This is a genomic window from Bradyrhizobium sp. Rc2d (assembly GCF_900099855.1).
Lineage (GTDB): Bacteria > Pseudomonadota > Alphaproteobacteria > Rhizobiales > Xanthobacteraceae > Bradyrhizobium.
The window spans coordinates 1-57,671 of record NZ_FNCU01000039.1 but is presented as its reverse complement, the minus strand read 5'-3'; the positions used below and the strand labels follow the sequence as shown (position 1 = coordinate 57,671).

Here is a 57,671-nt window from a genome sequence, read left to right as displayed (position 1 = left end):
AGGCCTACTGGCTCCAGCGCGACATGGCGCTGAAGGCCTTCGTCGACCAATGGCTGCATATTTCCATGGAGGACGGCAGCTACAGGAAGATCTACGCCGCATGGTTCGACTAGGCCGCGTCGTCCTGTCGCTCGCTTCGGCCAAACTGTGGACGGGTTCCGGGCGTATTGAACCCGAACGCATCGCAGCACGACTCATACGGATGAAAGTGATCTAGATCACTTTTTGCGATCGAACCGGAGCGTATGCGTCGGTCCGGGGACCATCTGTTCAGGAGACGGAAATGAGGAAGCTGTTGGCTACGGCCGCATTCCTATTGGCGAGCACGGCTGCTCAGGCACAGTACACCTTCGAATATGGCGGGCGCACCATCCGGATCGATCCGGACCGCGGCACGGTGCAGATTCCCGGCGTGTACGACAACACCGGCCAGGGCAAGGCCAGGAAGGCCAAGAAGAACGAGCAGGCGCCGCAGCAAGCCACGGTCGATCCGCAAGCGCCTGCTGCTGCTCCGGCGCCGGCTCCCGCCGCCGCGCCGCCCGCGGCCGTGCAGCCGCCTGCACCCGCAGCAGCTGCTGCTGCGCCGCCTCCCGTTCCGCTACCACCGGTCCCGCCGCCGGCCGCCACTGCCAACAACACGCCGGCCGCCACGGCCGTGGTGCCGCCGCCTGCGCCGCCTCCGGCCCCTGCTCCCGTCGAGCAGCAGGCGGCGCCCGCTGTGACGCCGCCGCCCGCCCCGACCGTGGCTGCCGCACCACCAGCGCCGCCTCCGCCACCCGCCCCGGCGCCTGCCCCCGCTCCCGTTCAGGCGGCCGCAGCCACGCCTGCTCCGGCGACCGCGCCCACGCGCGATCTGAATTCGCCGCTCGGCGTCTGGCTCACCGAGGAGAAGGAGGGCAAGGTCCGCATCGAGCAATGCGGCACCAATCTCTGCGGCTATTCGGTCGATTCAAAATCGAACCAGAACGGCGAGCAGGTCCTGATCAACATGAAGCCCGGCAAGGATCAGAAATGGTCAGGCCGCATCCTCGATCCCAATTCCGGTTCGACCTACGATTCGACGATCGCGATGAAGGGCACCGACCGGTTGCGCGTGCAGGGCTGCGCCTTCGGCGGCATGTTCTGCGGCGGCCAGACCTGGACGCGCGTGAACTGAGCGGCGCTGATTGCACCGAAGCCAACATGGCGCAGGTAGACTGACGCTTTTTCGCTCTACAATCCGCAATCGACGCCGCGACTGCCAGGATAGCAGTCGCTATCCTGGGCAATGAGAGCCGGGCCGCACGTCGTATGACCGTGCGATTCCAATGCTCCATTGTGAACCATTTCATACTCTGCTCGCCGTTGTCGCTTCTAGTCTGGATTGATCGTCAGACCATTTGCGACCCTTATACTACGCAGTTGGCACCGTTTCGCCGAGATGAGTAGACCGAAAAGAGTCATTTCCCGACCTCCTTTCGGCGCCGGTAGTTGCGTAAGCGAGCGAGGTTGTTATGGAGGAACTCCGTGCGACGCCATCGCTAGTCTCAGGTGACTGGGGCCCCGGCTCGTTGATGTCGGAGGAAGCCATACGGCGCCATGTCATCGGCGCACTCCGAAGTCGGCAGACGAGCCTGACCACCGCGCTGCAGCCCCTGGTCAACGAGCAAGCGCGGATGCTCGTTTCGGAATTTGGTTTCGACGCTCAGACCGTCGGCAAAATCCTGCAATCGCAGAACACCGTGCTGAGCGTATTGTCGGATCGGTATGACGCGCTTGATGAAGCCGCACATTACAGCGAGATTCCCTTCGTCGAACTGGCGAGCGACGGCCGCATCGTCTATTCGAACGCGGCATTCGACAAGCTCATTCCCGGCGGGCGCGGCGCTCCTTTCTCCGGGTTGTTCGGATCCCGTGCAGCCGATGTGCGGATGGCCCTCCGGGCAAATCACAACACGAGTTTGCGCGCAGACATCCAGACCAACGAAACGGTTCGTCAGGTCAGAGTCGAGATTGGCCCGCTGCGCGACGAAGATGGAAAGCCGGGCAATTACGCACTCCTTCTCGACCAGAGTGCTGAACAGAGCCGCCTCGATGCCCTGCAGGATGGCGTGCTCCGCACCGACTTGACTGGCAAGATCCGGTTCGCAAATGAGCGCGCGGTGCAAATTCTGGGATTCTCGGAATCAGAACTCAAGGAAATGTCGCTCTCCCTCGTATTCGGCCCCGACGACGAGGGAACGACGAACTTGTTCGCCGAATGGATCACCAAACAAACGGGCTTCTCGAGTTTCGTCCGGCTCCGCCCAAGAGACGGTCGTTCCATTCTGGCAAGGGTTAGCGGAACGCCCTACATGGAAGCACCGAATAGCTCGGCAGGGCTGTTGGTGCTGTTCGCTCCTCTTGCCGAAGATCGCGCGCGCCAAGAGCTCAAGACGGTTCTCGCCGAGTACGATGATCCGCAGAAGATCATCGAGGCAACGCTTCAGGCCATCGGCAAAGTCATCCCATTCGAAATGGGCACGTTCGGGGTCTACAACGATCTCAGCGACTATTGGCGAGCGCTCACTGTCTTTCCAAGGCCCAGCTGGGAGTGGAGCACGCGTTGGTTCAAGGTGCCACCCGGCGTGATCGAGTGGCTCGAGCAGGGCAAGACGTGGGACAATAATTTAGCCGCGTTCGTCGAGCGCCTCAATCCGGAGGAAATGGACAACCCGGTGAGCAAGGCCATCATCGACGACGAGTTCGAGTCGATGGTCGTATTGCCGATTCGCAAGGCGGGAGGCCGGTTTGGAAGCTCGCTTGCTCTGCTGTCCCGCAAGCACAAATACACGGCTTCTGATCTACGCACGCTGCACAATCTCGGCGTCGAGGAGATATTGCAGGCCGCAGACGCCGCGATGGAACATGCTCAGGCGCGCGCCTTGCGCAAACTCAAGGACGATTTGAACAAGGCACCGAGTGCACGCGCCATCGCCGAGCTGCTGGCCACAGGCACCACGAAATGCCTGGGCTGGGAGTATGTCGGCGTGTTCCGCGTCGATCGCCTGCGCGGCAAGTTCGTGCTGGTCGCCGAGCACGTCAAGAACGACCGAAACCTGCTTGTGAAAGCAGCTGACCGCAAGGCCGAATACACTCAGGAGCTGTCCAACGGCATGCTGGGCAGATGCCTGGCCGAGCGGGACATTCTGGTTGTTCCTGACATCAGCGATACCGAGCGGAACTACGGCTTCATCAAAACCGCACCCGATCAACGTTCGGCCATGACCGTCCCCCTGTTCGTGAATGGCAAGATCGAACTGATTCTGGATATGGAATCATCGGAGCTGAACGCGTTCCGTGGGCCTGATCGGGACGCGGCAAGTGGCCTCGCCGCCGACTGTGAGCAGATCTTTGCGGCTCGCTGGCACGAAGCGATCGAGCACGCGCTCATGAATAGAATCGAGCAGGCGGCCGTGATCGTGGACGCCGTTGGGACGATCTGCCATCTGAATGGTGCAGCGGCGAACATCTTCGGCCAGGCGCGTGACAAGAAGCTCTCGTCATTTGGCGCCCGGGACGACGATTCCATGCAACTGTCGAAGTCCGGGATCCAGCACCGTCTTCGCATACACTTGGCGATCGGCGCTGCGCCGCGTACCGAGCTGACCGCTCTCGCAAATCGCGAGCCGTTGAATGACGATTATGGTCATCAGCTCTGGCTGTTCACCAGCCTTGCCGACCAAAGTCGGGAGAGCGACTGGGGCTATCTGGAGGAGACTGTCACGGCCGTTGCGCGCGAGACGCGCGCCCCGCTGTTGATGGCCGACGGCTTGCTGCGAGGCGCCGCGTCGATCCTGAGCAAGCCAGACCTCATGAGAAATTGCGCCGATCTGCTCGAGCAGGCCGCCAATCACCTGCTAAGGGCCGATCTGACTTTCGAACGTCTGTCCGATCGTCTTACCGTGCAGCAGACGCCGCAGGAGGCTCCCGAGCAATTCGACGCATTAGAGGTGCTCTATCACGAGGTCGAGAGCGTTCCAGTCGAAGATCGTGACGCGATCCACCTCGTCGACGAGATTGCGATGCGCCGGCCCCTGTTGGTCCAGGGGTGGACGAAGAGGTTGAGCTTTGCGTTTCGTTCCGCCCTCAGCTCCCTCCTGTTGTTGCGCATCACGCCGAACGACAAGTTGACAGTGACGATCGCGGAACGGCCGCCGCATCGCCTCTCGGTGTCCATGCGCTTGCCCGCTACGATCGCCGACACCCTGGCTCCGTCGGCGGCGGATCCAATCGAACAGAGCCAGCGCCGAGCACGGCAGATGGCCAGCGTCGCGGTCGAGGCGATACGCAAGGCTGCCGAGCAGCACGACGGCACTCTGACCGATTTGGACGGCGTGGGGTTCGAGTTCAACCTGCCATTGTGCGCGCAGGAGGCACCGGTATGACAGCAAAGATTGCCATAGCCACCGCCGAACCAAACATGTTCGAAACGCTACGGGGACATCTGCTCGCGGCGGGAGTGGCCCTGGAGGACTTGTACGACAAGCCTCTGATGACCCCGGACCAGACGAGTGAGTGGCTCATCGCGAATGAGACCGAGTTGCTCGTGCTCGATGCGCGGTTGCCGACCGACCCGAGCGCCGTTTACGACACACGTACGACGCTCGGCGCGAAGCACGTGCTCAACACCGTCGTTTTGGCCCAAGACCCGCACACCTCCGTGCTGGTCATCGCACCCTCATTCGGAACCTGCGCGGACCTGGAGGAAGAGTGCAGAGCAGCAGGCAATGCGTTGATCCTGCCGATGGACGCGCTGCAGCTGCACCGACATCGGATCTTGCGCCCGTTCATTGCGATGCTCACCGGTCGTCCCGACGAGACGAATGCCATTCCGGGCGCGTTCCGCGTGATCGAGATCGAAATTCAGAGCGCCAAGGTGGAATGCCGGCTCGGAACGGGTGAAGACGGCTCTCCGATGCTTCGCTGGAACACCATCAGCGATCTCGATGACCTCAAGTCTGCCGCTCAAACCTATGCGCGCGATGAGATGCCGCTGAACAATTGGCTCGGCCAAACGCGGGACGTCGGAACACGCCTGTTCAAGAGCTTCGTTGTAAAAGCGATCGGCGAACATCTGTTCTCGCAGATCGAGAAGTCCGCGGGCGGGCTGGTGGGACTGTCGTTCCGATTCGTCATCAGCGACGCAGGCTTTTATCCGGTGCCCTTCGAGGCGAGTGTCCGTTATCTCTCGGAGGAAAATGGGCCATTCGTGCTCCTCTATGCGCCGATTGTCCGGCGCATTCCATCCTTTGTCCGTGGAAGGGCCAGTGAGCGAGCGCGGATCAGACCGGGCGCAAAACTGATGTTCGTTCGCTCTCAGATCGGCGAACATCCCGATCTGAAGCTCGACAGCGCGATCTGCGATGGCAAGAAATTCGATAAGCTTGGCAATATCGATACCGAACTGGAGCATGTGAAAAAGCTGGGCGCCGCGGGCTGTTTCGATTTGAAGATCGTCAACTTGTCGGACGCCCCTCCGGGCGAGGCCGCCCCCTACTTGCTGAAGCAGCTCGACGCATTTCGGCCGACCATTCTCCACTACGCCGGTCACGCCTGGAGCGATGGCCAGCAAACCGCGACCCTCGTCCTTCCCGGAATGCAACCGCAGCAAGCGGTCGGCCTGAAACTCGACAGGGTGGCGGCATCCGACGGCCTGTCAACGACGACTCTCGTCTACCTCTCAGCCTGCCGTGGCATCTCGAAGGGCTGCGTTCAGCAACTGGTGATGAACGGAATCCCCTATGCTCTGGGCTTCCGATGGAATGTCGAGGACGAACGCGCGCCGCAATTCGCCAAAGAGTTCTACGACGAACTCTACAGGACGCGGTCCGTTTGCCTCGCATTCCGGAAAGCGTGTCGCGCATCGTGGGAAAGCCTGAACTACGACGAAGAAAGCCCGATCTGGCTTTCACCGATCCTGCTGGCGCAGTCGACCGATTGGGCAGCACGCTGCCAGTGAACAGCCCGCAATGGAAGAATGTCATGACAGTCTGGGCCACACTCAAGAACGTCGTGGAACACTGGGCGAGCCGCGAGTTGCGGCGCCCATATGTCGGCTACGTCGCTTCGACCGGCGGCAATGCGGTGACAACGGGACAGACCTTCGTGCCCGAAGCGAGCTACTTCGGCGTGCGTATGGTCGAAATGGGCTTGCGAGATGGCGGCAAGTTCTTCAGCTCGTTCCTTCCGCTCGGCGTCGTACTCACCGAGTTCAGCTTCGGCGACGGGCGTCAGCGCCGGCCCACGATCTTGAGCAATGACGAGATCGCCGCTCAGCTGAAGGCAGCCGGTGCTGCTCCAGGTTATGTCGACTTCAAGAATATCTACGCGGTCAGGCGCGCGCCCATGAAGCAGGACAACTTGTCTCTGTTTGTCGGGCTCTTCCGCCTTCCGTTTCACGATGTCGCGCAGCAGGTCCTGCAATTGGCCGCCGACCTGACCACGCAGACTGGGCTCGCGCCGGGCGTTTCAGACGGGTTGCGTGTGGCTGAAAAGATCTACGACCGAGTCGCCGGCCTGTTCGGACTCAACATCGTCACACCCTTGTTCTCGTATGCCGACGGGAATGCGCTTGGCCGCAGCGGTTATCTCCTGGTTGCGGGTTCCGATCTCGAAGAAGCGGTTGCCAAGCGACTGGTGGTTACCGACGACCGATTGCTGCTGGACGGCCAGCGTGTGTCTGGATTGGACTATTGCCTCCTGGCCATCGAGTTCACAGCCAGCCTGCTGCCCGACGGGCCGGACTCGATCAATCCTCTCACGCAGCTCGGATTTCATCGACACTGGCAGGATGTTGCAAGCAGCATCATGAAGCGGGAATTAGAGCGTGCGGACGAACAGATGCTGACTCTGCGCGCCGAGGTGATAACGTCGCCTGAACTCGCCGAAAGCGATCGTCTCGTGGCCATCGGCGCCTACCAGACCAGCTACGATAAGCTCGTGGAGCGCGTGACACCGAAAAATGCTCACCGCGGCTGGGAAGAGGCACTTCTGGCCGACCCCAACGACAAGACAATCGCCAAGCCGGCCGTGACAGAGCTCCTGAAGGGCATGCAAATCCGCCTGCTCACCGGCATCAAGGATGCCCCGGAGGATCCGGACAAGCTTTTTGCGTCCGAGGCGTTCGCATTGCGAAAAACAGTTGGCAAAGCCCCCCTGGTCGACACAAACTCTGCCGTCTCGCTGGCGCGCGTGATCAATCGCGCCGTGACAACAAAGTGATGGCACGAACGAGCCCTTTCACGGCGCTGCCTGGCTGATGAGACGGCGCCCGGACACGATCGCGTTGGCACCGTCCGACCGTATGCGTGACACTCCTCACATCGGTCCGCCCCGTGTTGTGACACGATGCCCCGCAGGTTCAGCCAAGGGGGCGTGTCATGCGACGTCTTTGCGAGGGTATTTTTGCTGCGATCTGGGCCATCGCCCTGCTCTGCGGACAGGCGAATGCAGCATCGACCAGCTTCGACGGCACATGGAATGTCCGCATTTCGTCATCGAGCGAGACCTGCGGCAACGGCGCGACCGTCGCGATCGGAATCAACAATGGTCAGATCGCATCAAGCAGCGCCGCGGTGACGGCGTCGGGCCGCGTCGCCGATGCCGGCAACATCAACGTCACCTTGAGCACCGGCATCAAGCGCGCCGTCGGCTTCGGCCGGCTCAGCGGCACGTCAGGCTCCGGCACATGGCGCGGCGCCATGTGCACGGGGACGTGGACGGCGGAGCGGATGTAGGTCTTGCGTCCCGGACGCGGCGCGGCGCGAAATGCCGTGACGCTGAGCCGGGACCCAGCAGTGTCAATCGCTCGGAAGAGTCTGGGCCCCGGATCGGCGACGCATCGCCAAGGGCGATGCGTCTTGTCCGGGGCACGGGACTAGCCGACCGCCGCCCCATACTCCGCGTCGGTGACCGGCTCCAGCCAGGTCGAGTAGACGCCGTCGAGCGCTTCCTGCATGGCGATGTGGCACATGCCGTTGGTCGGCGACGCGCCGTGCCAATGCAATTCGCCCGGCGGAATCCACACGGTGTCGCCGGGGCGGATCTCGCGGATCGGGCCGCCCTTGGACTGGACGCGGCCGACGCCGGAGACGACGTAGAGCGTCTGCCCGAGCGGATGGTGATGCCAATTGGTGCGTGCGCCCGGCTCGAACGCGACGCGCGAGCAGTTCAGCCGTGCCGGCGCGGGCGCCATGATGACGGGGTCCTGCCACACGGTGCCGGTGAAGTGTTCATTGGGCGCGCGGCGGGTCGGCCGCGTGCCTGCAACAGTGATTTCCATTGGGATTACCTCGCTGCTTCCCGATTACTTCTTGCTGGCGGCGTAGCGCGCCTTGGTCTCGGCGTTCATGGGATAGAGGCCCGGCAGCACGGCGCCGTTGTTCACCTCGTTGACGATCCAGGCTTCCATCCGCTCCTGCTCGACGCCCTCGGCGAGCACGTGATCGAGCATCGCCTGCGGGATCAGCACGCAGCCGTCCTGGTCGGCGACCACGATGTCGTTCGGGAAAACGGCGACGCCGCCGCAGCCGATCGGCTCGCCCCAGCCGACGAAGGTCAGGCCCGCAACGGAAGGGGGCGCGGCATAGCCGTCGCACCAGACCGGAAGATTGGTGCCGAGCACGCCCTCGACGTCGCGCACCACGCCGTCGGTGACGAGCGCGGTCACGCCGCGCTTGACCATGCGCGCGCAGAGGATGTCGCCGAAGATACCGGCATCGGTGATGCCCATGGCATCGACCACGGCGATGCAGCCTTCGGGCATCGCCTCGATCGCGGTGCGGGTCGAGATCGGCGACGACCAGGATTCCGGCGTCGCCAGATCCTCGCGCGCGGGCACGAAGCGCAGGGTGAAGGCCGGACCGACCAGGCGCGGCAGGCCCGGGCGCAGCGGCCGCGCGCCGCGCATCCACACATTGCGCAGGCCCTTCTTCAGCAGGACCGTGGTGATGGTGGCAGTGGTGATGCCGGCGAGGGTCTTGCGGGCTTCGGGGGACAGCGACATGGAAACAGACGAGCTCCGGATGGGCGGGAAAGAACGCGCGCATCTTGCGAGCCGCAGCCCTTGCGTCAAGGGCCAAGAGGCTAGCAATAACGCAGGGCCGCTGGGCTATTATGCGACGCGATAACAAGGCCTTATCGCTTCCCCCAGCATTAATTTATTGGACTTGCGGACGCATTTACGCGAAGCAGGAAGAAGCGGAACTCGAACGCCGGGGGCCGCATTCTTCAGAAGCCCGATTTCGACAGCTCATGGCCGCGACGCTTCCCCCGCCCCGCCTTCTGCCCAGTGGCGACAGCGCCGTCACGGTCGAGTTCAGCCGCACCATCGATGACGATGCCAACCAGCGCGTGCTGGCGCTCGACAAGGCGCTTGCAGCAAGCCCGATCGACGGCATCACTGAAGCCGTGCCGACCTATCGTTCGCTGCTGGTGCACTATGATCCCGGCAAAATCGGTTTCGATGCGCTCGGCGACAAGCTGATCGCGCTCGCCAGCCAGAAGTTGCCGCCGGCGACAAACGCGCGCCGCTGGCGCATTCCCGTCGCCTATGGCGGCGAGCACGGCATCGATCTCGAGGATGTCGCCAAGGCGCTGAGCACCACGCCGGACGACATTGTCGCCCGCCACGTTGCCGGCGACTACAAGGTCGCCATGATCGGCTTCACGCCGGGCTGGTCCTATCTCAGCGGCCTCGACAAATCCCTCCATATGTCGCGGCGGCAGAATCCGCGCGTGCTGACGCCGGCCGGCACGATCTCGATCGGCGGCGTCCAGGCCGGGATCCAATGCCTGGCTGCCCCGAGCGGCTGGCACCTTTTGGGCCGCACGCCTGTCAGAACCTATCAGCTCCACCGCAATCCGACCTTCCTCACCGAACCCGGTGATCGCGTGACGTTTTTCGCCATCGACCACAAGACGTTCGAGGAATTGGACCGCGCTGCGGAAGCCGGCGAGATCATCGCCGAGCAGGTGGTCGCATGAGCCGGCTCGTCGTCGCCAGCATCGGCCCTGCAAGCTCGGTCCAGGATGGCGGCCGCCACGGCGCGCAGCGCTACGGCCTGACGGTGAGCGGGGCGATGGACCGGCTGTCGCTTGCTGCGGCAAACACGCTTGTCGGCAACGGGCCGTTTGCGGCCGCAGTCGAGATCGGCCCGTTCGGCGCCTCCTTCACCGCCCGTGATGGTGCCGTGCGTGTCGCGATTTCAGGCGCGCCGCGCAATGCGGATATCGCCGGAAATCCGATCGCGATGGACACATCGGTGACCTTGAAGGATGGCGAGACGCTGACGCTGGGCTTTGCCCGCGGCGGCGCCTTCACCTATCTCGCAATCGAAGGCGCCATCAAGGGCGAGGCGGTGTTCGGCAGCCTCGCCGTGAATGCGCGCGCGGGCCTCGGCAGCCCCTACCCGCGCCCGCTGCAGGCCAGCGATGAGTTCAGCGTCGATGCCGCCAGCGGCGCGAGCGAATTGCGGATCGAGTTGCCGAAGCCCGTGAGCGGCCCGATCCGTGTTCTGCTGGGTCCGCAGGACGACGAGTTCGACGACGCCAACAAGGCGCTGTTCCTGGACAGCGAGTGGAAGATCTCGGCGACCTCCGACCGCATGGGCTACCGGCTCGAGGGCCCCGTGATCAAGCATCTGCACGGCCACAACATCGTCTCCGACGGCACCGTCAACGGCAGCATCCAGGTGCCCGGCAACGGTGCGCCGATCGTGCTGATGATGGATCGCGGCACCTCCGGCGGCTATCCGAAGATCGCAACCGTGATCACGGCCGATGTCGGCCGGCTGGCGCAGACCTCGGCGGGAACCGCGTTCCGCTTCAAGGCCGTCAGCATGGCCGAGGCGCAGGACGAGGCGCGCAAGTTCGCGCAGCTGATCCGCAGCCTGCCCGATCGCCTGCGCTCTGCCGACACCGTCGCGCTCAACATCGAGGCGCTCAGCGATGCTAATGTTGCGGGCTATGCCGTGAGCGCCGTCGACGCCGGGACGTGGCAGGTCGCAACGGAACCGTAAACGGCAACAAAGACCAGAGGCGGAGAGCACCCATGAAGACGATCGATCTCAATTGCGACCTCGGCGAAGGTTTTGGCGCGTGGGAGATGGGCAATGACGCCGCCATGATCGAGCTGGCGAGCTCGGTCAATGTCGCCTGCGGCTTCCACGCCGGCGACCCCGACATCATGCGCCGGACGGTGGAGCTCGCGAAGGCGCGCGGCGTCTCGGTCGGCGCGCATCCGGGCTACCGCGATCTGCACGGCTTTGGCCGGCATCCGATCGCGGGCCTGAAGGCCTCCGAGATCGAAAACCTCGTCGCCTACCAGATCGGCGCGTTGCAGGCGATCGCGACCGCGGCCGGCCACAAGGTTACCCATGTGAAGGCGCATGGCGCCCTCTCCAACGTCGCTTGCGAGGACGACATGACGGCGAAGGCGATCGCCGCCGGCATCAAGGCGGTCGATCCCAGCCTGATCTTCGTCGTGCTCGCCAATTCGAAGCTGGTGAAGGCCGGCGAAGCGGCCAACCTGCCGATGGTGCACGAGGTGTTCGCCGACCGCGCCTATGAGGACGACGGCAATCTCGTCTCGCGCAAGAAGCCCGGCGCGGTGCTGCACGATGCCAACGCGATCGCCGAGCGCGTCGTGCGCATGGTGCAGGACGACGCGGTGGTGTCGGTGACAGGCAAGGTGATCAAGATGCGCACCGACACGGTCTGCATCCACGGCGATACGCGCGGCGCGGTCGAGATCGCGCGCAGTGTGCGTCAGGCGTTGAAGAATGCGGGGATCGAGGTCGCACCGTTCAAGCGCGGGTGAGGCACAACAGGTGCCGTAGGGTGGGCAAAGCGGAGCGTGCCCACCATGTCGATCTCGTGTGTTGAGGGATGGTGGGCACGGCGCGCGAAGGCGCGCCTTTGCCCACCCTACGAGAGCATCAGAACGGATGCACCGAGAGCGTGCCGAACACGATCGCCGCGATGACGGCAAACGCGCTATAGAGCGCGACATGATGCATGCTCGCCCCGGTCCGCCGCGAGAGCGAGCGCGCGTAGAAGTGTAGCCTGGCTTCCGCCGATAGTTCGCGCATGGTCGATCTCCAACGCTCCATTCGCGGGAGTATGAAGGATCAACCAGGGCGGGAGGCAAGACAGCGGCGCAAATAGCGATGCGCCTTCTCTGACGACGCCACATCGCAGATGCAAATTCTCTCTACGTGCGGGTTCCGAGAATCTTATTCGTTCAAATCCGAGCCAGTTGGAACCGGCCCGGATGACGGTGTGGTGACAGCAGGCTTAGTAGACGTCAGCCTGGAAGCGGCCGGTCTTCTTGAGCTCGGCGACGAAACTGACGGCTTCGTCGGTCGAGCGCGCGCCGAACTGGGCGACGATGTCGACCAGCGCACGCTCGACGTCCTTGGCCATGCGCTTGGCATCGCCGCAGATGTAGAGATGCGCGCCTTCGGCAAGCCAGGTCCACACCTCACGGCCGACCTCGCGCATGCGGTCCTGCACATAAAACTTCTTCTCGCCATCGCGCGACCAGGCCAGCGACAGGCGCGTGAGCAGACCCGACGTCTTCATCGCGTTGAGCTCCTCCTGGTAGAAGAAGTCGCAATCGCTGCGCTGGTGCCCGAAGAACAGCCAGTTCTTGCCGGGCGCGCCGGTGGCCTTGCGATCGAGCAGAAAGGCGCGGAACGGCGCGATGCCGGTGCCGGGGCCGATCATGATAACTGGCGTCTTCGGATCCCGCGGCAGGCCGAAGGCGTGTGCCTTCTGCACATAGACGTTGAGCTGCTCGCCTTCGGCAATGCGTTCGCCGAGGAAGGTCGAGGCGACGCCGAGGCGCTTGCGCTTGCCAATGACGTAGCGGACGGAGTCTACCGTCAGCGACAGCTTTCCAGGCGTCGCGTTGTGCGAGGACGAGATCGAGTAGAGCCGCGGCTGGAGCGGCTCCAGCGCCTCGACGAAGGCCTCCGGGTGCGGCCGCGTGCCCGAGAACTTCTGGAGTGCCGCCATGACATCGAGGGTGGCGGCATCGCCATCGGGATCCTCGCCCTGCGCCAGCGCTCGCGCCTTCTCGCGCTGCGCGCCGCCGGTGATGAAGGAGATCAGCTCGAACAGTGTATCGGGCGCCGGCGACAGCGAGACGTCGTCGATCAGCACCTCGCGCAGCGTCTTGCCGTTGACTTTGGTGGTGTGGGAGGCGCCGAGCAGCGCGATGATCTGGTCGACGAGGCCGACATCGTTGCGCGCGAACACGCCAAAACTGTCGCCGACGACGTAGTCGAGCTTGCTCTCGGAGAGATCGAACTCGATGTGATAGGTCTCCTTCTCCGATTTCCCCTTGTTGAGCAGGCGGCGCGACAGAAAGGTCGCGGCAACTGGGTTGTCGCGTGAGCGGCCCGGCTCCGCGATCGTCACGGTCACGGCCGGCGCCGGAGCGTCCGCTTTGTCCGCCGCTTTGGCCACTGCGGCCTTGTCGAGCTCCTCGTACAGGGACTTCAGCATCCGCGCGGTTTCCTTGCCGCCGGGGACGCAGAGGTTGAGCCGCGCTTCGCTGCGGCTCGCGATCGCCTCCGAATAATCGTGGCAATTGTAGCCGCACTGGCCGCAATCCTGCTGCGCCATCGCCGCCATCATCTTGCGGCGCACGGGACGACCCTCGGCGAGCTTCATCCGGTCCGCGATCGGCATGGTCTGGTCGTGCCATGGCGCTTCGCCGTCGTCGCCGTCACCGGCGGCGCCTTGCATGACGGCAGCGCCCTGCTCGGCCGACAGCGGCGCGGCCACGTCAGGCGACAGCAGCCCGGCGAAGAAGCCGTTCAGCCAGGAACGCTGCGCATCGGAGAACGGCGCGCTGGCGGGAATGATGTCGAGTTTCGGCGGAGGCGTGATCTGGTTCATGCGGACACCTGTGCATCGGCAAGCTTGCGCAGGGTTTCGCCGTCATGGCGGCGCGCAAAGGACAGGAAGGTTTCTTCGGGAGACGAGCGATGGGCGATATAGGCCTTGAGCAGTGCTTCGACCGTCTTCGGCGCGTCTTCGGCCTTGAGGTCGTGATAGACCTCCTGCCCGACGTCGGCGTCGGGGCCGAACCCGCCGCCGGTGAAGAGGTGATAGCCCTCGACCGTGTCCTCCTCGCCGACTGGCACGCGCGCGCCGATCAGCCCGATGTCGCTGATGTAGTGCTGCGCGCAGGAATGGTGGCAGCCGGTGACGTGGATGTTGACTGGCTTGTCCATCGCGACGCGCGGCTCGCACCAGTCGCCGATCTCGGCAGCGTGGCGCTTGGTGTTCGCAGCGGCGAAGCGGCAGCCGGCATTGCCGGTGCAGGCGATCAGGCCGGCGCGGATGTGTGAAGCCTCGACCGCGAGCCCGATCTGCTTGATCGCGGCAACGGCGAGTTCGACATTCTCGTCGCGCACACCCGAGATCAGCAGGTTCTGCCAAACCGTCAGGCGGATCTCGCCGTCGCCGAGGTCCCGCGCGACCTTGGCGAGACAGCGCATCTGATCAGAGGTGAGCTTGCCGAGCGTCAGCGACACGCCGATCCAGTTGAGGCCGTCCTGCTTCTGCTTGTGCACGCCGACATGCGCCATGCGGTCCGCGGCCGGCCGCGGCGCAAACGCCTCTTCGGCCACGCGCGTGAACGGCTTCTTCAACCGCTCCTCGACCAGCTTGAGGAAGCCGTCATGGCCCATGCTGTCGAGCACGTATTTCAGCCGCGCCTTGTTGCGGTTGGTGCGGTCGCCATGGTCGATGAACACGCGCACGATGGCATCCGCGACAGTGGTCGCCTGCTCCGGCTTGACAATGATGCCGGAATATTTGGCGAAGTCCTTGTGGCCGGTGATGCCGCCGAGACCAAGCCGGAACCATACCCCTGGCTCGACGCCGAAGCCGTCCTTCACCTCGTAAGCCGTAAACGCGATGTCGTTGGTCTCCTCGAGCACCGCGATCCTGCCGGCGCCGTCGAAGGCGACGTTGAACTTGCGCGGCAAGCCGTAGAGCGAGCGATCGTTGAGGATGTGATAGTGCCACTCGCGCGCATAGGGCCGCGTGTCGATCAATTCCTGCGGATCGATGCCGGCCGTCGGCGTTCCCGTGACGTTGCGGATGTTATCGGCGCCGGAGCCGCGCGAGCACAGGCCGAGATCCTGGATGCCCTCGATCAGCTCGACCGCATGCTTCGGTGGGATCTCGCGGAGCTGGAGATTGGCGCGCGTCGTGACGTGGCTGTACGGGCCGCAGAGCTCGTCGGCGAGATCGGCAAGGCCGGACAGCTGCCAGTGTTTCATGATGCCGTTGGGAATCCGCAGGCGGCTCATGTAGGAGTCCTGCGTCGGCGCGACATAGAAGATGCCGTAATAGCGCCAGCGGAAATTGTCCGCCGGGGTCGGCGGCGTGTTGTCGAGCGCCTGCTGGCGCAGCCGCGGATAGGCATCGAAGGGATGCTCGTCGCGCTTGAATTTCTCCTGGTCGGCGAGCTTCTTGCCCGACGCGATGACCTTGTCCTGCGCCTTGATGTGCACGGCGTCGGGACCGGTGGGCTCGGCGTTCGCCTTGCCGGCACTGCTGCCGCCGAGACCGCGACCGACCCGGCTGATCTGCAGACCGGTCGTGAAGCCTTCGAGATAGCGTTTCTGCTCGTCGGTAAAGTCGACTGCGAGCGTATCGATTTTCATGGTCGGTAACGAAGCTCCTGCGGCCACCGAGGTGGCATCGACGGAAATTGGCGCGACCCGAAAGGCACCTTGCTGGCTCGAGAGCCGGCCTAGCCACCCAACGGTCCGATCAGCTTCGTTGCTGCGGGACTTGGCTCAGCAGTCACCTGTGACAAGCTGGCCGCAGTGCAACATTCAAGTTGCGTGCCAGCTTCCACGAAATGAAAGATGTCGTGATTTCGAGGAGTTAGCTGAGATCCCGGAACATTCCGGCCCAGAGTGGCTCATGAAATTCGAGCACTTGGCTCAAAATTTAGTCGGTTAGCCAAATTGCCTAAAACTTATGCAGCGACGAATCAGGCCTTCCAACGCCCCACTTCGAAGGCCTCAAGGTGCCCCAAAATGTTGTTGGCATCGAATACAGGCCCGGCGAAGGCCCCAAATGCCGCCGGGGCCTCCTCGGGCGGGCGGCGGCCGAGGGCCGCGTCGTAAAGGTCGGGCCTGAACACCGCCATGGCGGTCTTGACGCCATCGGGGCTCAAGGCCGCCTGCCCCCACCGCACCATCTGCGCATAGAGCCAGGCGGCCTGGACCGGATCGGGGCGCCCTGCCTCCTCGCGTCCGACCAGGAGATAGCGGCCGCTCTCGCGGAAGGTACCGTCCGGCGAAATCTTCAGGCGTCCCGTGAGGGTGCGCTGGACGACTTCGGCATCGACGCCGATCCGCTCGGGTTGCGCCAGAATCCGCGCCGCTTCGATCCGGTTTTCCGGATGCTCGATGAACTCGGCCGCCTTCACTGCCGCGCGCACCAGGCTAGCGACCACGTCCGGATGCTTGTCGGCCCAGACCTGGCGGACGGCCAGGACCTTCTCCGCCGCGCGAGCCAGGATGTCGGAGACGAAATGCAGGATGTGGCCGATGCCGAGATCGACCGCGATCGAGTTCCAGGGCGCACCGACGCAGAATGCGTCGACATGGCCGCTCTTGAGACTGTCGACCATGTAGGGCGGCGGCAGCACGACGAGGCGCACGTCCTCATCGGGATCGACACCGGCCGCCGCCATCCAGAACCGCAATTGGTAATTGTGGGTCGAGAACGGGAAGGTCATGCCGAAGGTCAGCGGATCCGCGCCGGCCTTGCGGCGTTTGGCGACCACTCGCGCCAGCGCCTTGGCGGTGGCGAGCGGATCGAAGCGGTCGCCATCGATCTCCTCCATCAGCGCCGTATGCAGCGCCGGCGAGACCGTGATCGCGTTGCCGTTGATGCCGAGATTGAAAGGCGCGGCGATCGGCACCTTGACGTGGCCGAGCCCGAGCGAGGACGCGATCGCCACCGGCGCGAGCAGATGCGCGGCGTCGAACAGGCCGATATTGAGCTTGTCGCGGACGTTGGACCAGGAGACCTCGCGCACCAGCTCGACGTCGAGCCCTTCGGCGGCGGTGAACCCCTTGTCGACGGCAACGATCAGGGCGGCGGCATCGACCAGCGGGATGAACCCGATGCGGAGGGGAGCAGTCATTTCAGCATCTCCGACGCGGTGATGATCGACTGCGCGATCTCGCCGATTTTCTTCTTCTCGCGCATCGCCGTGGAGCGCAGCAGCACATAGGCCTCGTCCTCGGTCAGCCCCTTCACCTTCATCAGGATGCCCTTGGCGCGTTCGATGATCTTGCGGTCCTCGAGCTGCGACTTGGTGCGCTCCAGCTCCTCCTGCAGCTTGGCGAAGGCGTTGAAGCGAGACACGCAGAGGTCGAGGATCGGCTTGATGCGCTCCTTCTTCAGCCCATCGACGATGTAGGCGGATACCCCCGCCTCGACCGAGGCCTGGATCGAGGCGGAATCGCTCTGGTCGACGAACATCGCGATCGGCCGCTTCACGGCGCGGCTGACCTGGAACATCGCCTCCAGCACGTCGCGGCTGGGGTTCTCCAGATCTATCAGGATGATGTCGGGGTCGACCGCATAAATACGGGCAAGCAGGCTCTGCATCTCGCGGATATGGACGACCTGCGTGAATCCGGCCTCCCGCAACCCCTCCTCCAGGATCGCAGCCCGGATCGGGCTCTCGTCGACGATCACGATTTTGGGCGACTGTTCGGCGCTCATAGCTCACTCACCACCAGTGATTCATCCATAGCACGCCGGAACGCCCTGCAAAGGGTTGTAATTGTGGGCAATTGGGACTAGCTCAGGCCCGTCAATCAGGCAGTTTTAGATATGGATCAGACGGCTGCGCCCAAGGTCAGCTTCGTATCGCTCGGGTGTCCCAAGGCATTGGTGGATTCCGAGCGCATCATCACGCGCCTGCGCGCCGAGGGCTACGAGCTCGCCCGCAAGCATGACGGGGCCGACATCGTCATCGTCAACACCTGCGGCTTCCTCGACAGCGCCAAGCAGGAATCGCTGTCGGCGATCGGCGAGGCCATGGCCGAGAACGGCAAGGTGATCGTAACAGGTTGCATGGGTGCGGAACCCGAGCAGATCGAGCAGGCCTATCCCGGCGTGCTCTCCATCACCGGCCCGCAGCAATATGAGAGCGTGCTGGATGCCGTGCACCGTGCGCTGCCGCCGGCCCACAATCCGCATCTCGACCTGGTGCCGCCGCAGGGCATCAAGCTGACCCCGCGCCACTACGCATACTTGAAAATCTCCGAGGGCTGCAACAATCGCTGCACCTTCTGCATCATCCCGAAGCTGCGCGGCGATCTCGTCTCGCGCCCCGCCAACGATGTGCTGCGCGAGGCCGAGCGCCTGGTCGGTGCCGGCGTCAAGGAATTGCTGGTGATCTCGCAGGACACCTCGGCCTATGGCGTCGATCTCAAATACGCCGAGAGCCCGTGGAAGGATCGCCAGGTCCGCGCCAAATTCCTCGACCTCGCGCGCGAGCTCGGCGAGTTAGGGGCCTGGGTCCGGCTGCAATATGTCTACCCCTACCCCCATGTCGACGAAGCCATCGCGCTGATGAATGCGGGCAAGGTATTGCCCTATCTCGACATCCCGTTCCAGCATGCGAGCCCCGAGGTGCTGAAGGCGATGAAGCGCCCGGCGGCGCAGGACAAGACGCTCGCGCGCATCAAGCGCTGGCGCGAGGAATGTCCCGATCTCGCCTTGCGCTCCACCTTCATCGTCGGCTTCCCCGGCGAGACCGATGCCGACTTCGCCTATCTGCTCGACTGGCTGGATGAAGCCGAGATCGACCGCGTCGGCTGTTTCAAATACGAGCCGGTTGCCGGCGCCACATCGAACGCGATCGAGAACCCCGTGCCGGAAGAGGTCAAGCAGGAGCGCTACAACGCGCTGATGGCCCGCCAGCAGAAGATTTCCGCGCGCAGGCTGAAGCGCAAGGTCGGCACGCGCCAGCAAATCATCATCGACGAGGTCGGCCCGACGGTGGCCAAGGGCCGCTCCAAGGCCGATGCGCCCGAGATCGACGGCGCGGTCTATCTCTCCAGCCGCCGCCCCTTGCGCGTCGGCGAGATCGTCACCGCCAAGATCGAGCGCGCCGACGCGTACGACCTGCACGGCAGCGTCGCGGGGTTCTGATTCCGTCATTGCGAGCGCAGCGAAGCAATCCAGAATCCCTCTACGGAAAGATTCTGGATTGCTTCGTCGCAAGGGCTCCTCGCAATGACGGCGTGGATGCAGTCAAACCAGCCATTTCGGCACCCAGCGCTCCGGACGCGGTGCGCGGGCGAGATCGGCCTGTGCCTCGGATAATTTTGCCGGCTCGCCGGCAATGGTCGGACGCACATCGTATTCGAAACTCGGCATGATCCGGCCGTCGGCATAGAGCCCGAAATGCATCGCGTACCACAGTCCGAGCTCGGGCTGCGCGCGGCGCATCTGTTCTCGCAAATCGCGCAGCAGGGATTCGATCGAGGCCGCTTCCTCGAATGGCTGCGGCACGCGCGAAAGGACGCGCGCCTCGTACTGCTTGCCGACGATTGCGATCTCGAAGCGCGTCTGGTCCCAGGGCTTCTTGCCCTTCGGCAGATGCGCCGCGAGCCGCCAGCCGAGCTCGACCATCAGGCGGTGATTGGCCCAATAGTCCTCGCGATCGCGGCTCCACTTCTCCACGAAGCCGCGGAAGTCGGGCAGCTCCGACGATATTTCGTCGGACGTCGCTCCTTCGCCTGTCGGCCGGCCAGCGAGCCACTGCGCGAGTTCGACCGTCTGGCACTCGACTTCGTCATGCGGCTTCAGATCGCTCCAGGCGTTGTCGAATTGCTGCGACGTCAGTTTTGCGAGCAGCCCGTCGAGGCTCGGCGCCAGCAATTCGTAGTCGCCCTCCGATCCCAGCCCCACGATCGGCGGATTGTCGCGGTCGAGACCGGCGCCATACCAGCCGCCGACTGCCGAGCCATCCGGCAACCGCATGAACAGCGAGAACCTGTCGCGCAAGGGACTGCCGTCGACGATCGGCGCATGATCGGAGAATTGGCCCTGCAGCGAGAAGCAGCCGACGCTGCCCCAGGGCCGCCCCTTCAGCCATCCGGCGAAGTCGAGCAGCAGGGATGGCGCCTCGATGCCCGGCGGAAATGCGCCGCGAATGCTGTCGAGGTCGATTGGATAAGGCGTGTCGGACAAGGCTGAAACTGTCTGGTTGGTCCCGTCCCTCTTGGTCTGAGCCGCCATGCGTCCGGTTCGAACCAATTCGCGTGCCTCGATCACAAACGCGCCAGCGGCGCGATGGTTTCTGCGGGTCGAGCGATGAAATGGGATAAAACGGCCGGTATTGGGAGCGGACTGCATGTGCCGGCGCTCTGATCCCATCCGCATCTTCGTGGTTTCCGCTGCCGCGATGCAAAGCGCGCGACGGCACGCGCGAGCAATGTGACACTATAGTGCATTCACGCAGGGGTCACGGACTCGGCCTAACTCTGCCCGCGCTTTCAACGCGAGCGAGGAATGAGGATGAGCCGTCTCTCGGACATGCTGCGCACGCAGCGCTTCGACGATTATCGCTTCTACCACCAGAGCACCGTCAACCAGACGCTGCACCTGATTAGCGCCGTGATTTTCCTCGGCTGCTACGCGCTCCTTTTTAAGGATCCGGCGCTCGCGGGCCTGATCGGTTGGCTCGCGATGCTAACACGGCAAACCGGGCACTTCTTCTTCGAGCCGAACGGCTATGACGCCGTCAACGACGTCAGCAACGAATACAAGGAAGCGGTCAAGGTCGGATACAACCAGACCCGCAAGATCATCCTGCTCCTGGTCTGGGGCAGCGCGCCGATCGCGCTGTACGTCTATCCGACGCTGTTCGGTCTGTTCGTTCCGCCGGCCGATCGGTTGGACTTCATCCGCCACGTCGGTGCGCTCTGGCTCGCCATCGGCATCGGTGGAGGGCTTGCCCGCATGATCCAGCTCTTCGCAAGGCGCGACGTCACGACCGGACTGGTGTGGATGTTCAAGGTGCTGACCGATCTGTTCCACAACATCGCGTTGTACTGGTCATCGCCGCTCAAGCTGATGCGCGGCGAGCTCATAGACACTGCGATTGCTGACGCGGATTGGGGTGACGACGGCGCCGAAAAGGCTGCGCATCCGACCTGACCGATGCACGCCGGGCGAGTGTTTCGCAAACCGTCCGCTTGACAAGCCATGCCGTTCGGCTGTAGGGACGCGCCCCATGATCAACTCTCGGACCCACCGCCGCGCAGCTTTCCGTCGTCGCACCCGCGACGATGATGGGTTGCGCCATGTCCGACGACGCCGCTGATCGTCTGAATTCAGCAGAGTTTTCGAGAAGGCCGCACCCGCAAAGTGCGGCCTTCTTGCTTTTTCGCGCGTCTTTTCCACCCGCCTCCAGAGGAGTTCGACATGACCACCGCCACCCATCCGTATGATGCGCTGATGGACATCACTGCACGGCCCAAGGCCGTGTTCGTCCGCGGCGCCGGCTCCTACCTCTGGGACGACAGCCGCAAGCGCTATCTCGATTTCGTGCAGGGCTGGGCCGTCAACTGCCTCGGCCACTCGCCGCCCGCGATCGCCGATGCGCTGGCCGCGCAGGCCAAGCGGCTGCTGACGCCAAGCCCGGCGTTCTACAACGAGCCGAGCCTGAAGCTTGCCGAGGCGCTGGTCGATGGCAGCGCGTTCGATCAGGTGTTCTTTGCCAACTCGGGCGGGGAAGCCAATGAGGGCGCGATCAAGCTGGCGCGCAAATACGGCAGCCTGCACAGGAACGGCGCGTTCGAGATCATCAGCTTCGAAGGCGGCTTCCACGGAAGGACGCTTGCGACCATGTCGGCCTCCGGCAAGAAGGCGTTCGAACCGCTGTTCGAGCCCAAGGTCGCCGGCTTCAAGAAGGCCAAGCTCAACGACATCGCCTCGGTCGAAAAGCTGATCAACGACAACACCATCGCTGTCATGCTCGAGCCGATCCAGGGTGAATCAGGCGTGTGGCCGGCGAGCGATCAGTTCCTGCAAGAGCTGCGCGCGCTCACCGAGGCGCACGGTCTGCTCTTGATCTTCGACGAGATCCAGACCGGCATGGGCCGGACCGGAAAGCTCTTTCACTACGAGCACACGGGGATTTCGCCCGACATCATGACGCTCGGCAAGGGCATCGGCGGCGGCGTGCCGCTCGCCGCTCTGCTTGCGACCGAACGCGCCTCCTGCTTCGCGCACGGCGATCAGGGCGGCACGTTCAACGGCAACCCGATCATGTGCGCGGCGGGGCTTGCGGTGCTTCAGGAGGTCAGCAAGCCCGACTTTCTGAAGAGGGTCACCGAGACCGGCCTCCTGCTCGAAAGCGAGTTGCAAAAGGTCTCGGCCCGGCATGGTCTCGGCGGCGTGCGGGGACGCGGGCTCTTGCTCGCGCTCGACCTCAAGCTGCCGATGGCGCCCGGCATCGTTGCGCAAGCGTTCGAAGCCGGCGTGCTCCTCAACGCGCCACAGCTCGACACGCTGCGGTTCATGCCGTCGCTGAACGTCACGAAGGGAGAGATCGCCGAGATGATCGATTGTCTCGACGGGATTTTGACCAAGGCCGGCGCGGCACGGCGGGTGGCGTGAGGTTCGTCATTGCGAGGAGCTCGCGACAAAGTTGCGAAGCAATTTTGCGCTGATGCGACGAAGCAATCCAGTCTGCCTCCGTGGAAAGATTCTGGATTGCTTCGCTTCGCTCGCAATGACGGAAGAACTACGGCTTCAAGATCGACGCGCCCGTCGTTTTGCGGCTTTCCAGATCGATATGCGCCTTCGCGGCGTCCTTCAGCGCGTAGGCGTGGTTGATCGGCACGTGCAGCTTGCCGTTGATGACGGCGGCGAACAGCGTGTCGGCGCCTTCCAGCAATTCCGAGCGCTTGCCGACATAGTCGTTGAGCTTCGGCCGCGTCGCAAACAGCGAGCCGTGATTGTTGAGCTCGGCGATCGCGAACGGCGGCACGGGGCCGGAGGCATTGCCGAACGAGACGAACATGCCGCGCGGCTTCAGGCAGGACAGCGAGCCCGGGAAGGTCGCCTTGCCGACGCCGTCATAGACGACGTCGCAACCCTCGTTGCGGCTGATCTGCTTGACGCGCGCGACGAAGTCTTCCTCGTTGTAGAGGATGACGTGGTCGCATCCATTGGCCTCCGCAAGCTCGGCCTTCTCGCGCGAGCCGACGGTGCCGATGACGTGGGCCCCGAGCGCGCTCGCCCATTGGCAGGCCAAGAGGCCGATGCCGCCGGCAGCGGCGTGGATCAGCACGCGATGATGCGGCTCGACCTTGAAGGTCTTGTGCAGGAGATACCACACCGTGAGCCCCTTCAGCATCAGCACGGCGCCCTGCTCGTGGGTGATGTGGTCGGGCAGCTTGACCAGCTTCTCCCAGGGGATGTTGCGCTCGCCGGTATAGGCACCGAGATTGTGGTAGTAGGCGACGCGGTCGCCGGGATGGAAATGCGTCACGCCGGGCCCGACCGCCGTGACCTCGCCCGAGGCCTCGTTGCCGGCGATGAAGGGCAGTCCCGGCGCCTTGTAGAGGCCGGTGCGGTAATAGACGTCGATGAAGTTCAGACCGACCGCATGCTGGCGGATGCGCACTTCGCCCGGGCCCGGCGCCGGCACGTCGACGCTCTCATAGACCAGGGCTTCAGGGCCTCCGACCTGGTGCACACGGACGGCTTTGGTCATCACCTGACCTCCTCGTTGTCTTGCTCTCGGCCTACTCGCGAACAAGCGAAAGACATCGCGCCCGCCTTGTCAACTCGACGCAATTGGAACGGCTAAACCGACGGCGCGCCGGCTTTCCTGCGGTTGCGCTTGGCCAGCACGTTGAAGAATTCGACTGCCGCCGAGAACGCAATCGCGAAATAGATATAGCCGCGCGGAATGTGGAATTGGAATCCATCCGCGACCAGCGCGACGCCGATCAGCACCAGGAACGCCAGCGCCAGCATCTTGGTGGTCGGATGCTCCGCGACGAATCGCGACACCGGGCCCGACGAAATGTACATGATCAGGCAGGCGATCACGACGGCCGCGATCATGATCTCGATGTCCTGCGCCATGCCGATCGCGGTGATGATCGAGTCCAGCGAGAACACGATGTCGATGATCACGATCTGGACAATCACCCAGAAGAAGGCGTTGCCGGCGGACTTCTCGTCGCCCTCGCCGTCATCGGCTTCGACCTCGCCGTGGATCTCGTGCGTTGCCTTGGCGATCAGGAACAGGCCACCGCCAATCAGGATGAGGTCGCGCCAGGAGAAGTCGTAGCCGGCGAACGAGAACACCGGCGCGGTCAGGCCGATCAGCCAGACCAGGAGGCTGAGCAGGATGATGCGGAACACCAGCGCCAGCGCGAGCCCGATCTGGCGGGCGCGGTGCGCCTGCTTCTCCGGAATGCGCGAGACGATCACCGACAGGAAGATGACGTTGTCGATGCCGAGCACGATCTCGAGCGACGTCAACGTCAGCAGCGCGGCCCAGGCTTCGGGGCTGGTGAGGAGATGCATCATGCGAAGGATTTTACCAGGCGTATCAGGGCATCGCTGAAGCTGATCCAGAGCGCGATGGCACAGAGCACCACAGTCACGCCGGTGCCGACGCGGAAATCCATCTCCAGCACGTAGAGGCCGAGCAGCGCCCAGATCGCGATCAGCGACATCGTCAGCCAGCGCAGCCGCACGACGCGGACCGGATGCAGCACGTGGAACGGCACGAAGGTCAGCACGACGAGCGCGGCGACCAGCAGCGTCGACAAGAGCGGCGGCCAGTGCAGCAGGAACAAATAGAACGCTGCCGCATTCCACAGCGCCGGGAAGCCGCGGAAATGATTGTCGTCCGCCTTCATGCGCAGATCGGCGAAATATAATGCGCTTGTGACGATGATGGCGACACCGAGCAAGGGCGCGGCGACCGGCAGCAACAGCCCGCTCGCCACGATCGCGTAAGCCGGCACGAAGACATAGGTGACGAAGTCGACCACGAGATCGAGCACGTCGCCCGACCAGTTCGGCTGCACGTTCTTGACGTCGAGTCGGCGCGCGATCGGACCATCAATCGCGTCGATGATCAGAGCTACGCCCAGCCACTGAAACATCGCCGCCCAGTGCTCGCGCACGGCCTCCAGCATCGCCAGCAACGCGACCGCCGCACCGAACGCGGTGAAGATGTGCACCGAGAACGCCGCAGCGCGGATCGCGGGGGTGGGCTTCAGGGAATCCTCTTGGCTGTCCATGGCTTCTGCTACCAGAACGAGACCGATTTGCACATCCGCCATTGCGACGCGCGGCCGCGCAATTCGTCATAAAATCAAGCAAAATCAGCGGGCTTGAATTTGCCGCGGGCCATGTCAAATGTCGTTCCATGACAGACGCATCGACACTCCATGACACCGCCGTGATCGGCGGCGGTCCGGCGGGACTTGCAGCGGCGATCGCATTGGCGCAGGCGGGTGCGCGGACCGCGCTGGTGGCGCGGCGCGTGCCCTATGCCGACAACCGCACCACCGCGCTGCTCGGTGCCTCCGTCGATCTCCTGGAGCGCCTCGACGTCTGGTCGCGCTGCAAGGACAAGGCGGCCGCGCTCGAGGTCATGCGGCTCGTCGACGATACCGGCCGGCTGTTCCGTGCCCCGGAGGTCCGGTTCTCCTGTCACGAAATCGGTCTCGACACGTTCGGCTACAACATCGACAACCGTTCGCTGATGCTGGCGCTCGAAGAACGCGCGGCCGAACTCCCCCAGCTCGTCCGTTTCGACGACGAGGCGGAAAGCATCTTGATCGAAGCCGGCGACGTCGCCATCCGCACAGCCTCGGCACAATTCCTCTCGGCCCGGCTCGTGGTCGGCGCCGACGGCCGGCACTCGCTGTGCCGCGAAGCTGCCGGCATCGCGGTGACGCGGCGCGAGCTGACGCAGACCGCGCTGACCTTCAACGTCGCCCATGCGCGGCCGCACCGCAATGTCTCGACCGAGTTCCACACGCCGCATGGTCCCTGCGTGTTCGTCCCCCTGCCCGGCGACCGCTCCAGCATCGTCTGGGTCGCGGCCCCCGCGGAGGCCGAACGGCTGCGCGGCCTGAGCGACGAGGAGCTGTCCGCCGCGATCGAGAAGCAGTCGCATTCGATTCTGGGACGCATGACGGTCGAGCCCGGGCGCAACCTGTTCCCGCTGGCGATCGAACGTCCAAAATCCTTTGGCCGCGACCGTATCGCGCTCGTCGGGGAAGCGGCCCATGTGGTTCCCCCGATCGGCGCCCAGGGCCTCAATCTCGGCCTGCGCGATGCCGCCGACATCGCCCGGCTCGCGGGCGAAGCCGTCGCAGCGGGCCAGGATCCCGGCATGGACGAGGTGCTGAAGCGCTACGACCGGGCGCGGCGTCCGGACATTTTGAGCCGCACCTTTGCGATCGACATCGCCAATCGCTCGCTGCTCAACGATTTCCTGCCGCTCCAGCCGGTCCGCGCCGTCGGCATGCACCTGCTCGGCGCCATCGGCCCGCTCCGGCGTTTTGCGATGCGCGAGGGCCTGACGCCGACGTGGCGGCGATAGGGAGTCTACCAAGCCTGAATGGCGCGAGGGTGAATTCACGGCGGGTTCGGTGCACCTCTCCCGCTTGCGGGAGAGGTCGGTGCGTAGCACCGGGTGAGGGTTTTCTCCGCGTCGGGATTTTCTCCGCCCTCTTCCGACAATCCCCAACGCGAAGACACCCCCTCCCCAACCCTCCCCCGCAAGCGGGAGAGGGAGCGCACCTAGCGTGCGGCAGACGGCGAAGCTCTATTCGATTGCGCTCCAAACCCGCTCATGGAAACGTCAGCCGGCCGCTCTGGATCGCCCACATCACGCTGGTCAGCGTGACCACGGATGCGAACGTGCCGAGCAGCACCGCGACGGATGCGGATTCGATCCAGGCATCGTTCTGGCGGGCGATCACGAACACATTCAGCGCCGGCGGCAATGAGGCCATCAGCATCGCAGTCGCGGCCCAAGGCTGCGCGAACGGGCCGAACGCCAGCATCAGGCCGAACGCCGTGAGCGGATGGATCAGCAGCTTGACCGCGATCACGCCCGGCACCTCCCACGGCACCCGGTCGAACGGGCGCAGCGCCACGGTCACGCCGAGCACGAACAGCGCAGTCGGGGCAGCAGCGTTCTGGAGGAAGGTGATGGTGCGATCGAGCGCGACCGGCAGCTCGATATGCAGCGCCGCCACCGCCGCCCCAAAACAGGCCGACATGATCAGCGGGTTGAGCACGATCTGCTTCAGCACCACGCCGAAGGCGTGCACGAGCGAGGGATGGTCGCGGTCGGACAGCTCGATCAACAGCGGCACGATCGTGAACAGGAAGATGCTGTCGCAGCAGAAGATCAGCGCGGTCGGCGCCGACGCCTTCGGCCCGAGCACCGCGAGCGCCAGGCCCGGCCCCATATAGCCGATATTGCCGTAGCCGCCGGAGAGGCCGGCGAGCGTCGCCTCGCGCAGCGACAGCCGGCCGAGCATCTTGCCGACCACCAGCGCCAGCGCGAACGCCGCAACCGTGGACAGCGTGGTCGCGACCAGAAACGGAGGATTGTTCAATTCCGCAAACGGCGTCTTCGACATGATCGCGAACAACAGCGCCGGGAGCGAGACGTAGAGCAGGAAGAAGTTCATCCAGGCGAGGCCCGATTCCGGCAGGGATTTGGTCTTGCCGCAGGCGAATCCGACGAATATCAAGCCGAAATAGGGTAGAGCCAGATTGAGGATATCGACCATTATTGAAGTGTTTTCTGAAGACTTGGGGGCTATGCGCCCCTGACGCGAAGGTTAATTCCGGATAAGGCCACTAGCATCGGCCACAATCCTGGTCTATCGACGGGGGATGATTAAAGCGCGGACAGCCAAATTCCAGATCGGACAGGTCGTGCGCCACCGGATCTTCTCGTTCCGGGGCGTGATCTTCGACATCGATCCGGAATTCAACAACACCGAGGAGTGGTGGCTGTCGATTCCCGAGGAGGCGCGGCCCCACAAGGACCAGCCGTTCTACCACCTGCTCGCGGAGAACGCGGAGTCGGAATACGTCGCCTATGTCTCGGAGCAGAATCTGTTGCCCGACGATTCCGGCGAGCCGGTCCGGCATTCACAGGTCGCCGAGATCTTCATCAAGGACAAGGCCGGCGGCTATCGCCCACGCAACCCGTCGCTGAACTGAAATTCGCCGTCAGCAAGCGGTCAGTAAAAAAAGGCGCTCGAACCGAGCGCCTTTTTCATGTTTGGGATGCGGTCCCGATTACTTCTGACCGGCCGCAGCTGTGCCGGGAGCCGTGCCCTGCTGCTCGAGCTTCTTGCGCTGCTCCTCGGCCTTCTTCTGAAGCTCTTCCTGGAGCTTCTTCTGGGTTTCCTCGAACACCTTCGGATCGGTCGGCGGGCCGTCATAGGCCTTCTGGAATTCGCCGGCGAGCGGTAGCGGCAGCGTCAGCGGCGCGCCGTTGGCGTTGATCGCCTGGACAACGAGATTCTGGCCCTTCTTCATGCTGTTGATGAGCTCGGGCGTAGCCTCGTAGTCGGACATGCAGCCGTTCTGGAAGCAGATCACATACGGTTGCTGCAGCGGCGCGTTGCTGTCCACGATGATGCGGGTGCCGTGCACGAGCTGCATGCCGAGCGGCAGCGTCACGCGCAGGATCTTCTTGGGCTCGCCTTCCGGCTCGATGATCACGGCGGCGATGACCGGCTGGCCCGACTCGATGCGGCCGTCCTTGCCGGTGAAGCAGACCTGCTTGGCATTGGCGTCCTGGCCCTTCAGGCAGAACTTGGTCCAGGGGGCATAGATCAGCTGGATCTGCTGATCAGCCGGCTGGGCTGCGCCCTGCTGCGCCGGAGCGCCCTGAGCGGGAGGCTGCTGGGCCTGCGGAGACGCTGCGGGCGCCGGAGCCTTGGGGGCAGCCTTCGGAGCGGCTTTTGGGGCCGGAGCCGCCTTGGGGGCACCTGGGGCCGGCGCCGGGGTCTGGGCCTCGGCGGCAAACGGAACGGCCAACGCCGTCGCCGTCAACAAGGCGAGAAGTCGCCCGCGCGGCCGGACGGACGCGGCCAAGTAACGAAAATTCATTGCGGAAAACCCTTTCTGAACGGGAAGTGCCCGAACCGCTCCGAAGCGCCGAACCTGGCCGCCTTGGGCGCGGCTCTCTCCCCGTCAATTGAGGCGGATAAGTGACGGGCTCGGCGCTCTTGCGCGATTGACCGCCTTCTTAACGTGGCCGACGAAAAGATCAATGCCGACAAGCGTCTTTGGCCACATCCACGGCTGCACCCAGTGAAATTCCCTGTGATAGGATTCAGGCCCGCCGGTCCTCGAATCAACGTGTGCCGATGTTCATGTTCCCGCGCCTCTTCGAGGGCCCCGGACGCCGCCTTTGCCGTCTCGCCCCGGCCCTCGTTTTGGCCCTCTCCGTCGGGCTGTCGGCAGGCGGCGCGCGTGCCGAGGAAGCCCATGCCATCGCCATGCACGGCAAGCCGGCGATGCCTGCCGATTTCACCCACATGCCCTACGCCAATCCGGATGCCCCGAAAGGCGGACGCATGACCTGGGGCGTTCTCGGCACCTTCGACAGCCTCAATCCCTTCATCGTGAGAGGATTGGCCGTGCAGCAGGTGCGGAGCTATGTGGTCGAGAGCCTGCTCGCGCGCGGCCAGGACGAGGCGTTCACGCTTTATGGTCTGCTCGCCAGGACCGTCGAAACCAACGACGACCGGACCTTTGTCACGTTCCACCTCGATCCGCGCGCCCGCTTCTCCGACGGCAAACCCGTGCTTGCCGAAGACGTGCTGTTCACCTGGCAGCTCTTGCGCGACCACGGCCGTCCCAATCACCGCCAGTATTACGCCAAGGTCACGAAGGCCGAGGCGCCCGATCCCCTCACCGTCCGCTTCGACCTCACCGACGCCAATGACCGCGAGCTGGCACTGATCCTCGGCCTGATGCCGATCCTGCCGAAGCATGCAGTGGACGTCGCCAGCTTCGAGGAGACGACGCTGACGGGCCCGGTCGGCTCCGGCCCCTATCGCGTCACGGCAGTGAAGCCAGGCGCCAGCGTGACGCTGACCCGCAATCCCGATTATTGGGGCCGTGATTTGCCGATCAATCGCGGGCTCTACAATTTCGACGAGATCAGGCTCGACTATTTTCGCGAGGCCAACGGCCAGTTCGAAGCCTTCAAGCGCGGCCTCTATGATTTTCGTGTCGAGCACGAGCCCCTGCGCTGGCACGACGGCTATGACTTTCCGGCCGCCAGAAGCGGCGAAGTGATCCGCGACACCATCAAGCCGGGGGTGCCGCAGCCTTCCGAATTCCTGGTGTTCAACACCCGCCGACCGATCTTCGCCGACATCCGCGTGCGCAAGGCGCTGACGCTGCTGTTCGATTTCGAGCTGGTCAACCGCAACTATTTCTTCGGGCTCTATTCGCGCGTCGCCGGCTATTTCGCCGGCTCGGAACTATCGGCCTATGGCCGCCCTGCGAATGCGCACGAGCGTGAGCTGCTGCAACCCTTCGCCGCGCAGATCCCGCCCGACATCATGGACGGCAGCTACCGCTTGCCGGTCACCGACGGCTCGGGACGCGACCGCGCCACGCTGCGCGCCGCGCTGAAACTATTGTCAGAGGCCGGCTACGATCTCGACGGCGGCGTGATGCGCAACCGCGCGACCAAGGCGCCCTTCACCTTCGAGATCATGGTCACGACCCGCGACCAGGAGCGCGTCGCGCTCGCCTTCCAGCGCGACCTCAAGCGCGCCGGCATCGAGGTGGCCGTCCGCTCGGTCGATCCTGTCCAGTTCGACCAGCGGCGGCTCGCTTACGAGTTCGACATGATCCAGAACCGCTGGGACCAGTCGCTGTCGCCCGGCAATGAGCAGTATTTTTATTGGGGCAGCGCTGCCGCCGACAATCCGGGCACCCGCAACTACATGGGCGCCAGGGATCCCGCCGTCGATGCCATGATCGCCGCCCTGCTGGAGGCCCGTGAACATACGGATTTCGTCTCGGCGGTGCGCGCGCTCGACCGCGCTTTGATCGCGGGCTTCTACACAATCCCCCTGTTTAACGTATCCGAACAATGGATCGCGCGCTGGAATCGGATAGAACGGCCCAAGGCCACTTCGCTGTCCGGCTATTTGCCGGAGACCTGGTGGTCGAAGGGGCAGCCGCAAGCTCATCAAGCAAAGTGACGCCGTGAACCAGCCAGCAACATCGCCGACGCTCGACACGCTGTTTCAGCGCACACTGACCCGGCAGCCGCACGCGCTCGCTTTGCTCGATCCCCTCAACAAGGCGCGGGTGACCGGGCACCAGCCGCGGCGGATGACCTACGCCGAGGCCGATACGGCGATCGAGGCGCTGGCGGCGTATTTCGTCGAATCCGGCCTGCCGGCCAATTCCGTCATCGCGATCCAGCTGCCCAACACGATCGAGTTCGTGCTGACGGTGCTCGCCGCCCATCGCGCCGGCCTCGTCGTCGCCGTGCTGCCGCTGCTGTGGCGGCACGCGGAACTGACCGCCGCGCTCAACCGCACCGCCGCGCGCGCCATCGTTACCATGAGCACGGTCGACGGCGTCAGCTATGCCGACCTTGCGATGCATGCGGCGGCCGAAGCCTTCTCGATCCGTCACGTCTGCGGCTTCGGCACTGATCTGCCCGAGGGCATGGCTTCGCTCGACGACGTGCTGGCTCGCCCGCCCGGCAGCACGCGCACCGTGATCCAGGACGGCCGCAAGGCGGCGATGATTTCCTTCGACGTCACCGCGGAAGGTTTTCGCCCGGTGCCGCGGCCGCATTTCAGCCTGATCGCCGGCGGGTTGGCGATGTCTCTCGAAGCCGACGTCAAGCAGGGCGCGACCGTGATGGCGGCGTTCGCGCCGATGTCGTTCGCGGGGCTGGCCTCTTCGCTCGCAGTGTGGCTGCTCTCGGGCGGCACGCTGGCGCTGCATCATCCCTTCGAGAGCGAGGTGCTGGAGCAGCAGATCAACCAGCACGAATGCGAGGTGCTGATCGCGCCTGCCCAGCTCGCGCTGCGCCTCGGCGATTCCGATCTCGCGGCGCGGATGCCGACCTTACGCAACGTCATCGGCCTCTGGCGCGCGCCCGAGCAGGTCGCCGCAAGCGATGCCTGGATCGCGCCGCATGCGCCGCTCACGGATGTCTATCTGTTCGGCGAGGCGGGCCTGTTCGGCGTCCGCCGTGGCGAGGACGGCATGCCTGTTGCGGTGATGCCGGGGCCGCATGGCGCCCCGCGCGAGCAGTCCGGCTCCTCCATCGCCGGCGAGATCCTGCTGACCCCGAAGGGGACGCTCGGCCTGCGCGGGCCGATGGTGCCGATCGCGGCCTACGCGCCGCCGCAGCCGGTCGGCGAGACGTTGATCGCGCAGCCGCCGCGCGACTATGTCGACACCGGCTATGCCGCCCGGCTCGACCGTCCGAGCGGCGCGATCTGCATCACCGCGCCGCCCTCCGGCATCATGGCCGTCGGCGGCTATCGCTTCCTCTCCAACGACCTCCAGGAATGGGCCCGCCGGCTCGGCCAGGGTGCCCTGCTCACCGCGCTGCCCGACCGCCTCTCAGGCCACCGGCTGGCGGGCCGGGCCCAGGACAATGCCCGCGCCCGCGAGGCGCTCAGCGAGCTCGGGCTTAACCCCCTGATGGTCGAGGCCTTTCGCGACCGCTCGGGGCCGGTCTAGGCCCAGTTTCACCCGTTGCGTTGACGCTGCATTAAGGCGGTCAATCTAGATTGCGCGGCACCTGTTGCGTGATCAGAGTTTGCAATGTCCCAGGCGGGCCCGATCCTGTTTGTGTCGAATGTCGAACGGCCGCCCTTCATTGCGGCGCTGAACGAGGCCAGGCTCTTTCCCGTGGTCGACACCGACTGGGCCAGCGCCGCACGCGCGGTCGAGCAGGTGCAGCCGGCCGCGGTTCTCGCGGCGATGCATGCCGGACACGAGCCGCACATCGCTCCGCTCGCGAAAAAGATCGCCGGCCAATCGCCCTACCTTCCCTTCGTGGCCATGGATGCTGCGGGCACGCTGCCTCCCAACGCCCTGCCCTTCGCCTCACGCAGCGGCCATCCCGACCGACTGATCGCGCGGCTCCGCGCCGCGCTGCGAGTGCGCACCCTTCATGCCACCGTGCTGCGCCGGCTGCCGGAGGCGACGGTCTCGCTGCCTGAGGCCGATCCCGCACGCGATGCCACCGTGCTCCTGATCGGCCGTGGCGCGGCCTATCCTGCGCTCTCGGTCGCGCTCGGCGAACGCGTCGGCGTCATCGGCGCGCTCTCGATCGAAGCCGCCGCCAAGCATCTCAACACCCGCGACCTCGACGGCGTCGTGCTCGCCGAAGGCTTTACGGCGCGCGTCGCCGATGCCTTCCTGACGGTACTCGCCGAGGACACCCGCTTCCGTAATCTGCCCGTCGTCGTCACCGCACACCAGCTTGCGCAGAGCTACGATCTGCCCAATCTCGAGCTGATCTCCGGCGAGCCCGTGAAAGTCGCCGCCAATGCACTGCCGCTGATCCGCCAGCACGCAATGGAAGCGCAGCTGAGCCGCACGCTGCGCTCGATCGACGCCGGCGGCTGGCTCGATCCGCGCAGCGGCCTGCTCACGGTGGAAGCCTTCGCCCGCGATTTCGCCAAGGCGGTGGAGCAGACGCTGGCCCGCGGCGGCAGCCTCTCCGTCGCCCGCTTCGCCTTCGATCCCAATAATCCCCGCGCGCAGTTAGATGCCGCGCGCATCCTGAGCCGCCTGATGCGGCAGATGGATTTTGGCGTGGCGCAAAAGGACGGCTCGGTGATCGTGGTGTTCGCGGAGACCGACTTCCGCACCGCGCATATGATTGCGCGCCGGCTGTCGGCGGTGATGCGGCACACCTCCAACGGCAAGCACGAGATGCGCAGCGATCCCGTGGTCAGCGTGGACTCGCTGTCGCCGTCGGATACGGCACGATCGCTGCTGGCGCGGCTGTCGGCCGATGCGTCGCGCGCGGCGTCGTAGTTACAACCTCAATGCCGTAGGGTGGGCAAAGGCGCATAGCGCCGTGCCCACCATCTTTCCGTGACGTTGACGATTGGTGGGCACGCTTCGCTTTGCCCACCCTACGGCACCTCGCTACGCCGCCTTCTTGCTCTCGGCGAGATGCGCCAGTTGCCGCATGATCTCCGTGGTGCCGGCGAGACGCTCTTCCGGGGTCTCCCAGTCCTGCAGGAACACCACCTTCATGTCGGGGCGCACCTTGGCGGCCTGGCCGTGGCTGCGGATGAAGGTCACCAGGCGCTCGGGATAGGCGAAGGAATTGTCGCGGAAGACGATGACGGCGCCCTTCGGACCTGCATCGATCTTCTCGACATTGGCCTTGCGGCAGAACGCCTTGATCGCGGCGACCTTGAACAAATAGCGGACCTCGTCCGGCAGCACGCCGAAGCGGTCGCGCATCTCGGCGCCAAAGTTCTCGATCTCCTCCTCGGTGTCGAGATCGGCGAGGCGCCGGTACAGCGACAGCCGCACCGAGAGGTCGCCGACATAGTCCTCGGGAATGAGCACGGGCATGCCGATCGTGATCGATGGCGACCAGCGGTCGGCAGCCGGTTCGGAGACGCCGGCCTTGAGATTGACGATCGCCTCCTCCAGCATCGATTGATAAAGCTCGAAGCCGACCTCCTTGATGTGACCGGACTGCTCCTCGCCGAGCAGATTGCCGGCGCCGCGGATGTCGAGGTCGTGCGAGGCGAGCTGGAAGCCCGCGCCGAGCGTCTCCAGCGATTGCAGCACGGTGAGCCGGCGCTCGGCCTGCGCAGTGATCTTCTGCTGCGCCGGCAGCGTGAACAGCGCGTACGCCCGCAGCTTGGAGCGGCCGACGCGGCCGCGGAGCTGATAGAGCTGGGCGAGGCCGAACATGTCGGCGCGGTGCACGATCAGGGTGTTGGCGTTGGGGATGTCGAGGCCGGACTCTACGATCGTGGTCGACAGCAGGATGTCGAACTTGCCGTCGTAGAAGGCCGTCATGATGTCCTCGATCACGGCGGGCGGCATCTGACCGTGCGCGACCGCGACCTTCATCTCCGGCACGTTCTTGTCGAGGAAATCCTTGACCTCGGCGAGGTCGTCGATGCGCGGCACCACGTAGAACGCCTGGCCGCCGCGATAGCGCTCGCGCAACAGCGCCTCGCGGATCATCAGCGGATCATGCGGGGCAACGAAGGTGCGAACCGCGAGGCGGTCGACCGGGGGCGAGGCAATGATCGAGAGTTCGCGCACGCCGGTCAACGCAAGCTGGAGCGTGCGCGGGATCGGGGTTGCCGATAGCGTCAGCACGTGCACCTCGGAGCGCAACGCCTTCAGCCGCTCCTTGTGCGTGACACCAAAATGTTGCTCCTCATCGACGATGACGAGGCCGAGCTCGCGGAACTTGATCGCCTTACCCAGCAGCGCGTGGGTGCCGACGACGATGTCGACCGAACCGTCGGCGATGCCCTTCTTGACCAGATTGAGCTCCTTGGTCGCGACCAGGCGCGAGGCCTGCGCCACGTTGACCGGAAAGCCCTTGAAACGCTCGGTGAAGGTCCTCGCGTGCTGGCGCGCGAGCAGCGTGGTCGGCACCACGACAGCGACCTGCTTGCCTTCGAGCGCGACGGCAAAGGCCGCGCGCAGCGCCACTTCGGTCTTGCCGAAGCCGACGTCGCCGCAGATCAACCGGTCCATCGGACGGCCAAGCTCGAGGTCCTTCAGGGTGGACTCGATCGCACCCAATTGGTCCTCGGTCTCGTCATAGGGGAAGCGCGCACAGAACTCGTCGTAGAGGCCCGGTTGCACCGGCAGCTTGGGCGCCTCGTGCAGATGGCGCGCGGCGGCGATCTTGATCAATTCGCCCGCGATCTCGCGGATGCGGTTCTTGAGTTTTGCCTTCCGGGTCTGCCAACCGCCTCCACCGAGGCGGTCGAGTTCGACCGTGGTCTGGTCGGAGCCGTAGCGGGATAACAGCTCGATGTTTTCGACCGGGAGGAACAGCTTGGTTTCGGCGGCATAATGCAGTTCGAGGCAGTCATGCGGCGCGCCGGCGACGTCGAGGGTCTGCAGGCCGATGAAGCGGCCGATGCCGTGGTCGACGTGGACGACGATATCGCCGGCAGTGAGGCTCGTCACCTCCGAGATGAAATTGTCGAGCTTGCGGCTCGCCTTGCGCGGCCGGACCAGGCGGTCGCCGAGGATGTCCTGCTCGCTGATCAGTGCGATCTCGTCGGTCTCGAAGCCGCTTTCGAGGCCGAGCACGGCGAGCATGGTCTCGTTGCGCGGGGTCGCCTGCACCGTCCGCCAGCTGTTGACGCTGGTGGTGTGCGCCAGCTTGTGGTCGCGCAGCATCGAAGTCATGCGGTCGCGCGAGCCTTCGGTCCAGAGCGCGATCACGACCTTCTTGCGCTGCGCCTGCAAGGCCATCACATGCGCGACGACGGATTCGAACACGTTGACGGTGGTGTCGTTGCGCTCCGGCGCGAAGTCACGGCCCTTGCGCGCACCGGCATCGATGACACTCGTGCCATCGGCCGGCACTGAGAACTGCGTCAACCGCGCCAGCGGCATATCACCGAGGCGCCTGCCCCACTCCTCCTCGGTCAAATAAAGCCTGTCAGGCGGCAACGGCTTGTAGATGGCACCGCCGCCGGGATGCTCCATCGCCTCGCGCCGGGCCTCGTAATAGTCGAGGATCTGCTTGAAGCGCTCGCGTACGGCGTCCTCGGCCTGCGGCTCGATCGCGACTGCTGCCCCTTGCAGATAGTCGAACAGCGTGTCCATCCGGTCCTGGAACAGCGGCAGCCAGTGCTCCATGCCGGGATGGCGGCGCCCTTCGCTGACGGCCTCGTACAGCGCATCGTCGCGCTCGGGCGCGCCGAATTCGGCGACATAGCCCATGCGGAAACGGCGGATGGTGTCGGTGACGAGCTGAAATTCCGAGATCGGAACGAGGTCGAGCGCACGCATGTCGAGCAGCGTGCGCTGGGTCTCGGCGTCGAAGGAGCGGATCGACTCCAGGCTGTCGCCGAAGAAGTCGAAGCGCACGGGCTGGTCGAGACCGGCCGGAAACAGGTCCAGGATGCCGCCGCGCACGGCGTATTCGCCGGGCTCGCGCACGGTCGAGGAGCGGTTGTAGCCGTTATGCTCCAGCCAGGCGACGATGGTGTCCATCGGCACCACGTTGCCCGGTGCAACCGACAGCGCCTGCGCCGCGACGAGCTCGCGCGCAGGCACGCGCTGAACCACGGCATTCACCGTGGTCAGCACGATCAGCGGCTTGTCGCTGCCCGTCAGGGACGCAAGCCGCGCCAACGTCGTCAGGCGTTGCGCCAAAATGCCGCCATGCGGCGAGACGCGGTCATAGGGCTGGCAGTCCCAGGCCGGGAAGATCAACACCGGCAGATCGGGCGCGAAGAATTGCAGCGCGCGTTCGAGCTGCTGCATCCGCGGACCGTCGCGGCAGACCACCGCAAGACTGACCGCCGGCTTCTTCGGCCGCGCCGCGATGGCCCGGGCGAGATCGGAGACGACGAGGCCTTCGGCGCCCTCGGCGACATTGGCGAGCGTCAAGGCGCGCCCGGGCGTCAGCAGCTCGGCCGGTGATTTCATACCCTGCTTCATGCGTCGCGGTCCGCGATGGGATACGCCTTGATGCGGGCTAACAGCGCGCCGGTGACGTCGGCCGGAAGCACCTTGTCGCCGGTGATGGCGGCATAGAGATCGGGATCGTTGACCTCGAGCAGGCGCTCGAGCTCGATCAATTCAGGCTCGGACAAATTGCCGATCTCGGCATCCGCAAAGCGGCCGAGGATCAGGTCCATCTCGCGCGTGCCGCGGTGCCAGCAGCGGAACAGCAGCCGCTTGCGGCGGTCGTCCAGCCCGCTGCTCGATCGTGTCGTTCCCGTCATTTCTCAAATCCAGTCAAACGCAGAAAGCCCGGACGTGCCGGGCGGGGTGGATATAGCCACTCGGACCGGCCGTGTCAGCCCTTTGTTGTGACAGTTCGCCCATCCGGTGCGTCATGGTCAGCCGGGCTTCGAAAAAAAGACGTGGATGCCCGGCATAAAGCCGGGCATGACGGCGAGGAACGATCTTAGATTCCACGAATGCGCCCCAGCCTGCTCAACCCGCTGTTTGCTCCCGTGACCAGCCTGTCCGGCGTCGGTCCGAAGCAGGACAAGCTGTTGCAATACCTGCTCAGCCGCAGCGAGACGCCGCGGCTGGTCGATCTGCTGCTGCATCTGCCGAGCCAGGTCATCGACCGCCGGGCCCGGCCAAAAATCCGCGACGCCGTCCAGGGAACCATGGTGACACTGGAGGTCACCGTCGATCGCCACCGTCCGCCTCCGCCGCGCAACGCGCGCGCGCCATACCTCGTCTATGCCAGCGATGACACCGGGGACGTCGTGCTGACGTTCTTCCGCGCCAAACCCGGCTATGTCGAGAAGCTGCTGCCGATGGGCGCGAAGCGTTACGTCTCCGGCACGCTGCAGATGTATGACAGCATCCCGCAGATTGTGCATCCCGATCGCGTGCTCGACGAGGAGGCGATTGCAAAGCTCTCCGGCATCGATCCGGTCTATCCCTTGACCGAGGGCCTCGCGCTCGGCTCACTTCGCCGCGCGATCGCGCAGGCACTTCAGAAGCTGCCAGCCCTGCCGGAATGGATCAGCCCGGAGGTGATGCGCCGCTGCCACTTCCCGCCAATTGCCGAAGCGCTCAATCGCGTGCACCAGCCGGTCGAGCTCACGGACATTCTGCCGGACCAGCCGTTCTGGTCGCGCCTCGCTTTCGATGAACTCTTGGCCGGCCAGCTCGCGCTCGCCCTGATCCGTGCGCAATTGCGCCGCCCCGCCGGCGTGCGCAACGCCGGCGACGGACACCTGCGCAACAAGATCATCGATGCCCTGCCCTACGCGCTCACGCCCTCGCAACGCAGCGCTGCCTCGGCCATCGCCGAGGACCTGAAACAGCCCGTGCGCATGCTGCGCCTGCTCCAGGGCGACGTCGGCTCCGGCAAGACCGTGGTGGCGCTGCTCGCGGCCGCGGCGGTTGCCGAGGTCGGCAAGCAGGCCGCGCTGATGGCGCCGACCGAAATCCTGGCGCGCCAGCACATCAAGACCATCGCACCGCTCGCCGAGCGCGCCGGCATGCAGGTCGCGATCCTCACCGGCCGCGAAAAGGGCAAGGAGCGGCGCGAGCTGTTGGCGCAGCTTGAAGCCGGCGAGATCGACCTGCTCGTCGGCACCCATGCGCTGATCCAGGACGATGTGATCTTCAAGGATCTCGCGCTCGCCATCGTCGACGAGCAGCACCGTTTTGGCGTGCGCGAGCGCCTCGCACTGACGTCGAAGGGCGAATCCGTCGACGTCCTGGTGCTGAGCGCGACCCCGATCCCGCGCACGCTGGTGCTGACCTATTTCGGCGACATGGACATCTCCGAGCTGCGCGAAAAGCCCGCCGGCCGCCAGCCGATCGACACCCGCGCGGTGCCGATGAGCCGCATCAGCGAGGTCATGGAGGGCGTCGGCCGCGCGCTCGCCTCCGGCAAGCTGGTGTACTGGATCTGCCCGCTGGTCGAGGAATCCGAAGCCGAGGGCACCGAGCACCTCACCAATGCGACGAAACGTTTCGAGAGCCTGCAAAAGCGTTTCGGCGAGCGCGTCGGCCTCGTCCACGGCCAGATGAAAGGCACCGAGAAGGACCATGTAATGGGCCAGTTCGCCGCCCACGAGATCGGCCTACTCGTTGCGACCACCGTGGTCGAGGTCGGCGTCGACGTGCCCGCCGCAACCATCATGGTGATCGAGAATGCCGAGCGCTTTGGCCTCGCCCAGCTACACCAGCTGCGCGGCCGCATCGGACGTGGCTCGGAAGCCTCGACCTGCCTGCTGCTGTATTCGGAACCGCTCGGCGAGATGTCGAAGGCGCGGCTGAAGGTGATCCGCGAAACCACCGACGGTTTTCGTATCGCCGAGGAAGACCTGAAGCTGCGCGGCGAAGGCGACGTGCTCGGTGTGCGCCAGAGCGGCCTGCCCGGCTACCGCATCGCGCGCCCGGAGGTGCACAGCCAGCTCATCGCCCAGGCCCGCGACGAGGCGCTGCGCATCCTGAAGGACGATCCGAAGCTGAAGGGCGAGCGCGGCGAAGCGCTGCGGTGCCTCTTGTATCTCTACGAGCGGGACGAGGCGATCCCGTTGATCGGTGCGGGCTGATGCGTTCTCGTGCGCCCGAGGCAAGGACAATGCAATTGCCCCAATGAAGAGTACGGTTTTCCTTGCTTCATTGCGAACTGGCTCACATTCAGGGACGGATCACTCGTGCTAAAGGTATATTGGAACTGTCCCCACATCCCTGCTGGAGGTAGATCATGCAGTTCATCTCCACCGAATGGCAGTCCACTTCGACGGCTCCCTTAGACGGGGATCTCGAAATCTGCGCGCTGGACTTTGATGGTATCGTCCACTCGCTTCCCTTTCCCTGTCACAAGGATGGATCCAATTGGGTCGATCGATCGGGCAAAACGCACGCCGACATTCAGCCTACCCATTGGCGCATATGGGGTCATCCACGCTGATCCGTCGCCGGCGCAATGCCTCCGGGAAAGCGATGCTCGGGCAAGATGGTACATTCCCGTCATTGCCTGCCTTGAGCGCACGCACGGAACTCTTGCCGTAGCCTGATCCCGGGGCATGATTACCCGTAAGACAGGCAAAGGCGCGCTTGTCGGGCCCCGCCGCGGAACGGAACGCACGATCGGCCCGTTAATTGCTCAAGGGCGGCGCAGACAGGAAGGAGCAGACCATGAGGGCTCCCACCACCATCGCCGCGCTCGCGATCTTACTCGGCGCGCCCGCAGTATCGCTCGCGGGTGGGCAAGGTGCGGTTGAATTGAGCGACGGCACAACGATATCGCAACATCCATCCCTGCCGAAGCTCAGCCTCACCAACGCGCAGCGCGAGCAGATCCGCAAGACCGTGCTGACAGAGCATAACGAGATCCGATTCCGGCTGAAGACCACCCAGCCAGCCAAGGACTTTACCCCTGCCGTTGGCGCAACACTTCCAAAAGGCGTAAAGGCTCAAGGACTGCCAGCGCAGGTGCTCGCGCAATTGCCAGAGCTGCGCGATTATATGTACGTCAAGATGAAGGATCAGGTGCTGATCGTGGACGGCATGACCAACAAGATTGTCGATATGTTCTCGGAGACGCAACCACTGTCTTAGCCCAAGGTCTTGGCGCAAGACATTCGACAGATCGGGCATGCAGGTAGATTCTAGTCCTTCTTCGGGACATTCGCCGCGAACGCCTTCATCAGCGCGGCATCCATCGCCTTGCCCTCCGCATCCTCCGCCAGATGCTCGAACCAGCGCGCAAAGCCCTCGTAGATCTGGCTGGCCGGATGATCCGGACCCAAGAATCCCGAAATCTCCCGCATCTCGGCGACCCAGCGATACGCCTTCGGGATCATGTCCGGCAGCGCCACTTCGAGGCGCGCCAGAATTGCAGGCTGGCTGAGCGCAAGCTCGTCGCGCAGCGCGTCGGCCGCGCCCGCTTTCGTGGCCGCGACCACCATGGCCGAGCCGATGCCGGCGAGGCCTTTGACGATGCCGGCGTAAGACATCTTGAGTGCAGAGGCTGCGCCGACCGGGCCTTCGACGATCCGCACGTCAAGGCCGAGGTCCTTCAGCACCGCGACGTCCTTGGCGTGCTCGCCGGACATGTAGAAGGCCGGGCTCTTGCCACCACGCTGCGGCGGAAAGCCGATGATGCCGGCATCGACGAACGGCGCCTGCGCCGAGCCGATGATCTCCTCGATCCTTTGCACGGTGTCGACATTGACGGCGTTGCAGTCGACCACGACCGGCTTCTTCTCGCGCCGGACGATCAGCGCGGCCAGCCGTTCAGCCAGCGCCACGGCTTCGCCCGGCGGCACGATCGAGAGGATGATGTCGGCTTCGGCGAGCGCGTCGTCCTCGGCGCCGATCATGCCGGCGTCCGCCGCCCGTTTCAGCGTCGCCTCGCTCCGCCCCTTCAGTGACGTCAGCACCCGTGCGCCATTCTCGCTGAGGCGGCGAGCCACGGCGCTGCCCATGGCACCGGGCGCGAGGATCGCAATGGTTTTGGACATCATGCACTCCAGGTCGAATTCCGAACGAGACGCTCAATTCGGCCGGAGACTAGCAGAGGACGCGAACGCCTGCGTGAACGCGGCCATCCCGCGCCGGAATGGCCCTACTCCACTTTCGCAGGCTGCTGGGGTTGGAGCGCAGACGCGTTGGCGATGCGTGCGGCGTTCGCCACGCCCGCGAGCGCGGCGGCCTTCTTCGGATCTGGCGCCGAGCCCGGCTGCACCACGCCGGCCGACATGATCAACGTCGCGGCATCCTCGGCGCTGAGGTCGACCTCGATGATCTTGCTCTTCGGGACATAGAAGAAGAAGCCGGTGGTCGGGTTCGGCGAGCACGGCAGGAACACCGAGACGTGCTCCTCCTGTCCCGGCAGGTTGCGCGCGATGTCCTCGTTCGGCGATTGCGAGATCAGCACGATCGACCACATGCCGGGCGAGGGAAACTCGACCAGGCCCACTTTCCGGAAGCTCGAGCCCTTGCCCGAAAACAGCGTCTCGAACACTTGCTTGAGGCCGCGGTAGATGGCGCGAACAGCCGGAATCCGGCCGAGAAAGGTCTCGCCGACGTCGACCAGTGTCCGGCCGATCAGGTTGGCCGCGAGGAAGCCGACCAGCGTCAGCGTGAAGAATGCGACAATCAGTCCCCAGCCGGGAACACCATAGGGAAGATAGGTTTCGGGTCGATAGGCCAGCGGCACGAACGGTCGCACCACGCCGTCGACCCAGGTGACGAACCACCAGACCAGATAAAGCGTGATCGCGATCGGCCCCGTCACGACGAGGCCAGTCAGGAAATAATTGCGAAAACGGCCCATTAGGCCGGTATGCGGTTCCGGGACGGGATCAAGAGGCGCAGGCGCGTCGTCGCGGGGGGTCATTCGGGTTCCAGGTCGGTCGCAGCACACAAGCTAGGGTCTTCTAGCAGGTTTTGGAAGACTGCGACCAACCGATATCCCTTGTGCCTATTCCACGGTCACCGATTTCGCGAGGTTGCGCGGCTGGTCCACGTCGGTGCCCATCACCACGGCCGTGTGATAGGCGAGCAGCTGCACGGGAACGGCATAGACCATCGGCGTGAACGCCCCCGCCATGTCGGGCATCACGATGGTGACGAGAGAATCGACGGTCGCCTCCTCCGCGCCCTTGGCATCGGTCATCAGAATGATTTTGCCGCCGCGGGCGGCGACCTCCTGCATGTTCGAGACGGTCTTTTCGAACACCCGGTCATAGGGCGCGATGACGACGACTGGCATGGTCTCGTCGATCAGCGCGATGGGTCCGTGCTTCAGCTCGCCAGCAGCGTAGCCTTCGGCGTGGATGTAGGATATCTCCTTCAGCTTCAGCGCGCCTTCGAGCGCCAGCGGAAAACTGGTGCCGCGGCCGAGATAGAGCACGTCGCGCGACTTTGCGATCTCGCGCGCCAGACGCTCGATCTCAACCTCGGTGGTGAGTGCATCCGACATCAAGCGCGGGATCTCGACGAGGCCATGGACGAGCCTGGTCTCATCCTCGTCTGACAATTCGCCGCGGGCCTTGCCGGCCGCAATTGCAAGATTTGCGAGCACCATCAGCTGGCAGGTGAAGGCCTTGGTCGAGGCGACACCGATCTCCGGTCCCGCCAGCGTTTGCAGCACGGTCTCGCTTTCGCGCGCGATTGTCGAGGTCGCCACGTTGACGACGGCGACCGTGTGCACGCCCCCGGCTTTGGCATAGCGCAGCGCCGCCAGCGTGTCGGCGGTCTCGCCGGACTGCGAGATGAAGATGGCGAGATCACCCTTGCGCAGGGGCGCTTCGCGGTAGCGGAATTCGGAGGCGACGTCGACCTCGACCGGCACACGCGCAAAACGCTCGAACCAGTACTTTGCAACGAAGCCGGCATAGCTCGCCGTGCCGCAGGCCGTGATGTTGATGCGCTGGATGGTCTTGAAATCGAATGGCAGCTTGACCGGGAGGGAGACGCGCTCGGTCGCCATGTCGACGTAGCGCGCGAGCGTGTGGCCGACCACTTCCGGCTGCTCGTGGATCTCCTTCGCCATGAAGTGGCGGTAGTTGGCCTTGTCGACCAGCGAGGTCGAGGCCGCGTGCCTGATCTTGTCGCGGTGGACGGCGTGGCCGTCCTTGTCGAAGATCGTTGCGCTGTTGCGGGTAAGCACGACCCAGTCGCCGTCCTCGAGATAGCTGATCGTCTCGGTGAAGGGTCCGAGCGCGATGGCGTCGGAGCCGAGATACATCTCGCCGTCGCCATAGCCGATCGCGAGCGGCGGGCCGTTGCGGGCGCCGATCATGAGGTCGTCGTCGCCGGCGAAGATGAAGCCGAGGGCGAAGGCGCCGCGTAAGCGCGCCAGCGTCAGCTTGACGGCCTCGACCGGCTTGTTGCCGCGCGCGAGCAGATCGTCGACGAGGTGCACCACGATCTCGGTGTCGGTCTCGGTGTGGAACACCGTGCCCTTCGTCTCGAGTTCCTCGCGCAGCTCGCGGAAATTCTCGATGATGCCGTTGTGGACCACGGCGACGCGCTCGGTCGCGTGCGGATGGGCGTTGTTGACGGTCGGCTTGCCGTGGGTGGCCCAGCGGGTGTGACCGATGCCGGTGGTGCCCTTCAACGGCTCTGCCTCGAGCCGCTTCTCCAGGTTCTTCAGCTTGCCCTCGGCGCGGCGGCGCTCCAGGTGCTTGCCTTCGAGTGTGGCGACGCCCGCGGAATCGTAGCCGCGATATTCGAGACGTTTGAGCGAATCCACCAATTGCTCTGCAACCGGCTCGCGCCCGAGAATGCCGACAATCCCGCACATGCGGATCACTATCCCCCAAATCGCCGAAAAATCGCCTAAACGACGCGGTCGGTTTTAGCGAAACTCCTACGGAACCAGATACTCAATAATTATTGCTGATTGAGACAGCGCCAGATCACACCGAGCCTCGCCTGCGTCGATTTGGCCGGCCTTTAACCCCGCACGTTAACTCACTGTCAACATGTTTGGCCAACGATTCCTGCCCAGGAGAGACGGCCATGAGAAGCTCATCCGACCGCAAAAGCCTGTCGTCGATGTATCTGCGCGCCAGCGAGACCTCGGGCACGCACCTTGCGCATTGGCCGCCGCCCCTGCGGGGCAAGGAAAACAAGCCCCTCTTCATCAAGCATCCCGAAGGCGAGCCGGCCAAGCGCGCCAAGCCGCGCGGCTGGCGCCTGACCCGCGCGATCTTCTCCGAATTCGCGGACGAATAGCCTCGCTCACTTCTCCGGCTTCTTTTCGAGAGTCTTGCCGCCCGTCTTCATCTCGCGATAGCGCGCAGCACCGCCTTCGCGGATGGTCTGCTGGTTGCGCTCCAGCGCCATCGCATCGTCGGGCACATCGCGGGTGATCACCGAGCCGGAGCCGATATAGGCGCCGTTGCCGATTTTGACGGGGGCGACCAGCGAGGAGTTGGTGCCGACGAACGCACCCTGCCCGATCACCGTCTTGTGCTTCCCGAAGCCGTCATAGTTGCAGGTGATGGTGCCTGCACCGATGTTGGACTTGGCGCCGACGATCGCATCACCGATATAGGCGAGATGATTGGCCTTCGCTCCCGCCTCGAGAGTCGAGGCCTTGGTCTCCACGAAGTTGCCGATCTTGGCACCTTCGCCGAGCGAGCTGCCCGGCCTCATGCGCGCGAACGGGCCGACAGATGCGTTCTTGCCAATCGAACTCTGCACGATGTGCGAGAAGGAATGGATCACCGCACCGTCGGCGATCGAGATGCCCGGGCCGATGACCACGAACGGCTCGATGGTGACATCCTTGCCGAACACGGTGTCGGCGGACAGGTACACCGTGTCCGGCGCGACCAGCGTGACGCCGGCCTCCATCGCCGCTTTGCGTAAGCGCGCCTGCATCACGCTTTCCGCTTCAGCGAGTTGCGCCTTGGTGTTGATGCCACGCACTTCGTCTTCACTGGTCTCGATCACGACCGACTCCCATCCCTTTTCGCGGACGATGCCGACTGCGTCCGTCAGATAATATTCGCCCTTGGAATTGGCATTGCCGATCTGCCCGAGAATTTCGAGCGCGCGGCGACCGTCGATCGCCATCAGGCCGGCGTTGCACAGATCGATCTTGCGCTCCTCTTCACTGGCATCGGCCTCTTCGCGGATCGCGACCAGGCGGTCACCCTCGACGATGAAGCGGCCATAGCCGGAAGGATCGGCGGCGCGAAAACCGAGCGCGGCGATCGCGGCGCCCCTGGCGAGCGGTTCGCGCAGCCGCGCGAAGGTTTCGGCCGAGATCAGCGGCGTGTCGCCGAACGCGATCAAGAGATCATCGACACCCCGCGCGATCGCCTCGCGCGCCGCCAGCACCGCATGCGCGGTGCCGAGCCGCTCGGCTTGCACGAAGGTGAGCGCGTCGGGACGGCTGCGCCACGCCTCCTCCGCAACTGCCTGATGATGGGGACCGATCACGACTGCGAGCGACGTGCCGGTTCCCTTTGGTGCGGCGGCGAGCACGTGGGCGAGCAGCGTCTGATGTGCGACGGGATGCAGCACTTTCGGCAGGCTCGATCGCATGCGCGTGCCTTCGCCGGCGGCGAGCACGATCGTGAGGCTGGAACGGGCGGTCATCGAAATCCTGTCAGATACGGCCGAATCAAGTGGTGCGGCGGACGGCAGACCGCCTGATGCCATCGCCTTGCTAACCCCGCAAACGCCCGGAATTCAAGTGCGGGGCGTATTTCCTGTTAATGTTCCCCGATTGATTCGGGGAAGCCGGACAGGGCTGGGCACTTAACGTTCATGGCAAAGGATTCCGACCCACTGGCGGACGCCTTCGGCACAAAGGAGACCGGCGGGCTGTTCTCCGGACTTTTGGCCGAGGAAAGCGCATTCGACCGGCGCATGATGTGGCGGCTGGGCTCGTGGGGCGGCGCAGCCGTGGGGGCCGTCGTCATCGCCGTGATGGCCAATCAGGCCCAGCTCAGCTGGCGGCGCGACCAGGTCGCCTCCGCCGATCTCGCGCGCCAGGCCGACCGGCTCCAGATGCTGACCAAGGAGAGCCAGAACGAGGCCCGCCGGCTCGCCGCCGCCATCGAGACGCTGAACGGCGATCGCGACCGGCTCTATTCGCGCGTCACGGTGCTGGAGCAGGGCCTCGATTCCGTCACCGGTGCCATCGCCAAGCAGGGCGCCGCGCCGCCGCAAGGCGCCAAGCCGCAGGATGTCGCGCCAGCGACCGCAGCTCCCAGCGTGGCGCCGGTCGCCTCGACGCCAGCTCCAGCGAGCGAGAAGCCGCGCACTGAAGCCGCCAAGGAAACTGCGAAGGATACTCAGAAGGATACTGCGAAGGACACGCCGAAGGCGCCTGTGAAGGAGCCCTCGAGCCCGCCGCAGCAGACCGCGGCTGCTGCCTCGCGCGTGCAGCAGTCGCCGGCCACAACATCGGCGCTGCCGACCCTTCCGCTGGTGCCGTCCAAGTCGATCATGGCGCCGCCGGATCCGGCCGCGTCCAAACTGATTCAGCCTGAGGCAGCTGAGAAGGCCGCCGAGAAGAAGGCCGAGCCGGCTCCTGCTCCAACCGAGGTCGTCGCGGCAGCAACGAAGCCGCCGGAAGCAGCCGAGACCGAAGCCCCCGCGATCGCAGTCCAGCAGACGCGCTTTGCGATCGACCTCGGCGGCGCCAACTCGATCGACGGCCTGCGCGCACTCTGGCGCGGCGTGACGAAATCCAATCCCGAAGTTGGAGCACTGCGGCCGATCATCATGATCAAGGAAGGCGCCACGGGTCTCGGCATGCAGCTTCGCTTGGGCGCCGGTCCTCTGATCAACGCCGCCGCCGCCGCAAAACTCTGCGCGGGCCTCACCGAGAACGACCGCCATTGCGAGACCACCGTGTTCGACGGTCAGCGCCTGTCGATGCGCGGCGGCCAAGAAAAGGCGCAAGAGAAGGCGCAAGACAAGAGACAAGAAAAGACTCAGGACAGGGCTCAGGAGAAGAGCTCCGAGAAGAACCAGGACGCGGCACCGCAAGCCGAAACCGCGCCCGCGCCCAGCGCAAAGCCCGAGAAGCCGCAGCGCCGCCACAACTACTCCTCGAAGCGCTCGTCAAAGCGTGAGGAGCCCGCGCCTGCACCCGCGGCCCAGCCGGCGCCGTCGAAGCCGGAGACGGCATCAGCGTCTGCGGGATCGACGCTGTCGTCGTTCTTCCGGCGGTAGGTCAGAATCTTCGTCCACCTGAACGCGCGGTGAATGCCGGCGTGTTCCTGCGTGCGTCGATAGACTTAAATTTCGGTCCACCACCGAAACCAGCCACCGGCTGCCAAGTTATCTCGGTTCTGAACCGGAGCGGCCGACGCGCGACATCGCTCGTGCCCGCGTCCATGACCAAGGAGAAGTACAAGTGAAGAAATTGATCATCGCGACGGCCGTCGTTCTGGCGGCATCCTCGGCGCTCGCGCAAACGACGAAATCGCCGGGCGCTTCGAGCAACGCGCCCGGTCAGCAGATGCAGAACACGACGAAGCCTTCGACAGCTCCGGGCGCTTCCGAATACGCGCCCGGTCACCAGACCAATACCACCGCGGGACCGGGTCACTCGGAAAGCGCGCCCGGACAGAAGATGCAGAACACCACGGGCTCGAGCACCAAGAAGAAGTGAGGCTGCGCCTCGCCTTTGTAATTTCGATAACCGGCGCCTGATCAAGGGATCAGGCGCCGGTCTGCATTTGGAAACAGAGCCGGAAGACGCAAGGTCGAATTTGATGGCTCTTTGCGCACGCGATGATTTACTCGATGCGCGCCTTTTCCTTCAGATCCCGAATGCGCATCTCCGCTTCATCCCTGGACTGGACGATTTCCGACCAATCCTCCACCCGCGCCTCCTTGCTCAACCTCTTGAGCTCGTTCAGCTGCTCCTGAGTTGGCTTGTCCATGCTCACTCCTTGAGGGCAACATGCGTTGGACGTCATAACATTCAGAACTCAGCCCGCCCCTCGCGTGTTCCCAAAGGCTGCCTGGGCGAGCCAAACCAACAGAAACATCGCCTGGCCTGTTGCCTGCCAGCGCCATCCCGACCATATTGCCCCCATGAGAAAAAAGCCCTTCCGCCTCACGCCCTACCAGGTGCAGTTCCTGATCGTCGTCGGCTTCGTTTCCGTCGGCTATGCGCTCTATCTGCGCTACCTCGCGATCGAGCTGTCGCAAGTCGCGCTCGCCTGCGATGCCGGCCTGCAGACGCTGATCTGCAAGGCGCGCTCGGTCTCGACCGTGCTGTTCAAGAATTCGGTGTTCGGCATCGTCGCGCTGGTGGTTGCGACGCTGAACCTGATGCGGCCGTCGATCGTGCTGCTCACCGTCGGCGTCATCGCCGCCGGCCTCGGCATCGTGCTCTACAATGTCGTGCTGTCGGGCCTTGCGATCGGCCTGTTCATTCTTGGATTTGCTCGGCCCGCGCCCGCCACAGCGTGAGCGCGAACAAGAGGTAGATCGCGCAGGTCCACAGCGACTGCCAATTCTCGCGGCCCTCGTTGAAGAGCACAAAGACGGCCGACAACGCCAGCACGCCTGCGAACACCGCCTCCGCGATCGGACGCTGACCGATCTGCGGCCGGTTCAACATCAAGAGCGCAAACGGCACCACCGCCATCGTCAGCGCGGCGTAGGGAAAATCCTTGTAGCGCGGGTCGAACACGAAACCGAGCGCGGTCTGCGCCGCGATCACCGCGGTCACGGCCAGCGTCAGGCCAAGCACGGCGGTGAGCTTCGACCATTTCCGGCCCTCGCGCGGGCCGAGCAGGTCGAGGAAGGTCGGGAGGCTACGGCCGATCACCATCGCCTGCGCGCAGAAGATCGGCGACAGGATGCCGGCGAGTAACAGCGCGCCCCAGAGCAGCCAGCCACCGATGCCGTAGCTCTCGTAATACATCTTGTCGGCGCCGATCCCGAGCAGGATGCCCGCCGTCGTCGCCGAGATGCCGACGCCGAGCCAGGCCGAGAAGCGCGGCGTCCAGGGCCGCCGGCGCAGCGTGAGGCCGGCAACCGCGAACACCAGCACGCTGAGGCCCATGCCGGCGCCCATGTACCATTTCCAATACGGGAAATTGCTGATCGGCTCGCCCGGCGGATATTTCAGGCTTCGGCGCACCGAGTCATACAGGCCCCAATAGCCGCCAACGGTGCCTTCCAGCTTGCGCTTCCACGGCTGGTCGTAGGACTCGATCAGGTTGACCCGGAACTTCTGCGCCTTCGCAAGGCTCAGGATTTCCGAGACGACGCGCGCCTGGTTGGTGCGCGACGGCAGCGCGCCGTCGCGCATGCGCCCCTCGCTCGGCCAGCCGGTTTCGCCGATCAGGATCTCCTTGCCCGGAAATGCCACCGCCATGCGCTCGCGGATCGCCTCGACATGGCTTGCTGCGAATTTCGCGCGCACCGGGAAATCCTCCCAATAGGGCAGGATATGGATCGTGACGAAGTCGATGGCGTCATAGACCTCGCGGTTCTTCAGCCAGTACTCCCAGACGTCGGCATAAGTGACGGGCACACTGACCTGCGCCTTGACCGAGCGGATAATGGAGACGAGATCGGCCGTGGTCATCTCGCCGCGGAGCAGCACCTCGTTGCCGACGATCAACGCGGTGATGATGGACGGGAATTCCTTGGTGAGGCGAACCGCGAGCGCGGCCTGCTCGAAATTCTTGCTGCGGTTGCTGGAGAGCCAGATGCCCTGGAGCACTTTCAGCCCGCCGACCTTGGCGGCGATCGCCGGCACCTGGACGAGCCCGTTCTCCATCGAATAAGTGCGGACGCAGTCGGTGATCTGCTTGAGCTGGCGCAGGTCCTGCTCGATCTGTTCGGCGTCGATATGGGTCCATGCGTTCAGCGGCGACTGCTCGCCGCGGAACGGTGCGTAGGAGACGCATTGGACCTTCTCGGCGGGATCGATCGGGGCGCGTGCGAGCGTGATCGGCGTCGCCAACCACCACCACACGGCAGCAATCGCACCCAGTGAAACGAGCAGAAGCGCCAGTGGCGTACGAAGAGAAATCGGTTCCGTCCTCCGCGAAGGGTCCGTCGATTACCTGCTTGCACGCCGTCTGCCAAGGGGGTGTCCGGGTGCGGATCAGTTCCTCCCCCAACGGAATTTGGCTGCGGCCGTTGGACCGGGGCCTAGCATCGTGACTTTGCTGGACAAAATTCCAAATACAGGTCATGGACTCCCAAGGACTTTTCCGCCGCATTGGAGACCCATTTGGACGCCATCACCGGCGCGTCCGCGAGGTCGGGATGCGGACGGTCAGCGGACAAATTGGGGAATTCATGCGGCAACGGGTGTTCGAGTTACGAAATGCGGTCCTGCGGCAGTTCGCCGCCACCTTGGCCGTCTCCTGCCTTCTCGTTCTCGCCGGTCTCGGTGGCGCCTCCGCCCAGAGCGGCTCGCCCGCCCCCGACCAGAGCAAGGCCGCCGCCCAGCCCGCCGACGCCGCCAAGGACGCCGCCCAGAACCAGCGCCGCACCGACGAATTCGCGGAAGCGGCCCAGGTCATCAACGGCCCCGCCGGCAATCCCGAATGCGTCTGGCTCGGCCGGCGCGTGGTACGGCTGATGTGGCGGGATGATCTCGATACCGCGTTCCGCCATCTCGATCTCTACGACCGTTTCGGCTGCCCCGGCGGGCACATCCAAGCCGCCTTCCGCTGCCTGACCCGTTTCGGCGGGCAGATTGACCCCAAGGTCGCCGAGACCCTGGACAGCCGCGTGCACGCCTGCTGGATCAACCCGGCCTCCCAGCCGCAGCAGGCGAGCGCCTCGCAAACCGCAGCGCCGGCTTCAGGCAATTCGCAAGCTCCCCAGCCGGCCGCCAGCCCCTCGCCTGCGCCAAGCCCGACGCCCGCGCCCCAGAAATAGCCGCGATCGTTTCAGCTGTCGTTCAGGAACGATCGGCCATAGACACGGTTGGCACTGCCACGCATCGTTCGAAAAGGCCATGCCCTCATAAGGACATGAGGCCATGACAGTTGTGAAACCGCACGGCAGAGGTATGCTCCCTTTGCCGCGGACTCGGTCGGATCTCGGGGTCGGATCCGCTGCCCTGCCACCTCAGCCCCTATTGGTTTAGCCGCGATGCGCGTTGTCGCCGCCGTTCTGTTGCTTGTGTCCGCGCTCCACGCCGGCCTCTGGGGAATCCTGCGCGACAAGGAACCCGCGCCTGATTTCAAGGGCCTCTTGCCCAGCGTCTCCTACGCACCGTTCGAGGGCTCGGCCCACCCCGACATCGACAACATCCCGACGATCGAGAAAATCCGCGCCGACCTGAAAACGCTGTCGACCATGACGCGCGCGATCCGCCTCTATTCGTCCACCGGCGGCGTGGAGCTGGTGCCGCCGATCGCCGCCGAATTCGGCCTCAAGGTCACCGTCGGCGCCTGGATCGACAAGGACAAGGATCGCAACGAGCGCGAGATCAAAGCGGCGATCGAGCTCGCCCGCAAGAACAGCAACGTCGTCGGCGTCGTGGTCGGCAACGAGGTGATCTACCGCGGCGAGCAGAAGGTCGAAGACCTCATCAACATGATCAAGAAGGTCAAGGGATCGGTCCGCGTGCCGGTCACGACCGGCGAGATCTGGAACATCTGGCGCGACAATCCCGACCTCGGCTCCAGCGTCGATTTCATCGCCGCCCACGTGCTGCCCTATTGGGAAAACTTCCGCTCGGACCAGGCGGTCGACCAGGCCGTCGACCGCTATAACCTGTTGCGCAACCTGTTTCCCGGCAAGCGCATCGTGATCGCCGAGTTCGGCTGGCCGAGCCAGGGCTACAATTTGCGCAACGCCGATCCGGGCCCGTTCCAGCAGGCGCTGATCCTGCGCAACTTCGTCAGCCGTGCCGAAGCCATCGGCATGGAATACAATATCGTCGAGGCGATCGATCAGCCCTGGAAATTCTTCGAAGGCGGCGTCGGTCCGTACTGGGGCATCCTCAATGCCAGCCGCGAGCCGAAATTCGCCTGGACCGGCCCGGTGGAGAACCCCGACTATTGGAAGCTGATGGGCATCGCACTGCTGGTCGGCATCCTGCTGTCACTGCCGATCCTGCGGCTTGAGAAACCGACCGCGAAGCAGGCCTTCCTGCTGTCGGCGACTGCGAACGGCGTCGGCGCCTGGGCCGCCACCGTGTTCGCGTTCTGGAACAGCCATTATTTCATCTTCGGCTCGGCCTTCGCGCTGACGCTCGGCATGATCCTGCTGGTTCCCCTCGTGCTCATCGCGATGGCGCGCATCGACGAGATCGCCGCGGTCGCTTTCGGCCGGCCGCCGCAGCGGCTGATCACGAAGGGCAAGCCGGTCGAGAACGTGCCGGAGAATTACTATCCGAAGGTCTCGATCCACATCCCCGCTTATTTCGAGCCGGTCGAGATGCTCAAGCAGACGCTCGATGCGCTGTCGCGGCTGAACTATCCGAACTACGAATGCGTCGTCATCATCAATAACACGCCGGATCCCGCCTTCTGGCAGCCGATCCAGGACCATTGCCGCGCGCTCGGTGAGCGCTTCAAGTTCATCAACGCCGAGAAGGTGCAGGGTTTCAAGGCCGGCGCGCTGCGCATCGCCATGGACCGCACCGCGGCGGATGCCGAGATCATCGGCATCCTCGATGCCGACTATGTCGTCGATCCCGACTGGCTGAAGGACCTCGTGCCGGCTTTCGCCGACCCGCGCGTCGGCCTCGTGCAGGCGCCGCAGGAGCATCGCGACGGCGGCCTGTCGATCATGCATTACATCATGAACGGCGAATATGCCGGCTTCTTCGACATCGGCATGGTCCAGCGCAACGAGCTCAACGCCGTGATCGTGCACGGCACGATGTGCCTGATCCGCCGCGCCGCGATGGACATGGCTGGCGGCTGGTCGTCAGATACGATCTGCGAGGACAGCGATCTCGGCCTTGCGATCCAGGAGCTCGGCTGGACCACCCACTACACCAACCATCGCTACGGCCAGGGCCTGCTCCCCGACACCTACGAGGCCTTCAAGAAGCAGCGTCACCGCTGGGCCTATGGCGGCCTCCAGATCGTCAAGAAGCACTGGCGGCAGTTCCTACCCGGCAGGAGCCGGCTGACGCCCGACCAGAAGCGCGAATATGGCCTCGGCTGGCTGAACTGGCTGGGCGCCGAAAGCCTCGGCGTGGTCGTGGCGCTGCTCAACCTCGTCTGGGTGCCGATCGTCGCCTTCGCCGACATAGCTATCCCCGACAAGATCCTGACGCTGCCGATCATCGGCGCCTTCATCGTGTCGCTGGTGCACTTCCTGTCGATGTATCGCGCCCGCGTCGCGATCAAGCCCGGCCAGATGCTGGGCGCCATGATCGCGGCGATGAGCGTGCAATGGACGGTGTCGCGCGCCGTGGCGCAGGGCCTCATCACCGAGCACATCGCGTTCGCCCGCACCTCCAAGGGCGGCCTTAGCAGGATGTCGATCGAGTTCCAGGCGTTCTGGGAAGCCGTGATCGGCTCCCTGCTGGTGATCGGCGCCGGCGTCCTGATCGCCAGCAACAGTTTCCGGCAGATCACCGAGATCTACGTCTTCGCCGGCGTCCTGGTGCTGCAAAGCCTGCCGTTCCTGGCCGCCGTCGCGATCGCGATCCTGGAGCTCAGCCGCATCAACTCGTTCCAGTTCTGGCGCGACAGCGCGATCCGCTCCGCCGAGCTGATCGGCCTCCGCCCGGTCGCCCTGCCGAACCCCGGTTCGCCGCAGCCGGTGCCGAACGAGGTCCGGCGCGAGGCGAACTGACGGGCGGCAGGCCATCCTCGCGCTTCGGCGTGGATGACGAGCCGCCAATTGGGTTGAGAATCCTGGCCTAAGCGGTGGATAGCGCGAGCGAATCCCCGCTCCTGCTATGAACTTTGGCAACCACCCGCACTATTGACCTCCGCGCCCCATCCCCCTACACAGCGCGGGCTGACAGCATGATCCGGAAACAGCCGGTTTTCCCCGCAACGCAAGTCGAGCGTGGCGGCAAGACATGCTTCTCGAAATGACCGAACACGATGGCGTCCGTCTTCAAGCCATCAGCGGCCATGGGAGCGCGTAGCTCAGCCGGTAGAGCACGTGACTTTTAATCACGGGGTCCTGGGTTCGAGCCCCAGCGCGCTCACCAAGCCAAATCAAATATTTAGCCCGGAATACGAGCCGACCTAAAAAGTGCTCTGTGGGCACTGTGTTGGCAAATCGACTGCTGCGCTCAGCGCGGGTGAGTCAATTTGACTCAACCACACCGCGGTGGGCTGGGTCGTTCTGGTCGTCGTGTTTGCGGGGGTGGCAGCTATAGCGAGCGGTCGCTCCTAAATGCAGCGGCCAGGGTGAACCGCCGGCGCCCGTCCCGTCGGCTGCCTGACGTATTCCCCTATTACCGGCGCCGATCTGACCACCACCCGTGAGGACTTCACGCGGTGGATTTTGTGTTTTTGATCGGCCGCCACCGCTCAGTATGATGCCCGAGTAGCCAGTCACAGTTTACCGTGGAGTGGCACAATGACGCATAACCTCGTAGCCGTGTGTGTCGTCGTGGCCTTGATTATCATGGCCTCGATTGGCTTCGCTCAAAAGCACCATCAATGTTGGAACGGGCACGTGCTCAAAAATTGGCGGCACGGGCACGTGCTCATAACCCGTGAGCCCTGCGGATCCGTTGGCTCCTCCATATAGAACAGCCGCCCCTCGGAGCTTTTCCCCATCCACGACGCGCAGTAGCTCGCGCGGCGGATGAGCCCCAAGGGATTGATAATTTGCGAGGTACTTACAATGCCGCTTTGATCGCGGCATGCCTCGCCCTGCACGCCGCCACACTCCTACGCACGCCGCCGGCCGGCCGCAGTAGACCAGGACTCCGCGCAAACCCATCTCGCGCATCTGGCCGAAGGTGATCTTGAGCGGCCATTGCAGCCATCACGTGGCTCTGAACGCCGATCTCTGGCCTGACGATGTTCACTTGTCTGATATCGAGCCGCGTTTCGTCTGCGGCGAATGCGGCAGCCGCAGAGCTGAGGTCAGGCCCATTACGACCATTGCGGTGACAGTGCACTTAATGTGCCACGGAACGGGTGCCCATTGTTAAGTGCATTGTCACCGTAATTCCCTGGGTTCGAGCCCCAGCGCGCTCACCAATCAGTTCCAATAACGTCGCGAATAGCCAACCAGCAAAGCTCGTGGGCATTGTGCTGGCAAATCGACCATCGGCTGCGGCGATCTCGGGCTCGCCCGACGATTCTGTTCGTGACGGAGACCAAGCCATCACGATTGAACTGGGGGCAGCGTGCTCACTTGCCAGTTCCGATCATTCTGCTGCCCAGGCCGACTGCGCCGTCGCAGAACTTGGAAACACACAGACACACATTGCAATAGTTCAACTAATCGTCGAGATTGACGCCATATGCATCTGAACTGATCGCGAGAGACAAGAATTGAGCTGTAGTCAGCTTACGTTGGATGGATCAAAGAACGACACGTCGTTAGCCCTGGATGCACTGCGCGCCATCGCAGCCCAGATGGTCTGCATCGGTCATGGCATCTCGTTCTTCCTGCCAGAACTCCGCCAGTCCGGGCTCCCTCTGCCCCAGAATGTCGGCGTGTTACTGTTCTTCGTGCTTTCTGGATTCCTGATTAGTTATACGCTGCTCGAGAAATCGAGAAACCCCAGCTACACTTTCTTGCAGTTCTTCATTGATAGAGCCGCCCGCATCTACTCTGCCCTTGTGCCATGCCTTCTGCTTGTGGTCCTCGTCGACACGGGGACCATTTGGCTCATTGGCGATCGCGTCCTGGAGGGTAGTCGAAGTCCGACGATCTTTCTCGCCAATTTGCTGATGATCGAGACCTACCGCGGTCCGCTTGAGCACCTGAGCCTGCTACGATGGCCGATCATTGGTTCTGCCAGCCCGCTCTGGACACTAGTGATCGAGTGGCACATCTATCTGTTCGTTGGCGCGCTGTTTTTCATTGGGGCGACGCCTGCCCGGGCGGCTGTCCTGATACCGATAGCCATCATTTTCGGTCAGATCCCCCTCCACTACATGTTTGGGGCTCTCCAAGAGGACAACGGTCTCGGTCGATCGCTTTTTGCCCTGTGGCTGGCAGGCGCTTACAGCTATGTCGTCCTGAGAGCCCGACCGAAAAAGGGTGAGCGGTTTTGGCGGGTTTGTGATTCCTTCGGATTTGCAAAGATTCGAGGGAGGACACCATGCCGTGGACCAAAGCCGCTCGTATCCAGTATCAGCGCAGTGGACTGCGTTACGCAAGCGACCTGACCGATGCCGAGTGGGCGCTGATCGCCCGGAAGATGCCGCCGCGGCGGCGATTGGGCCGGCCGCGCGAGGTCGATTTGCGCGAGATCGTGCAGGCGATTTTCTATATTTTGTCGAGCG

48 protein-coding genes and 1 tRNA gene (1 of these 49 running past the window's edge) are annotated in these 57,671 nt (G+C 64.4%); 28 read left to right on the top strand and 21 right to left on the bottom strand.

Going from position 1 to position 57,671, the window contains the following annotated elements; genetic code table 11:
- From BLV07_RS33640 to BLV07_RS33615, 6 genes are all read left to right on the top strand, one after another.
- Positions 1-113 carry the 3' end of a transporter substrate-binding domain-containing protein gene (locus BLV07_RS33640; protein WP_091894517.1) on the top strand. 667 nt of this gene lie to the left of the window's left edge, so only the last 113 of its 780 coding nucleotides appear in the window; its start codon lies beyond the left edge, outside the window; its stop codon occupies positions 111-113.
- Between the two features lie 170 nt (positions 114-283).
- Positions 284-1,156 carry a DUF2147 domain-containing protein gene (locus BLV07_RS33635; RefSeq protein WP_091894515.1) on the top strand — a complete coding sequence of 291 codons (873 nt, stop codon included), beginning with the start codon at positions 284-286 and terminating at the stop codon, positions 1,154-1,156.
- A gap of 397 nt (positions 1,157-1,553) precedes the next feature.
- Positions 1,554-4,406, top strand: coding sequence for a PAS domain-containing protein (locus BLV07_RS33630; protein WP_210187834.1), 2,853 nt, complete (start codon positions 1,554-1,556; stop codon positions 4,404-4,406).
- Positions 4,403-5,980, top strand: a complete 1,578-nt coding sequence (locus BLV07_RS33625; protein WP_091894511.1) for a CHAT domain-containing protein — start codon at positions 4,403-4,405, stop codon at positions 5,978-5,980. Before BLV07_RS33630 ends, BLV07_RS33625 begins: the two co-directional genes overlap by 4 nt.
- A 23-nt stretch (positions 5,981-6,003) precedes the next feature.
- Positions 6,004-7,242, top strand: coding sequence for a hypothetical protein (locus BLV07_RS33620; protein WP_143035565.1), 1,239 nt, complete (start codon positions 6,004-6,006; stop codon positions 7,240-7,242).
- A gap of 158 nt (positions 7,243-7,400) precedes the next feature.
- The gene (locus BLV07_RS33615) at positions 7,401-7,757 is read left to right on the top strand and encodes a hypothetical protein (protein ID WP_091894507.1); all 357 of its coding nucleotides are present in this window, start codon (positions 7,401-7,403) and stop codon (positions 7,755-7,757) included.
- A gap of 140 nt (positions 7,758-7,897) precedes the next feature.
- Here BLV07_RS33615 and BLV07_RS33610 read toward each other — a convergent pair whose 3' ends face one another.
- Both BLV07_RS33610 and BLV07_RS33605 read right to left on the bottom strand, forming a co-directional pair.
- Complete coding sequence (locus BLV07_RS33610; protein WP_091894505.1) at positions 7,898-8,302, bottom strand: (R)-mandelonitrile lyase; 405 nt, start codon at positions 8,300-8,302, stop codon at positions 7,898-7,900.
- Positions 8,303-8,326: 24 nt separating this feature from the next.
- Positions 8,327-9,025, bottom strand: a complete 699-nt coding sequence (locus BLV07_RS33605; RefSeq protein WP_027550912.1) for a ribonuclease activity regulator RraA — start codon at positions 9,023-9,025, stop codon at positions 8,327-8,329.
- Between the two features lie 248 nt (positions 9,026-9,273).
- On the opposite strand from BLV07_RS33605, the gene pxpB reads away from it, so the two are divergent.
- Genes pxpB through BLV07_RS33590 form a run of 3 tightly spaced genes read left to right on the top strand, consistent with a single transcriptional unit; the run spans position 9,274 to position 11,839 of the window.
- The gene (gene pxpB / locus BLV07_RS33600) at positions 9,274-10,005 is read left to right on the top strand and encodes a 5-oxoprolinase subunit PxpB (protein WP_091894503.1); all 732 of its coding nucleotides are present in this window, start codon (positions 9,274-9,276) and stop codon (positions 10,003-10,005) included.
- Complete coding sequence (locus BLV07_RS33595) at positions 10,002-11,039, top strand: 5-oxoprolinase subunit C family protein (RefSeq protein ID WP_091894501.1); 1,038 nt, start codon at positions 10,002-10,004, stop codon at positions 11,037-11,039. The genes pxpB and BLV07_RS33595 overlap by 4 nt, the downstream gene beginning before the upstream one ends.
- Positions 11,040-11,071: 32 nt before the next feature.
- Positions 11,072-11,839 carry a LamB/YcsF family protein gene (locus BLV07_RS33590; RefSeq protein WP_091894499.1) on the top strand — a complete coding sequence of 256 codons (768 nt, stop codon included), beginning with the start codon at positions 11,072-11,074 and terminating at the stop codon, positions 11,837-11,839.
- A 118-nt stretch (positions 11,840-11,957) separates the two neighbouring features.
- On the opposite strand, the gene BLV07_RS33585 is transcribed toward BLV07_RS33590, so the two are convergent.
- The 5 genes from BLV07_RS33585 to BLV07_RS33565 form a co-directional block, all read right to left on the bottom strand.
- Positions 11,958-12,110: a hypothetical protein gene (locus BLV07_RS33585; RefSeq protein ID WP_167561251.1), complete on the bottom strand. Its 153-nt coding sequence runs from the start codon at positions 12,108-12,110 to the stop codon at positions 11,958-11,960.
- 205 nt (positions 12,111-12,315) lie between these two features.
- Entirely contained in the window at positions 12,316-13,926 is a 1,611-nt protein-coding gene (locus tag BLV07_RS33580; protein WP_091894495.1) for a sulfite reductase subunit alpha, read from the bottom strand.
- Positions 13,923-15,707: a NirA family protein gene (locus tag BLV07_RS33575; RefSeq protein ID WP_176945923.1), complete on the bottom strand. Its 1,785-nt coding sequence runs from the start codon at positions 15,705-15,707 to the stop codon at positions 13,923-13,925. Before BLV07_RS33575 ends, BLV07_RS33580 begins: the two co-directional genes overlap by 4 nt.
- A 335-nt stretch (positions 15,708-16,042) precedes the next feature.
- A complete protein-coding gene (locus BLV07_RS33570) occupies positions 16,043-17,206 on the bottom strand; it encodes a CmpA/NrtA family ABC transporter substrate-binding protein (protein WP_091894491.1) in 1,164 nt (387 codons plus the stop codon).
- Positions 17,203-17,793 carry an ANTAR domain-containing response regulator gene (locus BLV07_RS33565; RefSeq protein WP_008564898.1) on the bottom strand — a complete coding sequence of 197 codons (591 nt, stop codon included), beginning with the start codon at positions 17,791-17,793 and terminating at the stop codon, positions 17,203-17,205. Before BLV07_RS33565 ends, BLV07_RS33570 begins: the two co-directional genes overlap by 4 nt.
- Before the next feature lie 111 nt (positions 17,794-17,904).
- Here BLV07_RS33565 and rimO point away from each other — a divergent pair, with 111 nt between their 5' ends.
- Positions 17,905-19,230 carry a 30S ribosomal protein S12 methylthiotransferase RimO gene (gene rimO, locus BLV07_RS33560; protein ID WP_091894489.1) on the top strand — a complete coding sequence of 442 codons (1,326 nt, stop codon included), beginning with the start codon at positions 17,905-17,907 and terminating at the stop codon, positions 19,228-19,230.
- Between the two features lie 102 nt (positions 19,231-19,332).
- Here rimO and BLV07_RS33555 read toward each other — a convergent pair whose 3' ends face one another.
- Positions 19,333-20,274: a hypothetical protein gene (locus tag BLV07_RS33555; RefSeq protein ID WP_176945930.1), complete on the bottom strand. Its 942-nt coding sequence runs from the start codon at positions 20,272-20,274 to the stop codon at positions 19,333-19,335.
- A 327-nt stretch (positions 20,275-20,601) separates the two neighbouring features.
- Between BLV07_RS33555 and BLV07_RS33550 the strand changes: the two genes are divergently transcribed.
- Entirely contained in the window at positions 20,602-21,243 is a 642-nt protein-coding gene (locus BLV07_RS33550) for a hypothetical protein (RefSeq protein ID WP_091894487.1), read from the top strand.
- Positions 21,244-21,510: 267 nt separating this feature from the next.
- On the top strand, positions 21,511-22,707 hold the full coding sequence (locus BLV07_RS33545; protein WP_091894485.1) for an acetylornithine transaminase: 1,197 nt from the start codon (positions 21,511-21,513) through the stop codon (positions 22,705-22,707).
- A gap of 127 nt (positions 22,708-22,834) precedes the next feature.
- Here BLV07_RS33545 and BLV07_RS33540 read toward each other — a convergent pair whose 3' ends face one another.
- From BLV07_RS33540 to pcsA, 3 genes are all read right to left on the bottom strand, one after another.
- Positions 22,835-23,809, bottom strand: a complete 975-nt coding sequence (locus BLV07_RS33540; protein ID WP_091894483.1) for a quinone oxidoreductase family protein — start codon at positions 23,807-23,809, stop codon at positions 22,835-22,837.
- A 92-nt stretch (positions 23,810-23,901) separates the two neighbouring features.
- A complete protein-coding gene (locus tag BLV07_RS33535) occupies positions 23,902-24,636 on the bottom strand; it encodes a TerC family protein (RefSeq protein ID WP_091894481.1) in 735 nt (244 codons plus the stop codon).
- A complete protein-coding gene (gene pcsA, locus BLV07_RS33530; RefSeq protein WP_091894479.1) occupies positions 24,633-25,400 on the bottom strand; it encodes a phosphatidylcholine synthase in 768 nt (255 codons plus the stop codon). The genes BLV07_RS33535 and pcsA overlap by 4 nt, the downstream gene beginning before the upstream one ends.
- Before the next feature lie 86 nt (positions 25,401-25,486).
- Between pcsA and BLV07_RS33525 the strand changes: the two genes are divergently transcribed.
- Positions 25,487-26,671, top strand: a complete 1,185-nt coding sequence (locus BLV07_RS33525; protein ID WP_091894559.1) for a UbiH/UbiF family hydroxylase — start codon at positions 25,487-25,489, stop codon at positions 26,669-26,671.
- Between the two features lie 250 nt (positions 26,672-26,921).
- On the opposite strand, the gene BLV07_RS33520 is transcribed toward BLV07_RS33525, so the two are convergent.
- On the bottom strand, positions 26,922-27,875 hold the full coding sequence (locus BLV07_RS33520) for an AEC family transporter (RefSeq protein WP_091894477.1): 954 nt from the start codon (positions 27,873-27,875) through the stop codon (positions 26,922-26,924).
- A 106-nt stretch (positions 27,876-27,981) separates the two neighbouring features.
- Between BLV07_RS33520 and hspQ the strand changes: the two genes are divergently transcribed.
- On the top strand, positions 27,982-28,314 hold the full coding sequence (gene hspQ / locus BLV07_RS33515) for a heat shock protein HspQ (protein ID WP_091894475.1): 333 nt from the start codon (positions 27,982-27,984) through the stop codon (positions 28,312-28,314).
- Between the two features lie 78 nt (positions 28,315-28,392).
- Here the strand turns inward: hspQ and BLV07_RS33510 are convergent, their stop codons facing one another.
- Positions 28,393-29,211: an invasion associated locus B family protein gene (locus tag BLV07_RS33510; protein WP_091894473.1), complete on the bottom strand. Its 819-nt coding sequence runs from the start codon at positions 29,209-29,211 to the stop codon at positions 28,393-28,395.
- A 260-nt stretch (positions 29,212-29,471) separates the two neighbouring features.
- On the opposite strand from BLV07_RS33510, the gene BLV07_RS33505 reads away from it, so the two are divergent.
- The 3 genes from BLV07_RS33505 (at position 29,472) to BLV07_RS33495 (ending at position 34,143) form a co-directional block, all read left to right on the top strand.
- Positions 29,472-31,328, top strand: a complete 1,857-nt coding sequence (locus tag BLV07_RS33505) for an extracellular solute-binding protein (protein ID WP_176945929.1) — start codon at positions 29,472-29,474, stop codon at positions 31,326-31,328.
- A 4-nt stretch (positions 31,329-31,332) separates the two neighbouring features.
- Positions 31,333-32,835 (top strand): class I adenylate-forming enzyme family protein, encoded by a 1,503-nt coding sequence (locus BLV07_RS33500; protein ID WP_091894468.1) that lies wholly within the window; start codon positions 31,333-31,335, stop codon positions 32,833-32,835.
- An 84-nt stretch (positions 32,836-32,919) separates the two neighbouring features.
- Positions 32,920-34,143 (top strand): hypothetical protein, encoded by a 1,224-nt coding sequence (locus BLV07_RS33495; RefSeq protein WP_091894466.1) that lies wholly within the window; start codon positions 32,920-32,922, stop codon positions 34,141-34,143.
- Between the two features lie 114 nt (positions 34,144-34,257).
- On the opposite strand, the gene mfd is transcribed toward BLV07_RS33495, so the two are convergent.
- Both mfd and BLV07_RS33485 read right to left on the bottom strand, forming a co-directional pair.
- The gene (mfd, locus tag BLV07_RS33490; protein ID WP_091894464.1) at positions 34,258-37,776 is read right to left on the bottom strand and encodes a transcription-repair coupling factor; all 3,519 of its coding nucleotides are present in this window, start codon (positions 37,774-37,776) and stop codon (positions 34,258-34,260) included.
- The gene (locus BLV07_RS33485; RefSeq protein WP_091894462.1) at positions 37,773-38,063 is read right to left on the bottom strand and encodes an FAD assembly factor SdhE; all 291 of its coding nucleotides are present in this window, start codon (positions 38,061-38,063) and stop codon (positions 37,773-37,775) included. The genes mfd and BLV07_RS33485 overlap by 4 nt, the downstream gene beginning before the upstream one ends.
- A gap of 198 nt (positions 38,064-38,261) precedes the next feature.
- Between BLV07_RS33485 and recG the strand changes: the two genes are divergently transcribed.
- Both recG and BLV07_RS33470 read left to right on the top strand, forming a co-directional pair.
- On the top strand, positions 38,262-40,370 hold the full coding sequence (gene recG / locus BLV07_RS33480; protein ID WP_091894460.1) for an ATP-dependent DNA helicase RecG: 2,109 nt from the start codon (positions 38,262-38,264) through the stop codon (positions 40,368-40,370).
- A 589-nt stretch (positions 40,371-40,959) separates the two neighbouring features.
- The gene (locus tag BLV07_RS33470; protein ID WP_143035563.1) at positions 40,960-41,382 is read left to right on the top strand and encodes a DUF1236 domain-containing protein; all 423 of its coding nucleotides are present in this window, start codon (positions 40,960-40,962) and stop codon (positions 41,380-41,382) included.
- A 50-nt stretch (positions 41,383-41,432) separates the two neighbouring features.
- On the opposite strand, the gene BLV07_RS33465 is transcribed toward BLV07_RS33470, so the two are convergent.
- The 3 genes from BLV07_RS33465 to glmS all read right to left on the bottom strand — a co-directional run bounded on the left by BLV07_RS33465 (position 41,433) and on the right by glmS (position 45,076).
- Positions 41,433-42,287, bottom strand: a complete 855-nt coding sequence (locus BLV07_RS33465) for an NAD(P)-dependent oxidoreductase (protein ID WP_091894557.1) — start codon at positions 42,285-42,287, stop codon at positions 41,433-41,435.
- Positions 42,288-42,391: 104 nt separating this feature from the next.
- Positions 42,392-43,165 (bottom strand): DUF502 domain-containing protein, encoded by a 774-nt coding sequence (locus BLV07_RS33460; protein ID WP_091894454.1) that lies wholly within the window; start codon positions 43,163-43,165, stop codon positions 42,392-42,394.
- 84 nt (positions 43,166-43,249) lie between these two features.
- The gene (glmS, locus tag BLV07_RS33455) at positions 43,250-45,076 is read right to left on the bottom strand and encodes a glutamine--fructose-6-phosphate transaminase (isomerizing) (RefSeq protein WP_091894452.1); all 1,827 of its coding nucleotides are present in this window, start codon (positions 45,074-45,076) and stop codon (positions 43,250-43,252) included.
- Positions 45,077-45,294: 218 nt separating this feature from the next.
- Between glmS and BLV07_RS33450 the strand changes: the two genes are divergently transcribed.
- Positions 45,295-45,510, top strand: coding sequence for a hypothetical protein (locus tag BLV07_RS33450; RefSeq protein WP_091894450.1), 216 nt, complete (start codon positions 45,295-45,297; stop codon positions 45,508-45,510).
- Positions 45,511-45,516: 6 nt separating this feature from the next.
- Here the strand turns inward: BLV07_RS33450 and glmU are convergent, their stop codons facing one another.
- Complete coding sequence (glmU, locus tag BLV07_RS33445; RefSeq protein WP_091894448.1) at positions 45,517-46,884, bottom strand: bifunctional UDP-N-acetylglucosamine diphosphorylase/glucosamine-1-phosphate N-acetyltransferase GlmU; 1,368 nt, start codon at positions 46,882-46,884, stop codon at positions 45,517-45,519.
- A gap of 171 nt (positions 46,885-47,055) precedes the next feature.
- Here glmU and BLV07_RS33440 point away from each other — a divergent pair, with 171 nt between their 5' ends.
- The gene (locus BLV07_RS33440) at positions 47,056-48,471 is read left to right on the top strand and encodes a hypothetical protein (protein WP_091894446.1); all 1,416 of its coding nucleotides are present in this window, start codon (positions 47,056-47,058) and stop codon (positions 48,469-48,471) included.
- Positions 48,472-48,655: 184 nt separating this feature from the next.
- Positions 48,656-48,913, top strand: a complete 258-nt coding sequence (locus tag BLV07_RS33435; RefSeq protein ID WP_091894444.1) for a hypothetical protein — start codon at positions 48,656-48,658, stop codon at positions 48,911-48,913.
- Positions 48,914-49,040: 127 nt separating this feature from the next.
- Here BLV07_RS33435 and BLV07_RS47895 read toward each other — a convergent pair whose 3' ends face one another.
- The gene (locus tag BLV07_RS47895; protein ID WP_164934922.1) at positions 49,041-49,187 is read right to left on the bottom strand and encodes a hypothetical protein; all 147 of its coding nucleotides are present in this window, start codon (positions 49,185-49,187) and stop codon (positions 49,041-49,043) included.
- A gap of 154 nt (positions 49,188-49,341) precedes the next feature.
- Between BLV07_RS47895 and BLV07_RS33430 the strand changes: the two genes are divergently transcribed.
- On the top strand, positions 49,342-49,722 hold the full coding sequence (locus tag BLV07_RS33430; protein WP_091894442.1) for a hypothetical protein: 381 nt from the start codon (positions 49,342-49,344) through the stop codon (positions 49,720-49,722).
- Here BLV07_RS33430 and BLV07_RS33425 read toward each other — a convergent pair.
- Positions 49,682-51,241: a glycoside hydrolase family 17 protein gene (locus BLV07_RS33425; RefSeq protein ID WP_244551287.1), complete on the bottom strand. Its 1,560-nt coding sequence runs from the start codon at positions 51,239-51,241 to the stop codon at positions 49,682-49,684. The genes BLV07_RS33430 and BLV07_RS33425 overlap by 41 nt on opposite strands.
- A 329-nt stretch (positions 51,242-51,570) precedes the next feature.
- Between BLV07_RS33425 and BLV07_RS33420 the strand changes: the two genes are divergently transcribed.
- The 5 genes from BLV07_RS33420 to BLV07_RS33395 all read left to right on the top strand — a co-directional run.
- Positions 51,571-52,158, top strand: coding sequence for a beta-1-3, beta-1-6-glucan biosynthesis protein (locus BLV07_RS33420; RefSeq protein ID WP_091894439.1), 588 nt, complete (start codon positions 51,571-51,573; stop codon positions 52,156-52,158).
- Positions 52,159-52,374: 216 nt separating this feature from the next.
- A complete protein-coding gene (locus tag BLV07_RS33415) occupies positions 52,375-55,041 on the top strand; it encodes a glycosyltransferase (protein WP_091894437.1) in 2,667 nt (888 codons plus the stop codon).
- 291 nt (positions 55,042-55,332) lie between these two features.
- A tRNA-Lys gene (locus tag BLV07_RS33410) sits at positions 55,333-55,408 on the top strand.
- A gap of 1,387 nt (positions 55,409-56,795) precedes the next feature.
- Positions 56,796-57,554, top strand: coding sequence for an acyltransferase family protein (locus tag BLV07_RS50430; RefSeq protein ID WP_502690267.1), 759 nt, complete (start codon positions 56,796-56,798; stop codon positions 57,552-57,554).
- Positions 57,488-57,671: transposase (locus tag BLV07_RS33395; protein ID WP_143035562.1), on the top strand; the 184-nt coding region annotated here is incomplete at its 3' end. The genes BLV07_RS50430 and BLV07_RS33395, both read left to right, overlap by 67 nt.

Coding starts and splice junctions, on each gene's coding strand:
- BLV07_RS33635 (WP_091894515.1), top strand. CDS start 284: ATGAGGAAGCTGTTGGCTACGGCCGCATTCCTATTGGCGAGCACGGCT.
- BLV07_RS33550 (WP_091894487.1), top strand. CDS start 20,602: ATGAGCCGTCTCTCGGACATGCTGCGCACGCAGCGCTTCGACGATTAT.
- pxpB (WP_091894503.1), top strand. CDS start 9,274: ATGGCCGCGACGCTTCCCCCGCCCCGCCTTCTGCCCAGTGGCGACAGC.
- BLV07_RS33590 (WP_091894499.1), top strand. CDS start 11,072: ATGAAGACGATCGATCTCAATTGCGACCTCGGCGAAGGTTTTGGCGCG.
- BLV07_RS33540 (WP_091894483.1), bottom strand. CDS start 23,809: ATGACCAAAGCCGTCCGTGTGCACCAGGTCGGAGGCCCTGAAGCCCTG.
- mfd (WP_091894464.1), bottom strand. CDS start 37,776: ATGAAGCAGGGTATGAAATCACCGGCCGAGCTGCTGACGCCCGGGCGC.
- BLV07_RS33525 (WP_091894559.1), top strand. CDS start 25,487: ATGACAGACGCATCGACACTCCATGACACCGCCGTGATCGGCGGCGGT.
- BLV07_RS33450 (WP_091894450.1), top strand. CDS start 45,295: ATGAGAAGCTCATCCGACCGCAAAAGCCTGTCGTCGATGTATCTGCGC.
- BLV07_RS33545 (WP_091894485.1), top strand. CDS start 21,511: ATGACCACCGCCACCCATCCGTATGATGCGCTGATGGACATCACTGCA.
- BLV07_RS33580 (WP_091894495.1), bottom strand. CDS start 13,926: ATGAACCAGATCACGCCTCCGCCGAAACTCGACATCATTCCCGCCAGC.
- BLV07_RS33570 (WP_091894491.1), bottom strand. CDS start 17,206: ATGACTGCTCCCCTCCGCATCGGGTTCATCCCGCTGGTCGATGCCGCC.
- BLV07_RS33610 (WP_091894505.1), bottom strand. CDS start 8,302: ATGGAAATCACTGTTGCAGGCACGCGGCCGACCCGCCGCGCGCCCAAT.
- BLV07_RS33485 (WP_091894462.1), bottom strand. CDS start 38,063: ATGACGGGAACGACACGATCGAGCAGCGGGCTGGACGACCGCCGCAAG.
- BLV07_RS50430 (WP_502690267.1), top strand. CDS start 56,796: ATGGTCTGCATCGGTCATGGCATCTCGTTCTTCCTGCCAGAACTCCGC.
- glmS (WP_091894452.1), bottom strand. CDS start 45,076: ATGTGCGGGATTGTCGGCATTCTCGGGCGCGAGCCGGTTGCAGAGCAA.
- BLV07_RS33575 (WP_176945923.1), bottom strand. CDS start 15,707: ATGAAAATCGATACGCTCGCAGTCGACTTTACCGACGAGCAGAAACGC.
- BLV07_RS33430 (WP_091894442.1), top strand. CDS start 49,342: ATGAGAAAAAAGCCCTTCCGCCTCACGCCCTACCAGGTGCAGTTCCTG.
- BLV07_RS33465 (WP_091894557.1), bottom strand. CDS start 42,287: ATGTCCAAAACCATTGCGATCCTCGCGCCCGGTGCCATGGGCAGCGCC.
- BLV07_RS33625 (WP_091894511.1), top strand. CDS start 4,403: ATGACAGCAAAGATTGCCATAGCCACCGCCGAACCAAACATGTTCGAA.
- BLV07_RS33420 (WP_091894439.1), top strand. CDS start 51,571: ATGCGGCAACGGGTGTTCGAGTTACGAAATGCGGTCCTGCGGCAGTTC.
- BLV07_RS33615 (WP_091894507.1), top strand. CDS start 7,401: ATGCGACGTCTTTGCGAGGGTATTTTTGCTGCGATCTGGGCCATCGCC.
- BLV07_RS33595 (WP_091894501.1), top strand. CDS start 10,002: ATGAGCCGGCTCGTCGTCGCCAGCATCGGCCCTGCAAGCTCGGTCCAG.
- BLV07_RS33470 (WP_143035563.1), top strand. CDS start 40,960: ATGAGGGCTCCCACCACCATCGCCGCGCTCGCGATCTTACTCGGCGCG.
- BLV07_RS33535 (WP_091894481.1), bottom strand. CDS start 24,636: ATGATGCATCTCCTCACCAGCCCCGAAGCCTGGGCCGCGCTGCTGACG.
- BLV07_RS33520 (WP_091894477.1), bottom strand. CDS start 27,875: ATGGTCGATATCCTCAATCTGGCTCTACCCTATTTCGGCTTGATATTC.
- BLV07_RS33630 (WP_210187834.1), top strand. CDS start 1,554: ATGTCGGAGGAAGCCATACGGCGCCATGTCATCGGCGCACTCCGAAGT.
- BLV07_RS33415 (WP_091894437.1), top strand. CDS start 52,375: ATGCGCGTTGTCGCCGCCGTTCTGTTGCTTGTGTCCGCGCTCCACGCC.
- BLV07_RS47895 (WP_164934922.1), bottom strand. CDS start 49,187: ATGGACAAGCCAACTCAGGAGCAGCTGAACGAGCTCAAGAGGTTGAGC.
- BLV07_RS33510 (WP_091894473.1), bottom strand. CDS start 29,211: ATGAATTTTCGTTACTTGGCCGCGTCCGTCCGGCCGCGCGGGCGACTT.
- BLV07_RS33495 (WP_091894466.1), top strand. CDS start 32,920: ATGTCCCAGGCGGGCCCGATCCTGTTTGTGTCGAATGTCGAACGGCCG.
- pcsA (WP_091894479.1), bottom strand. CDS start 25,400: ATGGCGGATGTGCAAATCGGTCTCGTTCTGGTAGCAGAAGCCATGGAC.
- hspQ (WP_091894475.1), top strand. CDS start 27,982: ATGATTAAAGCGCGGACAGCCAAATTCCAGATCGGACAGGTCGTGCGC.
- BLV07_RS33585 (WP_167561251.1), bottom strand. CDS start 12,110: ATGCGCGAACTATCGGCGGAAGCCAGGCTACACTTCTACGCGCGCTCG.
- BLV07_RS33440 (WP_091894446.1), top strand. CDS start 47,056: ATGGCAAAGGATTCCGACCCACTGGCGGACGCCTTCGGCACAAAGGAG.
- BLV07_RS33620 (WP_143035565.1), top strand. CDS start 6,004: ATGACAGTCTGGGCCACACTCAAGAACGTCGTGGAACACTGGGCGAGC.
- BLV07_RS33605 (WP_027550912.1), bottom strand. CDS start 9,025: ATGTCGCTGTCCCCCGAAGCCCGCAAGACCCTCGCCGGCATCACCACT.
- BLV07_RS33505 (WP_176945929.1), top strand. CDS start 29,472: ATGTTCATGTTCCCGCGCCTCTTCGAGGGCCCCGGACGCCGCCTTTGC.
- BLV07_RS33460 (WP_091894454.1), bottom strand. CDS start 43,165: ATGACCCCCCGCGACGACGCGCCTGCGCCTCTTGATCCCGTCCCGGAA.
- rimO (WP_091894489.1), top strand. CDS start 17,905: ATGGATCAGACGGCTGCGCCCAAGGTCAGCTTCGTATCGCTCGGGTGT.
- recG (WP_091894460.1), top strand. CDS start 38,262: ATGCGCCCCAGCCTGCTCAACCCGCTGTTTGCTCCCGTGACCAGCCTG.
- glmU (WP_091894448.1), bottom strand. CDS start 46,884: ATGACCGCCCGTTCCAGCCTCACGATCGTGCTCGCCGCCGGCGAAGGC.
- BLV07_RS33565 (WP_008564898.1), bottom strand. CDS start 17,793: ATGAGCGCCGAACAGTCGCCCAAAATCGTGATCGTCGACGAGAGCCCG.